The 53700-nt window shown below is 62.9% G+C and carries 60 protein-coding genes (2 of these 60 cut by a window edge); 18 read left to right on the top strand and 42 right to left on the bottom strand.

The features are described from left to right. Positions 1–527: the 3' portion of an EamA family transporter gene (locus N2597_RS21635; protein WP_077991318.1), read on the top strand. Its footprint begins 397 nt before the window's first position; the window shows 527 of its 924 coding nt (coding positions 398–924); its start codon lies off the left edge, out of view; its stop codon occupies positions 525–527. Here N2597_RS21635 and N2597_RS21640 read toward each other — a convergent pair. Then, on the bottom strand, positions 475–1728 hold the full coding sequence (locus tag N2597_RS21640) for an aminopeptidase (RefSeq protein ID WP_009995897.1): 1254 nt from the start codon (positions 1726–1728) through the stop codon (positions 475–477). The genes N2597_RS21635 and N2597_RS21640 overlap by 53 nt on opposite strands. A 125-nt stretch (positions 1729–1853) precedes the next feature. Then, a complete protein-coding gene (locus N2597_RS21645; protein ID WP_009995899.1) occupies positions 1854–2537 on the bottom strand; it encodes a glutathione S-transferase family protein in 684 nt (227 codons plus the stop codon). Between the two features lie 103 nt (positions 2538–2640). Between N2597_RS21645 and N2597_RS21650 the strand changes: the two genes are divergently transcribed. Then, on the top strand, positions 2641–3084 hold the full coding sequence (locus tag N2597_RS21650; RefSeq protein WP_009995901.1) for a MarR family winged helix-turn-helix transcriptional regulator: 444 nt from the start codon (positions 2641–2643) through the stop codon (positions 3082–3084). Positions 3085–3129: 45 nt separating this feature from the next. Here N2597_RS21650 and ybaK read toward each other — a convergent pair whose 3' ends face one another. The 3 genes from ybaK to N2597_RS21665 all read right to left on the bottom strand — a co-directional run bounded on the left by ybaK (position 3130) and on the right by N2597_RS21665 (position 5121). Next, positions 3130–3603 carry a Cys-tRNA(Pro) deacylase gene (ybaK, locus tag N2597_RS21655; protein ID WP_077991282.1) on the bottom strand — a complete coding sequence of 158 codons (474 nt, stop codon included), beginning with the start codon at positions 3601–3603 and terminating at the stop codon, positions 3130–3132. A gap of 3 nt (positions 3604–3606) precedes the next feature. Continuing rightward, positions 3607–3957: an ArsC family reductase gene (locus tag N2597_RS21660; protein ID WP_077991281.1), complete on the bottom strand. Its 351-nt coding sequence runs from the start codon at positions 3955–3957 to the stop codon at positions 3607–3609. A gap of 102 nt (positions 3958–4059) precedes the next feature. Then, entirely contained in the window at positions 4060–5121 is a 1062-nt protein-coding gene (locus N2597_RS21665) for a M14 family metallopeptidase (RefSeq protein ID WP_077991280.1), read from the bottom strand. A gap of 228 nt (positions 5122–5349) precedes the next feature. Between N2597_RS21665 and N2597_RS21670 the strand changes: the two genes are divergently transcribed. After that, the gene (locus tag N2597_RS21670) at positions 5350–5913 is read left to right on the top strand and encodes a methylated-DNA--[protein]-cysteine S-methyltransferase (RefSeq protein WP_077991279.1); all 564 of its coding nucleotides are present in this window, start codon (positions 5350–5352) and stop codon (positions 5911–5913) included. 144 nt (positions 5914–6057) lie between these two features. Here the strand turns inward: N2597_RS21670 and N2597_RS21675 are convergent, their stop codons facing one another. Genes N2597_RS21675 through N2597_RS21685 form a run of 3 tightly spaced genes read right to left on the bottom strand, consistent with a single transcriptional unit; the run spans position 6058 to position 8099 of the window. Further along, positions 6058–6792 (bottom strand): SDR family oxidoreductase, encoded by a 735-nt coding sequence (locus tag N2597_RS21675; protein ID WP_077991317.1) that lies wholly within the window; start codon positions 6790–6792, stop codon positions 6058–6060. A 43-nt stretch (positions 6793–6835) separates the two neighbouring features. After that, positions 6836–7687, bottom strand: a complete 852-nt coding sequence (locus tag N2597_RS21680) for an oxidoreductase (protein ID WP_183599473.1) — start codon at positions 7685–7687, stop codon at positions 6836–6838. A 37-nt stretch (positions 7688–7724) separates the two neighbouring features. Continuing rightward, positions 7725–8099: an Atu4866 domain-containing protein gene (locus tag N2597_RS21685; protein ID WP_183599475.1), complete on the bottom strand. Its 375-nt coding sequence runs from the start codon at positions 8097–8099 to the stop codon at positions 7725–7727. 117 nt (positions 8100–8216) lie between these two features. Here N2597_RS21685 and N2597_RS21690 point away from each other — a divergent pair, with 117 nt between their 5' ends. The 3 genes from N2597_RS21690 (at position 8217) to N2597_RS21700 (ending at position 10736) form a co-directional block, all read left to right on the top strand. Next, positions 8217–9113, top strand: coding sequence for a LysR family transcriptional regulator (locus tag N2597_RS21690; protein ID WP_183599477.1), 897 nt, complete (start codon positions 8217–8219; stop codon positions 9111–9113). 184 nt (positions 9114–9297) lie between these two features. Further along, positions 9298–10149: a helix-turn-helix domain-containing protein gene (locus tag N2597_RS21695; RefSeq protein WP_077991278.1), complete on the top strand. Its 852-nt coding sequence runs from the start codon at positions 9298–9300 to the stop codon at positions 10147–10149. 41 nt (positions 10150–10190) lie between these two features. Continuing rightward, the gene (locus N2597_RS21700; protein WP_009990314.1) at positions 10191–10736 is read left to right on the top strand and encodes a YbhB/YbcL family Raf kinase inhibitor-like protein; all 546 of its coding nucleotides are present in this window, start codon (positions 10191–10193) and stop codon (positions 10734–10736) included. 75 nt (positions 10737–10811) lie between these two features. Here the strand turns inward: N2597_RS21700 and N2597_RS21705 are convergent, their stop codons facing one another. Together N2597_RS21705 and N2597_RS21710 are read right to left on the bottom strand one after the other, a co-directional pair. Continuing rightward, positions 10812–11342 (bottom strand): dihydrofolate reductase family protein, encoded by a 531-nt coding sequence (locus N2597_RS21705; protein WP_077991276.1) that lies wholly within the window; start codon positions 11340–11342, stop codon positions 10812–10814. Positions 11343–11518: 176 nt separating this feature from the next. Continuing rightward, positions 11519–11917: a VOC family protein gene (locus N2597_RS21710; protein ID WP_077991274.1), complete on the bottom strand. Its 399-nt coding sequence runs from the start codon at positions 11915–11917 to the stop codon at positions 11519–11521. A 102-nt stretch (positions 11918–12019) separates the two neighbouring features. Between N2597_RS21710 and N2597_RS21715 the strand changes: the two genes are divergently transcribed. Then, positions 12020–12721 carry a helix-turn-helix transcriptional regulator gene (locus N2597_RS21715; protein WP_009994382.1) on the top strand — a complete coding sequence of 234 codons (702 nt, stop codon included), beginning with the start codon at positions 12020–12022 and terminating at the stop codon, positions 12719–12721. A gap of 54 nt (positions 12722–12775) precedes the next feature. Here N2597_RS21715 and guaA read toward each other — a convergent pair whose 3' ends face one another. The 3 genes from guaA to N2597_RS21730 all read right to left on the bottom strand — a co-directional run bounded on the left by guaA (position 12776) and on the right by N2597_RS21730 (position 15536). Continuing rightward, positions 12776–14338, bottom strand: a complete 1563-nt coding sequence (gene guaA / locus N2597_RS21720) for a glutamine-hydrolyzing GMP synthase (protein WP_039617411.1) — start codon at positions 14336–14338, stop codon at positions 12776–12778. A gap of 113 nt (positions 14339–14451) precedes the next feature. Next, on the bottom strand, positions 14452–15090 hold the full coding sequence (locus N2597_RS21725) for a 5'-methylthioadenosine/S-adenosylhomocysteine nucleosidase (RefSeq protein ID WP_010061097.1): 639 nt from the start codon (positions 15088–15090) through the stop codon (positions 14452–14454). Next, entirely contained in the window at positions 15087–15536 is a 450-nt protein-coding gene (locus N2597_RS21730) for a PaaI family thioesterase (protein WP_010028223.1), read from the bottom strand. The genes N2597_RS21725 and N2597_RS21730 overlap by 4 nt, the downstream gene beginning before the upstream one ends. Positions 15537–15756: 220 nt before the next feature. On the opposite strand from N2597_RS21730, the gene N2597_RS21735 reads away from it, so the two are divergent. Then, positions 15757–16833, top strand: coding sequence for a DUF2252 family protein (locus N2597_RS21735; protein ID WP_183599479.1), 1077 nt, complete (start codon positions 15757–15759; stop codon positions 16831–16833). Here N2597_RS21735 and N2597_RS21740 read toward each other — a convergent pair. The 9 genes from N2597_RS21740 to N2597_RS21780 form a co-directional block, all read right to left on the bottom strand. Beyond that, a complete protein-coding gene (locus tag N2597_RS21740) occupies positions 16815–17912 on the bottom strand; it encodes a DUF1513 domain-containing protein (RefSeq protein WP_077991270.1) in 1098 nt (365 codons plus the stop codon). The two genes, N2597_RS21735 and N2597_RS21740, sit on opposite strands and share 19 nt — an antisense overlap. Before the next feature lie 4 nt (positions 17913–17916). Next, positions 17917–19017, bottom strand: coding sequence for an imelysin family protein (locus N2597_RS21745; RefSeq protein WP_183599481.1), 1101 nt, complete (start codon positions 19015–19017; stop codon positions 17917–17919). After that, the gene (locus tag N2597_RS21750) at positions 19017–20756 is read right to left on the bottom strand and encodes a di-heme oxidoreductase family protein (protein WP_179363836.1); all 1740 of its coding nucleotides are present in this window, start codon (positions 20754–20756) and stop codon (positions 19017–19019) included. The genes N2597_RS21745 and N2597_RS21750 overlap by 1 nt, the downstream gene beginning before the upstream one ends. 47 nt (positions 20757–20803) lie before the next feature. Further along, positions 20804–22078 (bottom strand): imelysin family protein, encoded by a 1275-nt coding sequence (locus N2597_RS21755; protein WP_077991266.1) that lies wholly within the window; start codon positions 22076–22078, stop codon positions 20804–20806. A 215-nt stretch (positions 22079–22293) separates the two neighbouring features. Then, entirely contained in the window at positions 22294–23583 is a 1290-nt protein-coding gene (locus N2597_RS21760; RefSeq protein ID WP_077991264.1) for an RsmB/NOP family class I SAM-dependent RNA methyltransferase, read from the bottom strand. Between the two features lie 146 nt (positions 23584–23729). Then, positions 23730–24092: a septal ring lytic transglycosylase RlpA family protein gene (locus tag N2597_RS21765; RefSeq protein ID WP_038686341.1), complete on the bottom strand. Its 363-nt coding sequence runs from the start codon at positions 24090–24092 to the stop codon at positions 23730–23732. A 406-nt stretch (positions 24093–24498) separates the two neighbouring features. Beyond that, positions 24499–25368: an SDR family oxidoreductase gene (locus N2597_RS21770; protein ID WP_077991263.1), complete on the bottom strand. Its 870-nt coding sequence runs from the start codon at positions 25366–25368 to the stop codon at positions 24499–24501. Next, positions 25368–26519 (bottom strand): tRNA epoxyqueuosine(34) reductase QueG, encoded by a 1152-nt coding sequence (queG, locus tag N2597_RS21775; protein WP_183599483.1) that lies wholly within the window; start codon positions 26517–26519, stop codon positions 25368–25370. Before queG ends, N2597_RS21770 begins: the two co-directional genes overlap by 1 nt. 12 nt (positions 26520–26531) lie before the next feature. Beyond that, on the bottom strand, positions 26532–27224 hold the full coding sequence (locus N2597_RS21780) for a glutathione S-transferase family protein (protein WP_009990869.1): 693 nt from the start codon (positions 27222–27224) through the stop codon (positions 26532–26534). Positions 27225–27460: 236 nt separating this feature from the next. Between N2597_RS21780 and N2597_RS21785 the strand changes: the two genes are divergently transcribed. Next, positions 27461–28258, top strand: coding sequence for an undecaprenyl-diphosphate phosphatase (locus N2597_RS21785; RefSeq protein WP_038686350.1), 798 nt, complete (start codon positions 27461–27463; stop codon positions 28256–28258). Between the two features lie 238 nt (positions 28259–28496). Here the strand turns inward: N2597_RS21785 and N2597_RS21790 are convergent, their stop codons facing one another. The 8 genes from N2597_RS21790 to dnaN form a co-directional block, all read right to left on the bottom strand. Further along, on the bottom strand, positions 28497–28649 hold the full coding sequence (locus N2597_RS21790) for a hypothetical protein (RefSeq protein WP_003570911.1): 153 nt from the start codon (positions 28647–28649) through the stop codon (positions 28497–28499). 282 nt (positions 28650–28931) lie between these two features. Beyond that, positions 28932–29912 carry a complex I NDUFA9 subunit family protein gene (locus N2597_RS21795; protein WP_183599485.1) on the bottom strand — a complete coding sequence of 327 codons (981 nt, stop codon included), beginning with the start codon at positions 29910–29912 and terminating at the stop codon, positions 28932–28934. A gap of 111 nt (positions 29913–30023) precedes the next feature. After that, positions 30024–30311 (bottom strand): DUF1330 domain-containing protein, encoded by a 288-nt coding sequence (locus N2597_RS21800; RefSeq protein ID WP_096763063.1) that lies wholly within the window; start codon positions 30309–30311, stop codon positions 30024–30026. Positions 30312–30333: 22 nt separating this feature from the next. Continuing rightward, on the bottom strand, positions 30334–31041 hold the full coding sequence (gene pyrF / locus N2597_RS21805; RefSeq protein ID WP_038686356.1) for an orotidine-5'-phosphate decarboxylase: 708 nt from the start codon (positions 31039–31041) through the stop codon (positions 30334–30336). 6 nt (positions 31042–31047) lie between these two features. Beyond that, positions 31048–31629: a histidine phosphatase family protein gene (locus tag N2597_RS21810; protein ID WP_038686358.1), complete on the bottom strand. Its 582-nt coding sequence runs from the start codon at positions 31627–31629 to the stop codon at positions 31048–31050. A gap of 1 nt (position 31630) precedes the next feature. Next, on the bottom strand, positions 31631–32230 hold the full coding sequence (gene pmtA, locus N2597_RS21815) for a phospholipid N-methyltransferase PmtA (protein WP_038686360.1): 600 nt from the start codon (positions 32228–32230) through the stop codon (positions 31631–31633). A gap of 95 nt (positions 32231–32325) precedes the next feature. Continuing rightward, a complete protein-coding gene (locus N2597_RS21820) occupies positions 32326–33231 on the bottom strand; it encodes a DUF72 domain-containing protein (RefSeq protein ID WP_183599487.1) in 906 nt (301 codons plus the stop codon). 57 nt (positions 33232–33288) lie between these two features. Beyond that, the gene (dnaN, locus tag N2597_RS21825) at positions 33289–34407 is read right to left on the bottom strand and encodes a DNA polymerase III subunit beta (protein ID WP_183599489.1); all 1119 of its coding nucleotides are present in this window, start codon (positions 34405–34407) and stop codon (positions 33289–33291) included. A 259-nt stretch (positions 34408–34666) separates the two neighbouring features. On the opposite strand from dnaN, the gene rsmI reads away from it, so the two are divergent. The 5 genes from rsmI (at position 34667) to N2597_RS21850 (ending at position 39374) form a co-directional block, all read left to right on the top strand. Next, positions 34667–35584: a 16S rRNA (cytidine(1402)-2'-O)-methyltransferase gene (gene rsmI / locus N2597_RS21830; RefSeq protein ID WP_183599491.1), complete on the top strand. Its 918-nt coding sequence runs from the start codon at positions 34667–34669 to the stop codon at positions 35582–35584. Then, a complete protein-coding gene (locus tag N2597_RS21835) occupies positions 35574–35942 on the top strand; it encodes a YraN family protein (RefSeq protein WP_096763061.1) in 369 nt (122 codons plus the stop codon). Before rsmI ends, N2597_RS21835 begins: the two co-directional genes overlap by 11 nt. A gap of 183 nt (positions 35943–36125) precedes the next feature. After that, positions 36126–36629 carry a cupin domain-containing protein gene (locus tag N2597_RS21840; protein WP_183599493.1) on the top strand — a complete coding sequence of 168 codons (504 nt, stop codon included), beginning with the start codon at positions 36126–36128 and terminating at the stop codon, positions 36627–36629. A gap of 88 nt (positions 36630–36717) precedes the next feature. Continuing rightward, entirely contained in the window at positions 36718–37665 is a 948-nt protein-coding gene (gshB, locus tag N2597_RS21845; protein ID WP_183599495.1) for a glutathione synthase, read from the top strand. Between the two features lie 176 nt (positions 37666–37841). After that, positions 37842–39374 (top strand): YifB family Mg chelatase-like AAA ATPase, encoded by a 1533-nt coding sequence (locus N2597_RS21850; RefSeq protein ID WP_183599497.1) that lies wholly within the window; start codon positions 37842–37844, stop codon positions 39372–39374. Between the two features lie 177 nt (positions 39375–39551). Here the strand turns inward: N2597_RS21850 and cysK are convergent, their stop codons facing one another. From cysK to N2597_RS21865, 3 genes are all read right to left on the bottom strand, one after another. Continuing rightward, positions 39552–40514 carry a cysteine synthase A gene (cysK, locus tag N2597_RS21855; protein WP_183599499.1) on the bottom strand — a complete coding sequence of 321 codons (963 nt, stop codon included), beginning with the start codon at positions 40512–40514 and terminating at the stop codon, positions 39552–39554. 143 nt (positions 40515–40657) lie between these two features. Continuing rightward, entirely contained in the window at positions 40658–41275 is a 618-nt protein-coding gene (locus tag N2597_RS21860; RefSeq protein ID WP_096763055.1) for a LysE family translocator, read from the bottom strand. A gap of 116 nt (positions 41276–41391) precedes the next feature. Then, positions 41392–42294, bottom strand: a complete 903-nt coding sequence (locus N2597_RS21865; protein WP_183599501.1) for a DMT family transporter — start codon at positions 42292–42294, stop codon at positions 41392–41394. A gap of 111 nt (positions 42295–42405) precedes the next feature. On the opposite strand from N2597_RS21865, the gene N2597_RS21870 reads away from it, so the two are divergent. Beyond that, a complete protein-coding gene (locus N2597_RS21870) occupies positions 42406–42870 on the top strand; it encodes an Lrp/AsnC family transcriptional regulator (RefSeq protein ID WP_096763054.1) in 465 nt (154 codons plus the stop codon). Positions 42871–42885: 15 nt separating this feature from the next. Here N2597_RS21870 and N2597_RS21875 read toward each other — a convergent pair whose 3' ends face one another. Together N2597_RS21875 and dut are read right to left on the bottom strand one after the other, a co-directional pair. After that, positions 42886–43785: a GNAT family N-acetyltransferase gene (locus N2597_RS21875; protein ID WP_183599503.1), complete on the bottom strand. Its 900-nt coding sequence runs from the start codon at positions 43783–43785 to the stop codon at positions 42886–42888. After that, positions 43785–44255, bottom strand: a complete 471-nt coding sequence (dut, locus tag N2597_RS21880; protein WP_096763052.1) for a dUTP diphosphatase — start codon at positions 44253–44255, stop codon at positions 43785–43787. Before dut ends, N2597_RS21875 begins: the two co-directional genes overlap by 1 nt. A gap of 90 nt (positions 44256–44345) precedes the next feature. Between dut and N2597_RS21885 the strand changes: the two genes are divergently transcribed. Beyond that, complete coding sequence (locus tag N2597_RS21885) at positions 44346–45929, top strand: peptide chain release factor 3 (RefSeq protein ID WP_183599505.1); 1584 nt, start codon at positions 44346–44348, stop codon at positions 45927–45929. Between the two features lie 3 nt (positions 45930–45932). On the opposite strand, the gene N2597_RS21890 is transcribed toward N2597_RS21885, so the two are convergent. Next, positions 45933–46826 carry a LysR substrate-binding domain-containing protein gene (locus N2597_RS21890; protein ID WP_096763050.1) on the bottom strand — a complete coding sequence of 298 codons (894 nt, stop codon included), beginning with the start codon at positions 46824–46826 and terminating at the stop codon, positions 45933–45935. Between the two features lie 114 nt (positions 46827–46940). Here N2597_RS21890 and N2597_RS21895 point away from each other — a divergent pair, with 114 nt between their 5' ends. Next, the gene (locus tag N2597_RS21895) at positions 46941–47648 is read left to right on the top strand and encodes a glutathione S-transferase family protein (protein WP_183599507.1); all 708 of its coding nucleotides are present in this window, start codon (positions 46941–46943) and stop codon (positions 47646–47648) included. Between the two features lie 35 nt (positions 47649–47683). Here the strand turns inward: N2597_RS21895 and N2597_RS21900 are convergent, their stop codons facing one another. Next, positions 47684–48013 (bottom strand): RidA family protein, encoded by a 330-nt coding sequence (locus N2597_RS21900; protein WP_183599509.1) that lies wholly within the window; start codon positions 48011–48013, stop codon positions 47684–47686. 10 nt (positions 48014–48023) lie between these two features. Further along, a protein-coding gene (locus tag N2597_RS21905; RefSeq protein WP_097622115.1) for an IS630 family transposase occupies positions 48024–48972 on the bottom strand; the annotation gives its coding sequence in 2 pieces (ribosomal slippage) (positions 48024–48635 and positions 48637–48972; 948 coding nt in all). A 172-nt stretch (positions 48973–49144) separates the two neighbouring features. Between N2597_RS21905 and N2597_RS21910 the strand changes: the two genes are divergently transcribed. Further along, positions 49145–49726, top strand: a complete 582-nt coding sequence (locus tag N2597_RS21910) for an Lrp/AsnC family transcriptional regulator (RefSeq protein ID WP_096763047.1) — start codon at positions 49145–49147, stop codon at positions 49724–49726. Between the two features lie 5 nt (positions 49727–49731). Here N2597_RS21910 and N2597_RS21915 read toward each other — a convergent pair whose 3' ends face one another. The 4 genes from N2597_RS21915 to N2597_RS21930 all read right to left on the bottom strand — a co-directional run. Next, a complete protein-coding gene (locus N2597_RS21915) occupies positions 49732–50133 on the bottom strand; it encodes a GFA family protein (RefSeq protein ID WP_096763046.1) in 402 nt (133 codons plus the stop codon). 9 nt (positions 50134–50142) lie between these two features. Beyond that, positions 50143–51675 (bottom strand): S10 family peptidase, encoded by a 1533-nt coding sequence (locus N2597_RS21920; RefSeq protein ID WP_183600066.1) that lies wholly within the window; start codon positions 51673–51675, stop codon positions 50143–50145. 106 nt (positions 51676–51781) lie between these two features. Further along, complete coding sequence (locus N2597_RS21925) at positions 51782–53074, bottom strand: CynX/NimT family MFS transporter (protein ID WP_096763044.1); 1293 nt, start codon at positions 53072–53074, stop codon at positions 51782–51784. Continuing rightward, positions 53071–53700, bottom strand: partial view of a FadR/GntR family transcriptional regulator gene (locus N2597_RS21930; RefSeq protein WP_039617469.1) — the 3' portion only. The gene runs 48 nt beyond the window's last position; only the last 630 of its 678 coding nucleotides appear in the window; its start codon lies off the right edge, out of view; the stop codon is at positions 53071–53073. Before N2597_RS21930 ends, N2597_RS21925 begins: the two co-directional genes overlap by 4 nt.

A 53700-nucleotide genomic window follows, 5' to 3' on the forward strand; every position in this document is an offset into this window, starting at 1 on the left:
TGGCGCTGTTGGTGCTGACGCCGAATGCGGCGCTCGATCCGGTCGGCATTGCCGCCGGTCTCGCCGGGGCGGTGTCCATGGCCTTCGGCACGGTCTTGAGCCGCCACTGGCAGCCGCCCGTTTCAAGCCTGACCTTCACTTCATGGCAATTGACCGCTGGCGGCATCCTGCTCGTGCCCGTTGCCTTCCTGTTGGAGCCGGCGCTTCCCGTGCCGACGCCAGCCAATATTCTTGGGATCGCCTATCTCGGCCTGATCGGCGCCGCCTTCACCTATCTGCTTTGGTTTCGCGGCTTATCGCGCATCGAGCCGTCGGCCGCGGCATCGCTCGGCTTCCTCAGTCCCGTTGTCGCGACCCTGCTCGGCTGGCTGGCGCTCGGCCAAAGCCTGACGCCAACCCAGCTTGCCGGGTTTGCCATGGTATTGATCAGCGTTTGGCTCAGTCAGCGGAGCCTGATGCCGAAGGCGGGTGTCGTTACGCCCACTCGCCCTGCCGCATCACCGCAACCCGCGATCCGTCAGGCTTGACGCCGTCGATATCGACCTTGTCGGAGCCGATCATCCAGTCGATATGGATGAGGCTGGAATTGCCGCCCTGCGCCTTGATCTGCTCCTGGCTCAATGTCGCGCCATCGAGGAAGCACTTGGAATAGCACTGGCCGAGTGCGATGTGGCAGGAGGCGTTTTCGTCGAACAGCGTGTTGTAGAACAGGATGCCGCTCGCCGAGATCGGCGAGGAATGCGGCACGAGCGCCACTTCGCCGAGGCGGCGCGCGCCTTCGTCGGTATCGAGCACCTTGTTCAGCACTTCTTCGCCGCGTGACGCCTTGGCCTCGACGATGCGCCCGCCCTCGAAGCGCACCTGGATATTGTCGATCAGCGTGCCCTGGTGTGAAAGCGGCTTGGTGCTCGAAACATGGCCTTCGACGCGCAGCGCATGCGGCGTGGTGAAGACCTCCTCGGTCGGGATATTCGGATTGCAGGTAATGCCGTTCTTGGCGGTGGAAGCGCCGCCATGCCATTCGTGCCCGTCGGCGAGACCGACGGTCAGGTCGGTGCCCGGCCCCTTGAAATGCAGCGAGGCGAAGCGCTCGCCGTTCAGCCAGGCGGAGCGCTTGGCGAGATTGGCATTGTGTTCGGCCCAGGCAGCGATGGGATCGTCCAAATCGACGCGCGAGGCGGCAAAGATCGCTTTGGCGAGCTTGGCGATCGCGATTGTTTCAGGATCGTCAGGGAAGACCACCTTGGCCCATGACGGATTGGGATAGGAAACGATGTTCCAATTGATGTCGAAATTGGCGATCTTCTCCAGCGCCGGCTTGTAGGCGGTGGAGTTGGCGCGATTGGCGCGGCCGACCTTGCCGGCGTCCTGCTCGGAGAGCAGCAAAGGATTGTCGCCGGCAACCGCAAGACGGGCCGCACCATTGGCATAGGCCTTGGCCATGCCCTCATAAAGCCAGTCGGAGGCGCGGTCGAAACTCTCGTCGCTGCCGTACTGATAGCGCGAAAGCGTGGTTTCCTCGTCGGAATAAAAGGTGCTCACCAGCCCGGCGCCGGCCTGATAGGCGTGCTTGGTGATGAGGCGCACGAGCGGCAGCGCCACGACCGGCGCGGTGATCACCAGATCCTGGCCCTTCTGCAGCTGAAGGCCGACCTTGACGGCAACTTCCGCAAGCTTCTCCAGCTTGGCGGGATCAACGGTGTTCTGGGTCTGGGGCATGAAATTCATGGTGCAACCTGCCTCTTGTCGTCGACGGTGGGTGGCTGGAAGACTTAGACCCGTTTGCGGCGAAATTGAAGCGTGCCACATCCGAATTGATGGCGGCCGGGTGCTTATCCGGCCGCCTGGCGCGCTTAAGCGGCAGCGGGCAGCCTGAGCAGGATCGAGTTATGTTTCTCGAGGAACTCCGTCAGCCGTTGCGGATAGTCCTCGCCGACTGCGTCCCGAACGCTTACCCGCGCCGACAGCGCCTTGCGCCAGCGCTTGACCCGGTCGAGTCCGTCGAAGATGCCGCCGTCGCCGAGCGCATCGAAGAGATCGAAATAGCGGAAGACCGGTGCGAAGACGGCGTCGACCAGGCTGAAGCTGCTGCCGGCGAAATAGGGTCCGTCCGCCAATGCGTCCTCGATCGTTGCGAATTTGGCGGCAAGCGCCTTGCGCTTGATCTCCAGCTGCGCCGCATCCTGCGCCGTCTCATAGCCCCAGAGATCGGAAAGCACCGACGAACCGAACTCCATCCAGCCGCGATGGCGGGCGCGGGTCAGCGGATCGGCCGGATGCAGGGCGGCGCCCGCCTGCGTTTCCTCCAGATATTCGCAGATGACGCTGCTCTCGAACAGGATGGCCTCACTGCCGTCTTCCTCCTCGATCCTCAGCAACGGCACCTTGCCGAGCGGCGAGATCTTCAGGAACCAATCCGGTTTATCGGCAAGATCGATGTTGATGCGTTCAAACTCCACGCTCTTTTCGACCAGCGTGATGGCCGCGCGCTGCACATAGGGGCAGAGGTGATGGCTGATGAGGGTAAGCCTGCTCATGAAAATCTCCTGGCGCTTTATGGAAGGGACCGTTGTCGCAAATTGCATGCAAATGCATCTAATATCGCTTGCAGCGAAATTCAAGATAGATGTAATTGCATTTATGTCCGAAAAGATGTTCAAGCCGAGCGAAGCCGTCATCTTAGCCTGGACGCGCATCATGCGCGCTCGCGAGCGCCTGCTCGGCGCAATCGAGGCCGATCTGAAAGCGACCGGCATGCCGCCGCTTGCCTGGTACGACGTGTTATGGGAACTGGCGCGCTCGCAATCCGGCAGGCTGCGTCCCTACGAGATAGAAGAGCGGACGCTGCTGACGCAGTATAATCTTTCCCGTCTGCTCGACCGGCTGGAAAGGGAGGACCTGATCCGACGCGAGGTCTTCGCCGAAGACGGGCGAGGTCGCTGGATCGTCATTACCGAAGCCGGGCGTCAGCTCCGCGAGCGCATGTGGGTTGTCTATGCCAGATCGATCGAGACCCATGTGGGCGGCAAGCTAGCCGAAAGCGAGGCGAGGTCGATCGCCAGCCTGCTCGACCGCTTTCTGTGATGTATCTCATCAGGAAGTATGCGGCGGTTCGGCGCCATGCCCTGATCAGGCGATCAGCGGCGCGGCAACGGCCTTCAGCGCCTTCAACGCCTCCTTCGGATCGAGCCGCAACTGCAGTCCGCGCTGACCGCCATTGATGTAGACGAGCGGTTCGGCCAAGGCAGCCTGCTCGATCGCGATCGGCACGGTCTTCTTCTGGCCGAAGGGGCTGATGCCGCCGACATGGTAGCCCGTCAGCCGCTCGGCATCGGCAGGCTTCATCATATTGGCCGACTTGCCGCGGAATGCGCCCGCAAGCTTCTTCATGCTGACCTCGCGATCCGACGGCACGACGACACAGACCGGTTTGCCGTCCACCTCCGCCATTAGCGTTTTCAACACCCGATGCGGGGCCTCGCCCAAAGCCTCCGCCGCCTGCAGTCCGACGCGCTCGGCGCCGGGGTCGTAGTCATAGGCATGCACGGTGAAGGCGACGCCCGCCTGGGAAAGAACTTGTGTGGCGCGGGTGGTCTTGGACATGGCTCAGCGCCCGAATGCGCCGGCGTAAATCTCCGGCTTGAAGCCGACGAGCAGCTTGCCCTTTGTCTCCAGCACCGGCCGCTTGATCATCGAAGGCTGGTCGAGCATCAGCGCGATCGCCTTTTCCCGCGTCAGATTCTGACGTTCGGCTTCGGGCAATTTACGGAACGTGGTGCCGGCGCGGTTGAGCACGGTATCGAGGCCGGCTTCGTCGATCCAGGCATCCAGATGGGCGCGGTCGATGCCTGACGCCTTGTAGTCGTGAAACGCATAGGCGACATCATGCGCTTCCAGCCAGCTGCGGGCCTTCTTCATCGTGTCGCAATTCTTGATCCCATAGATGGTGACGGTCATGCCCGCTCGATCTCCCTGTGATGACAGCGGGATAACATGCGTGACGGCCTGCGCAAACGTCGGCCGGCGCTCTATCCCCCAGTGCGTCGATAACCGCCCGGCTCAATTCTCCAGCGCGCCGGCCCTGCGTGACGCCTTGCTGGCGCCGCCGCAGGCGATCTTCATCAGGTCACCGCGCCGCCGCACCAGCCGGTCGGAGGTTCGGGTCAGGATCAGCCCGTCCTGCGGCGCATGCAGGTCGATGCTGCCATCAGGCTGACCCGGCCGGATGATGATCGTCGCGAGAAGTTCTCCTGCCGCAACGCGCTCGCCGATATTGCGATGGAAGAGCACGGCTCCGCCTTCGGGAGCGCGGATGATCTCGACATTGTCGAGCGGCACGGCCGGCCCGGAAAACGCGGCGGCCGTCGTCATCTCGCTCCGGACGATTCCCCGCGCCGAGAGAAACTGCCAGAGCCCGTCCGCATCCTTTCTTGCCAGCGCCGGATCGACATCGCGCTGGCCGCGCAGTTCGACGGTGACCGAAAGTTTGCCGGGCAGCCGCGGTCGGCGCTCCCCGGGAATTTCATATTTCCATGCGAAGCCGACGGCCTCCTCGAAGGCCGAGCTTTCGCCGTCCGAAAGCAGCACGGCTTCCATATCAAGCGCAGCGGCAAGATCGGCCGCCTCCGGCCAGAAGGCTTCGTCAATATAGGCATATTGCAGCGATTCGTCGTCGCAATGCAGGTCGAGGACGAGATCGGCGCCGAGCGCCATATGCAGGAGCTGTCGCTTCAGCCTGTTGGTAGCCGGGTAATCATCGAGGTCCTCGATCAGCGTCGACCGGTCGGCGATGGAGATCAGCGGAAAATCCCGGTTGAAATTGACGCGGGAGTCGAGGTCGAACCGACCCTGCAATTCGCCAAAATGTGATTGTGCCGCGCCGATCGGATTAGCCTGCGGTACGATGGTGATGTCGCCTGCGATCGCGCCTTGGCTTTCCGCCTGCCTCAGCCGTTCGCAGAGGAAATGCAGGAGCGCCGTTCCCGGCAGCTCGCCGGCATGGAGTGCCGCCTGGATATAGGTCTTCGGCGCCTTCGGATCGTGGCCCTTGAAGCGCAGCACCGGCAGCCGCCACTCCGTTCCCGGTGTATCGCCTGGAACGATGATCTCCGAAACGTCCATCTGTCCTTGCTCCGCCCTTGCTGAACCGAATTGATTTCCGAGGTTTACGCGCGGAAATCGCGGAAGCGCAAGGCTTGGTCTGCCGCGTCCTTTCCAAAACGCGACGGCGGATGCGCGGGCGAAGTCGAATATCTGGAACAAAAAAAGAACGCGACACGCAAGAATCGGGTTGAAACAGCGGCAATCCCGTAGGATTTTGGTCAGAATCGAAAACCCGGAGGCTCTGTCATGGCCGAGACGATCCACCACTATCTCATCTTCGAAACCGCAGGTGGTTTCTGCGGCATTGCCTGGAGCGACGCCGGCATCGTCCGTTTCCAGCTGCCGACGAAAACCGCGGAGGCAACCGAGCGGCTGTTGCTGCGCCGTCTGCCCGATGGCTTGCCCGGTGCGCCGACACCTCAAGTGCTTGAGACCGTGGCGGCAGTGAAGCGCTACTTCCAGGGTGAGGAGACGGATTTTTCCGGCGTCGAACTCGATCTTGCCGGCCAGGATGCTTTTTTCAGGCAGATTTATGCGGCGGCAAGGCGCGTCGGCTGGGGCCGCACGACCACCTACGGCGCACTGGCCAAAGAGCTGGGCGCCGGGCCGGAAGCGGCCCGCGACGTCGGCCAGGCGATGGCGAAGAACCCAGTCGCGCTGATCATTCCCTGCCACCGGGTGCTGGCGGCCGGCGGCAAGATCGGTGGCTTCTCCGCTCCCGGCGGTTCGACGTCGAAGACCCGCATGCTGGAGCTCGAAGGCGTCCATCTCGGCCCGCCGCCGCCCGCCCAGCAGTCGCTGGGGTTTTAGGCGGCGGCGTCCTGGAACAGGATGATTTTAGGCCCGGTCCGCCGAAAATCTGAATCCTGTTCTAAATTAAAGAGTTAGAGCATGATGTCGCCCGAAAACCGCTCACACTTTTCGGCATCATGCTCTAGTCGCAGAATCGATTGTTCAATGCGGGCTCGCCGTCGGCCGGATGATGATCTCGCTGACATCGACATCGTCAGGCTGGCTGACGGCATAGAGGATCGAATTGGCAACGGCCTCGGGGCTGATTGTGATCGCCCTGAAGGCTTTCATGGCGTCGCGCGCGGTCGTGTCGGTGATCGTGTCGGCCAGTTCCGATGTCGTCGTGCCGGGAGAGATGACGGTGACGCGGATGCGATCGGTCTCCTGCCGCAGCCCGTCCGAGATTGCACGGACTGCGAATTTGGTCGCGCAATAGACGGCCGCCGTTGGCGAGACGGCGTGGCCGCCGATCGAAGACAGGTTGATGATCTGCCCGGATCCCTGCGCTTTCATGATCGGCAGCGCGGCCGCGATGCCGTAGAGCACACCCTTGATGTTGACGTCGACCATCCGGTCCCATTCGTCGACTTTCAGGGCCTCGAGCGGCGAGAGCGGCATGACGCCGGCATTGTTGATCATCACATCAAGCCGGCCGAACTCGGATCTGGCAAAGCCTGCAAAGGCGGCAACTTCGGACCGGTCGGTGACGTCAAGCTTTCTGAGACGTATCGTCCCGCCCGTAGCTTCGATGTCGCCGGCGAGCCGCTCCAGGCGCTCGATGCGGCGGGCGCCGATTAGGATGTGGGCACCCGCCGCAGCCAGCACCTTTGCCGCGGCCTCGCCTATGCCGCTGCTGGCGCCGGTAATGGCAATGACGTTTCCTTCGATATCGGACATTTCAAGCTCCATTTTGTCTGTTGAAGTGTTTCTCGGGCGCGGCTCAGTCGGGGAAGTCGGCGCTGAGGGTCGTCTCCGCCCAGGCGTCGAAATTTGCCCGCAGCGCATCGAGCCGTTCGCGGGCGATCTTCAGGGCGGGCGCGCCGAGCAGCAGGCGCAATGGCGGCTCGTCGGCCTCGAACGCCGAGATGATGGCAGCGGCGGCCCGCGTGGGATCGCCGGGCTGTTTACCGGAGACCGAACGGGTGGCTTGGCGCCGCTTGCCTGACGTTTCGGCATAGTCATCGATAACAGTCTTGGATTCGATCATCGACCGGCCGGCCCAGTCGGTGCGGAAGGCGCCGGGTTCGAGGATCGTCACCCTGATGCCGAGCGGATTGACCTCATGGGACAGCGATTCCGACAGGGCTTCGACGGCGAATTTGCTGGCGTGGTAGTAGCCGGTCGCGGCGAAGGCGACGAGCCCGCCGAGCGACGAGACGTTGAAGATATGCCCGCGCCGGCGTGAGCGCATGCCCGGCAGGATATGCTTGGTGACGGCGACCAGGCCGAAGACATTGGTCTCGAACTGGGCGCGTATCTCTGCCTCCTCGCCCTCTTCGATCGCCGAGAGATAACCGTAGCCGGCATTGTTGACGGCGACGTCGATCGCGCCGAAATGCGCCTCGGCGTCGTGAACGGCGCGGGTGACGGAGCGGCTATCCGTGACATCGAGAGCGAGAGCAAGGGCGCGGTCGCCGTGTTCCGTTGCGAGATCCCGGAGGGTCTCGGGTCTGCGCGCCGTTATCGCGGCGCGCCAGCCACGGGCGAGAACCGCCTCGGCGAGCGCCCGGCCGAGACCAGACGATGCGCCAGTTATGAACCAGATGGGTGTGGTGGAAGACATGATCCTCATCCTTTCCGGCCGGATAGGGCCTTATTGAGCGAGCTTGTCATTTGCGGCGAAGCACCATGCCGCCGTGATGGAGGGTATTGTCGTCAACGAAATCACCATCGGCCGTGAAGCCGGTATCGTCCCAGTATTCGATGTGGCTTCCGGTGACTTCGTAACGGCCCCGATAGGCGCTCTCCCGCTTTCCTCGGGCCTCGTCGTAGCGACCGTTAGGCAGAAGCTGGTGGCGGACCCGGCCGTCGTCGGTGACCCACATGCCGACATAGGGATGTTGCTGCATTGTGTTCTCGCTTGCTTGTTGACGCGTGGATTGGCGGCCGCCGACACTGTCTGCGACCGCCGGGCTGATCGCCGTGCCGGCCAAGGCGGCGGCGGCGCAGAAATGCAGAGCGGATCTCAGGGCAATGTTTTGCATCCTTCTTCCTTTCCAGGTCAGGACCGCTGTTTCGGCGGGCTCGACAGAAAAGATAGGCGCACGAACTGAAGTGATTAAGTTGCCAATCCGCGATGGCTTGGTTAGATTTCTTAACCAATGGTCGACGATCTCGAAGGCATCTCAGTCTTTCTCGCCGTGGCGGAGGCGCGGAGCTTTCGCCTTGCGGGCGAGCGTCTCGGCGTCACCCGCTCCGCCGTCAGTCAGTCCCTGCAGCGTCTGGAGGATCGTCTTGGCGTCGCGCTCGTCCAGCGCACGACGCGCAGCGTCAGCCTGACTGAAGCCGGTGAGGTGTTCTTCGACGCGGTTCGCCCGTCGGTGCGGCAAGTCAGGGATGCGATGCAGACGGTGCGGGACATGCAGGCGCGTCCGAGCGGTCTGCTGAGGATCACGGTGTCCTCGATCGCCGAAAGCTTCCTGTCCGGCACGTTGCTCGCCGGTTTCATCGAAGCTTGTCCCGATGTTAAGGTCGATATCACCATCACCGACGAAGAATTCGATATCGTCGAGGCTGGTTTTGACGCCGGTGTCCGGCTCGGCGAGGTGATCGAACAGGACATGATCGCGATCCCCGTCTCCCAAGAGCAGCGCCAATGCCCGGCGGTTTCTCCTGCCTACATCAAGCGGCACAGCCGTCCGCGCCATCCCCGTGACTTGCAAAGCCATGCCTGCATCGGCTGGCGGCCTAGACCCGATACGGCGCCCTACCGCTGGGAGTTCACCGAAAACAATCGCGATTTCGACGTCGCCGTCGACCCTGCCGTCACAACGAACGATATGAGCATGATGATCCGCCTGGCCTGTGCCGGAGCCGGGATCACTTTCGGCATGGTCGAAACCTTCCAGCCCTATTTCGATCGCGGTGAGCTCGTGCCGCTGCTGGAAGATTTCTGCCCGCCCTTCCCCGGCTTTTATCTCTATTATCCCAGGCGCGAGCGGCAACCGCTGAAGCTGCGGGCGCTGGTTGAGCATATCAGGAAGTCCGCCAGGGGTTAGATACGGTCGAGCCCTGCCGAACTTGCGGTCGATCCAAGCGAACTGAAGTCAGTTTTTCCGGGCGAGGGATGCGACGGCTCGTGCCGGGCATACGCCCCGGCTCAAGGTTGCTCCTGGCACGCGGTTTTGCTATTTCCCATCGCCAAGGATCAGGGGCGAGGGGCGTCCTGTTGCCGGAGAAGCCATGCTGGACGACGTCTTTCGCATTCCAACCAGGGCCCTGATCCGCCAGGGTGGGCGGGCCTGCTTTTTTCGTCTCGTCAATACGAGCCCCCTGTTGATCCAGGTGCAGTCGGGAACCAAAATCGTCATGGCGGATGACAAGGTCTTGCGCCTTGAGGCGGGCGATTATGCGCTGCTGCCCGACTATCGACCGTTGACGATGGAGAACATTCCAAAGGCGCCGCGGAAGTATCAGACCCTGGCGCTTCCTGTTCCAAGACAGCTCTTCGAGGATGCCTATATCGCCATGGGTTCGATCGCCGTTCCCTCGCGGCCGCTCCCGGCAAGCGCCTCGAACCTGCCGGAGGAAGCGGCGGCATTGTTTGCCTATTGCTGTCAGCCAGGCAATCTGACGGGGCTCCCCGGCGCCATTGCCAAGGCTCGATTGATGGAACTGATCACCTGGTTCGCGCTCTGTGGAGCGGTGCTCGGCCGATGCGAAAGTCCTCGGCTCGAGGACCGGCTGAGGCAGATGATTGAAAGTGATACGGCTTTTGATTGGACGCTGGGGCACGCGGCGCGCGCCTTCAACATGAGCGAAGCGACGCTCCGGCGTAAGCTCGCCGCCGAAAAGACAAGTTTCAGCGAGATATTGAGCGATACAAGGATGAATCGCGCCCTCGCCCTCATTCAAACCACAACCCTGCCGATGGCACAGGTGGCGCTCGAGGTCGGTTACGATTCGCCGTCGCAATTTTCGGCGCGGTTCAAGGAGCGGTTCGGTGTCAATCCGCGCCATGTGCGGGGCGGTGCTGAGCGTTTTGAGCGGATCGGGGCAGAAGTTGAGCATAGCGGGGCAGATGCGCTGCCGTGATAGCGGTAGTTTTCCCGCATTATCAACCGCAGGAAAACAACATGCGTCTTATTACAACAGCACTTCTGGCCGCCTCCGTCTTTGGCGCCACGGCCGCCCAAGCCGAAATGAAGCTCACTTCGAAAGACCTGACTCCAGGTCAGACCATGGCCGATGCGCAGGTCTTCAACAGCTTCGGCTGTACGGGCAAGAACATCTCGCCGGAACTCAGCTGGTCGGGTGCTCCAGAGGGAACCAAGAGCTTCGCCGTCATGGTCTACGACCCGGATGCTCCGACCGGTTCGGGCTGGTGGCATTGGTCGGTGTTCAACATTCCGGCAGACGCCTCAAAGATTGCGACCGGTGCCAGCGGAGATAAGAAGCTTCCGGCAGGCGCCGTGGAAGGCCGTACGGATTTCGGTACATCGGGATATGGCGGCGCATGCCCGCCGGTCGGCGATGCGCCGCACCATTACCAGTTCACCGTCTACGCGCTGTCGGTCGACAAGCTGCCGCTTCCAGATACGGCGCCGGGCGCGATGGTTGGCTACTATGTCAGGGCAAATACGCTCGACAAGGCCTCAATCGAGGTCACTTACGGCCGCTGACCGTAGTCACGGCCATTGTCCCTATCGAACGCCGCCGGCTGAGGAAACCTTGGCCGGCTGCTGGGGATTGGGAAATCAAGCAGGAACGTAGACCAGCCGGATCACATTCTCGTCAATCCGGTCATTGGCCACAAGCCGTAGCGGCGGTCGGGGTCCGGCGAAATATGGCTTGCCGTGACCGAGCACGACGGGGTGCAGATAGATAATATACTCATCGATCAGGCCAAGACCGGTGAGGCTTTGCGCCAGGTCCGGGCCTGCCACTTCGATCTCCCCGTCGCCTTCGGCCTTCAGCTTGCGGATAGCAGTCTCAAGATCGCCCTCGACCAGCCTGGCGTTGGGACCGACCGATTTCAACGAGCGCGAGACGACCCATTTCGGCTGGTTTCGCCAGGCGGTCGCGAAGTCGCGTTCGTCTGCGTTCCACTCATGATGATCGTCATCCCAGTAACGCATGATCTCGTACATTTGACGACCGTACACGCTGCCCGCTTGCCTCCGCGTCGACTCGACGAAGTGACGGAAGAGCGTGGGGCTTGGCCCGAACGCCATATGATCGACGTAGCCGTCCAGGGACTGGTTCATTCCGAACACGAGCTTGGCCATGCTCACTTCCTTTCCTTCAAGGGTGCATCCGCATGGAGTCGGATTGCGCTGCGCGGTCGGTCAAAGCTTAGATGGACTGCTTGTGAATTGCAATCAGATTTTCCCAGGTGAACCACTCCTGGACGGCAAAACGGGCGCGAAGCGGCCGTGCCCATATGCGCCTTGGGGCTACGCGCCTATCGTGATGCAAAGCGGTTCTTTGCCGGATCGGTGAACGGCATGAACAGCGCGACAAGCGTGCCTTCCGGATCGCGGAACTGCATCGAACGATTTCCCCACGGCATCAGTTTGGGCGCATGAACAAGGTCGACTTGATCCTTCAACCGGGCGTATTCGGCGTCGACATCGTCCACCATGAACTCGATGATCGCCGTTCGGTTGGCACCGGCCTCGGCGCTGCCTTCCTTGAAGAGCGAAACGGTTTCCATGCTGCCGATGGCAAGTGTCGCCGAAGGGGTGACGATCTCGGCGAAGACCGGCGCCAGCCACTCGGCCGAGTGCAGGGTGACCATTTCGTAGAAGCCGACCATAGCCTTGATATCAGCGGCGATCAGTCGGATTGAGGTGAATTTCATAACTGTCTCCTTTCGACAAGACCGCAGAGCTACGCGCAGCATCGCTGAGGGCCTTGTCGCACAGGCCTGTTGCCAGCATTATGGCAACAGGAGTCAACAGCAATGCGCAAAGCCGATCGCCTGTTTCAGATCATTCAGATCCTGCGCCGTACGAACCGGCCGGTGACTGCCGCGGCAATAGCCGAGGAGATCGAAGTGTCCAGGCGCTCGGTGTATCGCGATATCACCGACCTGATCGGCCAAGGCGTTCCCATCGTCGGAGAGGCCGGCTTCGGCTATGTGCTCGATCCTGGCTATGACATGCCGCCCTTGATGCTGACGCCCGACGAGATCGAGGCGATCGTGCTGGGTACGCAATGGGTCGCAACACGCGGCGATAAGGCGTTATCCGCAGCGGCACAGGACGTACTCAGCAAGATCGCCGACGTTATACCCGAAAGGCTGCGTCCATACATCGCCGAGCCAAGCGTTGGAGCAAAGCCTGGCAGGATCGCTCCGACGGACATGGTCGACTCGAACGAACTGCGGCGGGCAATCCGCGAAGATCGAAAGCTTCGCCTGCGCTATCGATCCGATACTGGGGAGGGGACCGAGCGGATCGTGTGGCCGATCATCCTCGGTTACGGTGAAGCAACGCGTTTGATTGTTGCCTGGTGCGAGCTGAGGCAGGACTTCCGTCACTTCCGAACCGATCGCATGATCGAGATCGAGGTGCTGGAAGCGACCAACGGCCTGCGGAAGGGCGACCTGCGTCGCCGCTGGGAGCGATGGCGCCAGGAGCAGCGCTCTCGCTCCGACCACTGATCGCAACGCGGCGGCAACACTGACGAAAACGACGCTATTGCCGCCTTCGGTCCGTCACTCCCACTCGATCGTGCCGGGCGGCTTGGAGGTGACGTCGTAGACCACGCGGTTGATGCCGCGCACCTCGTTGATGATGCGCGTTGCGGCGCGGCCGAGGAATTCCATGTCGTAGTGGTAGAAATCCGCGGTCATGCCGTCGACGGAGGTGACGGCGCGCAGCGCGCAGACGAATTCATAGGTGCGCCCGTCGCCCATGACGCCGACGGTCTGGACGGGAAGCAGCACGGCAAAAGCCTGCCAGATGGCGTCGTAGAGGCCGGCCTTGCGGATTTCGTCGAGATAGATCGCATCGGCCTCGCGCAGGATCTCCAGCTTTTCGCGGGTGATGCCGCCGGGGCAGCGGATCGCAAGGCCGGGGCCGGGGAAGGGGTGTCGGCCGATGAAGCTGTCTGGCAGGCCGAGTTCGCGGCCGAGCGCGCGCACCTCGTCCTTGAAGAGTTCGCGCAACGGCTCGACGAGCTGCATCTTCATGCGCTCCGGCAGACCGCCGACATTGTGGTGCGACTTGATCGTCACCGAGGGGCCGCCGGTGAAGGAAACGCTCTCGATCACGTCGGGATAGAGCGTGCCCTGGCCGAGGAAATCGGCGCCGCCGAGTTTCTTTGCCTCTTCCTCGAAAGTTTCGATGAACAGCCGGCCGATGATCTTGCGCTTGGTTTCCGGATCGCTGACGCCTTCGAGTTCGCCGATGAAACGGTCGGAAGCGTCGACGTGTAAGAGATGCAGATTGTAGTGCTCGCGGAACATGGCGACGACGTTTGCCGCCTCGTCCTTGCGCATCAGCCCATGGTCGACCAGGATGCAAGTCAGCTGATCGCCGACCGCCTCATGGATCAAAAGTGCAGCGACCGAACTGTCGACGCCGCCGGAAAGCGCGCAGATTACGCGTTTGTCGCCCACCTGCTTGCGGATCTCGTCGACCGCCTTCTGGCGATAGGCCGACATCGACCAGTCGCCCTTGATGCCGGCTATATTGTGAATGAAGTTGCCGATCAGCTTGGCGCCGTCAGGCGTATGCACGACCTCGGGGTGGAACTGCACGCCGTAATATTTGCGCTTCTCGTCGGCGATGAAGGCATAGGGCGCGTTGGAGGAGGTGGCGACCACCTCGAAACCGTCGGGCAGCGCCGTCACGCGGTCGCCATGGCTCATCCACACCTGATGGCGCGAGCCGGACGACCAGAGGCCCTCGAACAGCTGGCAGTCCTTATCGACATCGAGGAAGGCGCGGCCGAATTCGCGGTGATGGCCGCTTTCGACCTTGCCGCCGAGCTGCATGCACATCGTCTGCTGGCCATAGCAGATGCCGAAGACCGGCAGGCCGCTGTCGAAGATGATCTGAGGCGCCCGCGGCGATCCCTCGTCCACCGTCGAGGCCGGGCTGCCGGACAAGATCACGGCTTTCGGCTGAAGGCGCTTGAAGCCCTCTTCGGCCGATTGGAAGGGAACGATTTCGCAATAGACGCCGGCCTCGCGCACGCGCCGTGCGATGAGCTGGGTCACCTGGCTGCCGAAATCGACGATGAGAACGGAGTCGGGATGTGCTGTCTGGGTCATGTCGAGGCTTTAATGAAATGCGCTTCGCCTGGCAATCCGGGAAATCGGCGGCATCCGGTTTTTATTGTTCCGATTGTCCCTCGCGCGTCTGCAATACGCGCGGCTTTCAGGGCCTAGAACCAGAAAACCCCGTCCTCCAGCGCCGTGAACAGGCTGTCGACGCCGTAGGAGAGCTTGCGGTCGACGATATGCAGATATTCGGTCCAGCCGGAGATGTGCTGCAGTTCGACGGCGCCGTCGGAAATGCCGCGCAGGCCGATCAGCGGCAGCTTGTAGCCCTGGCAGGCACGCAGCACCGCATAGGTCTCCATGTCGACCATGTCGGCGTCGATGTCGGTATAGGCAGCACCCGAGATGACATTGCCGCCCGTGGAAAGGCTTGCCTCCGCAATGCCGGGAATGCGCAGCGGCAGTTCGAGCGTCGCCGGCAGATCGAGGAAGGGTGTCCGGCCCTTTTCGAAGCCGAGCGGCGAGGCGTCCATGTCGCGGTAGGAAACCGAGGTTACCTGATAGATTTCGGTCTGCTCCAGTTTCGCCGAGCCGGCCGAGCCGAGCGAAACGACGAGATCCGGCAGGTCGTCGGCGGCATCGAGCCGCGCCAGCGTCTTGGTCAGCGCGACGGCTGCCTCGACCGGACCGACGCCGGTCATCAAGGGTTCGATGCGCGAACGCAGGAAGGGGCCGTATTCGGCCTCCGCCGCCATGACGAACAGCATGGATTTTCCCGCGACCGATTTCAGTTCGAACTTCATCCCGTAATTCCTTCTCTGCCGCGGATGACCATCATCGTTCCGGTCATGGAGGCGATGAGTTTCGCCGGGCCGTCGCTGATCGCGTAGCCTCGCCCGTCGGCGACGATGATGGTGGAGCCCGGCTTGGTGATTTCGCCTCGAAACAGGAAGCGCTCGCCGCGTCCCGGCGACATGAGATTGACCTTGAATTCGATCGTCAGGATCGAGGCTTCCGGGTCGATCACGCTGTAGGCGGCAAAGCCGCAGGCTGAATCGAGGGCGGCGGAAATGATGCCCGCATGCAGAATGCCGTGCTGCTGCGTCAGTTTGATGTCGAAGGGAAGCTCGATTTCGACGACGCCGTGCTCGACGCGCGTCAGCTCCGCGCCGATCGTCTGCATCGCCGCCTGGCGCGCAAAGTTGCGGCGGATTCGCGCGCGGAAATCGCCCCTGTCAGTCTCGCTCATGGCTGCCCCTCTCGAAGCCGGGAAAGTGGCATGGCGGGCCGGATTCGACAAGCTGGACATTGCTGAAATCGATCCGGACGGCGATTGAAACGTCAAGGCGTGTCGCCAGCGCAACCTTTCGCCGTGCTGTTGCCCCGTATGCCCCGCGAAGACGATTGCAGCTTCGCGCTCAGCGGGTATTCTCCGGCATTCTATCTCGAAATGAGGGAGCGCCGGCGCCATGACGACGATATCGCAATCGGTTCGGAATTTCGAGACCTGGCTGGCCGGCGAGCTCGGGGCCGGTCTCGTCAAGGACGATCTTAAGGAAAAGCACGGGTGGATGCGCAGCGACGATTTCGTCTTCCTGCGCGCCACCTATTGGCGCTGGTGCGAAATCATCCTCGATATCTGCCCGGAGCTCGGCCGCGCGCCCGCAGTGCTGGCGATTGGCGATGCGCATCTGGAGAATTTCGGCACCTGGCGCGATAGCGAGGGCCGGCTCGTCTGGGGCGTCAATGATTTCGACGATGCGGCGGTGATGCCCTATGCGCTGGATCTCGTTCGCCTTGCGGCAAGCGCCATCCTGGCGCGCAACGGCAAGGGTCCCTCGGTTCGGATGATCGGCGAGCTGATCCTCGGCGGTTATCGCAGAGGCCTTGAAAATCCGCTGCCCGTCATCCTCGAGCGCGACCACAAATGGCTGCGCAAGGCGCTGATGCTGCCGAATTCCGAACGCCGGGAATTCTGGGAAAAATGCGAGATGCTGCCTGCGGGCAAGAAGAAGGCGCCGGCAGCCTATAGCGAGGCGCTCGCCGGCGCATTGCCGCCCGGGGCAGGCTCCTTCACGGCCAAGCCGCGCAGCGCCGGCACCGGCAGCCTCGGCCGCCCGCGTTTCGTCGCCTATGCCGAATGGCAGGGCGGGCCGGTCTTGCGCGAGGCGAAGGCGCTGGTGCCGTCGGCCTGGTCGCTTCGCCACAGGCCGCTTGATGTGACGATCCGTGCGGGCGAAATCGCCGCCGGGCGGGCGCGCTCGGCCGATCCTCACTATCGCGTCTGCGGCCGCATCCTCGTGCGCCGGCTTTCGCCGAACAGCCGCAAGATCGAGATCGACAAGCATCCGGAGATCCTGCTTTCGCCGACAATGCTCGAATTGATGGGCTTCGAGATCGCCAATTGCCATTCCGATGATGCGGCTGCGGCCGCAGCGATCCTGCAGGATCTGCAGGCCCGGGGACCTGAATGGCTGCATGAGGCGGCAAGAGCCGCGGCATCGAGCGTCAGCGCCGAGCAGAAGGCCTATGCGCGCACCCGCTGAGAGACCCGGACGATGTGCTGATCCCAGGCGACATCGCTGCGCCTCGAAAGGAAATCGCCGTCATAGGAGGAGACGGCAAAGCCATCTCTCGCCGGCGCGATGCCGGCCGCCTCTGGAACGACGATCTCGGCCAGCACCTTGCCCGTTTTTGCGTCGATGGTCACCGAGGCGCCGCCCTTCGGCGAGGTGATGCCGACGAGACCTTCGCCGCGGTTGACGGCGATCGCGCCGACATAGTTGGCGAGCCTCCTCGTCGTCTCCTCCGGCAGCGCGACGAAGGAAAGATCCTCCCCCTTGGCGAAATGGCCGACGAGTGGCGGCAGATCCTTGCGGTGGCCTTCGTACTGGCAGGCGAACCAGATGCGGCCGTCGCCGTCGAGGTCGACATGGCGGGTCGACAGCTGCGACCATTCGGCCGGCAGCACGTGTTTTTCGATCAAGGCGCCGGTTGCCGCATCGATCAGCGCCAGCGACGGCTGCATCGCGGCGAGATTGAGCTTGGTGCGGCCGAAATCCGGATGTGTCTCGATGCCGCCATTGGCGACGATGAGAAGACGCCCGTCATCGGAAACCGTCATATCGTGCGGACCGATGCCATAGGTCTCGTATTCGCCGATGCGGGTGAAGCGATCGGTTGCGTCATAGAGACCGATCATGCCGCGATTGCCGTCGAAATCATTCTCGCTGGCGTAGAGGATCCGGCCATCGGGCGAGAAGGCGCCGTGCCCAAAGAAATGGCGGTCTTCCCGGGAGTTGATGACGATCGGCTCGCCCTTATCTCGTGGGTCGAAGATCATCGCATAGGTGCCCGGCCGGCGCGCGAAGGCGACCGTCTTGCCGGTGGCGGCGCTGAAGGCCATTCCGTGGGCGCGGGCGGGAAGCGCCACCTGATCGATGATCTCGCCACGCTCGGTCACGGTCGCGATGGCAAAGGAACCGTTTGCCGTGCGAATGCCCGAGGCATAGACCGCATCGGCCCGTTCAAGCGCCAGCAGCGACCTTGGCGCCAGGCTCGCCAGGAAGCCGATCCCTGCCGCCTTGACGAAACTGCGTCGGTTGATCGGGGCGCTTTGCATCATCGCTTCAGTCTCCGTCCGAAAAGGAAAAGCCGGCCGACAGCCCGATGGCCGCGCCATATTCGTCGCTGATCCTGGTGATCAGATCACGGCTTTCGGCCAAAAGCGTGTCGAGCTTGGCCTTTTCGGCATCGCTGGTGGCGGCGTCTATATCAGGATTGAGTTTCGGCACGCTGTCGAGCAGCGATTTGAAATCCTCGTCGATCAAAGCGGCAATCGACCGTTTGTCCGGCGGCAGAAGCTCGGCCATGCCGGCCTTCTGCCAGAACGTGCGCAGTCCTTCCAGATTGGCGGCCATCGACTTCCACGTATTTTTCGAACGCCAGTAGATCGCCATGCGCGGCCGCGGCGCGGTGTCCTTGCCCTTGTAGAACTGTTCCAGCCGCTGATCGCGGACATTCTCGGCGCCGTGCACGAGAATGCCGAGCAGCGCGGTCACCGCCTCCTTGTTGTCCATGAAATCATTGCTCTGCGGGCCGGGGTGCTTCCAGCTCGCCTGCACCCCGTCCGGCTTTTCCCAGGCGGCGACGACTTCGCCGGCCTCACGCTGGATATTGCCGGCGACGGCGGCGCCGTAAAGGCAGCGGAAGCCGCCCTTCTGCCCGACGAGATTTTCCGAGCCGTTGCCGTAAAGCACGTATTCCAGCGCCGTCAGGCCCTGCAGCGCCACGCTCTTGCCGGCGATCGCATCGACCGTCGCATCCTTCGGATCGGCTTTGGCGATCAGCGCCTGCACCTGTTTCAGGCCGACGCCCTTGCGATCCGGATAAAACAGGATGTGCTCGAAGAGATTGTCCTGGATGACGGGCCCGGTCTGGACGATCTCGATGATCGACCAGTAGCGGATCGTATCGTCGAATGCGGATTTCGCCTTGTCGAGCGTCTGCTGCGTGCCGCCGTCGCAGAGATCCTTCATCGCCGTCGTCAGCCGGGCGGCCGATTGCTGCATGTTGCGATAGCCCGGGCGGATCACTTCGTCGACGGCGCGCTGCATGACGGAGGGAACGGCATCCTCGTTCATCCCTGCCGGAGGAGCGGCGGTCTGGGCGGCCGCCGATGTGGCAAGACCGATCAGAGTGAGGCAGAGCAGGGGGTGCCAAGGGCGCATCAAAGTGACTCCAGGAATGTAATCAGGGCCGCCCTGTCGTCTCGCGACAGGGCGGAGAAAGCGTTGCGGGCCTTTTCGGCTTCGCCGCCGTGCCAGAGGATCGCCTCGGTGAGATCCCGCGCACGGCCGTCATGCAGGAAAAAGCTGTGCCCGCTGATAGTACGGGTCAGTCCTATACCCCATAGCGGTGGCGTGCGCCATTCACGTCCGCTTGCAAGCCCGACCTGCTGCCCGTCGGCAAGCCCGTCACCCATGTCGTGCAGCAGAAAATCGGAATAGGGCCAGATCAGCTGGAAGGATTGCGCCTTGTCAGGCGAATCCCTGCGCGTGACGAATTTCGGCACATGGCAGGAAATGCAGCCGGTTTCGTAGAAAATCCGCTTGCCCTTCAGCGTCTCAGGGAAGCTCGCCCGGCGGCGGGCCGGCACGGCAAGATTTTGCGAATAGAAGGTCACGAGATCGAGAATGGGCCCCGGCGCTTCTTCCTCGCCCAGTCGTTTCTGCACGCCGGTCGGCATATCGAGGCATTTCTCCTCCGCCTTGGTGCAATCGCCATGCGCGTCCGGATGGTCGGGCGTGGAGATGCCGATATCGTTGGCGAAGGCGTCGGCATTCTGGTCGCGCACCGTGGCGTTCTGCGCCTTCCAGCCGAAGCGGCCGAGCGCGATCTCACGGCTGCGATGATCGCGGACGATCGCCGCCTTGCCGGAGATGCCGTCGCCATCGGCATCGTCGGGATCGGCATGGCCAAGGATGTCGGCCTCAGGGATCGCCTCGATCAGCCCGAGGCCGATCATGGCGGGGGCGACACGCGCCGAGATCGTCGTTAATGCATCGAAAGGTCCATAGGCAAGATCCGTCACCGCATAATGCGGCCGGCGCAGCGAGACCGTCTCCCCGTCGCCAAGCCTTACCGTTTCCTCATCGTAGCGGATCGCCATCCGCCCTTCGGCGGCAAGGCCGGGCACGGCAAGATCCTGCAGCTGACGGCCATAGACCGGATCGGGGAAATTGAGAATGTCAGCGCTTGCGATCGCCCTTTCTTCTTCCGGCGTCCTGGCGGCGCGGGAAAGCCGCAGGAACATCGAGACGGCGCTCGGCCCCCCCTCCGGCGGTTTGCCGCGGCCGTCATTGACATGACAGCTCATGCAGGAGCGGGCGTTGAAAAGCGGCCCAAGCCCATCGGAGGCCTGCGTCGAGGAGGGCGAGGAAACCCAGAGCTTGCGGAAGAGCGCATTGCCGAGCTTGAAATCCTGCTCTTCCTCGAAGGGGATATTGGCCGAAATATGCGAGAAGCTGTCTTCGGTGACCGGATCGACCGAGGTCGTCGCACCCGCCTGCATTGCTTCGTATTGTTCGGCCATGGAAAAATCGGCTGTCGGCCGCGTCACATCGGCGACGCGTTTCAGATCGGCGTCGGAAAGGTCGGTGCGTTTCGTCGGCAGATCGAAACCGGCGGCAAAGGCGACGGGCGCGCCTGCAAGCGCAGCGAAAGCGGCGATGCGGAGGGGTAAGGGAAGTTTTCGAGCGGCAAGTTCGAGGGTGCTGGTCCGCGCTTCCCTTTCGACTCCCACATTCTTGTGCTTGTCACAGGAATCCAGTGCGCCCAAGTCCTTGGGCGCGGAAGACTCCCCCCTGACCGAGTCATTCACGGCGCGGACGCGCCGTGGCTGGATTCCTGTGACATCCCTCGGGCAAGGCCCTGAGGACACAGGAATGAGGGAGGCAATAGATGGCATTTCAGGGTTCGGGCCGCCTCGGCTTTCGAAGCGGCCCGCCTTTTTGCTTATTTGAAGACGGCGTTAGGATTATCCAAGCTGTCGGAACCTTCAAGCTGAACCGTGCCGAGATCGAGTGCGGCAATAACGCGCTGGATCGACTTCGTCTGGTCGATCAGCCCGTCGATGGCGGCCTGGACGACGGCGTTGCCTTCCTTGTTGCCTTCGGCGATCATCTGGTCGTACTTCTCGACCGTCTCGCCGCGCTTGGCCATGGCGTTCATCGCATCGAGCGTCTTGTTGAGCTTGCCTTCCATCTCGGCATCGAGCGCCTTGTCCTTGGCGGCCACGAGGTCGTGCAGCGACGGGCCGCTGAGCTTGGTGCCGTCGACGCGGGTATAGTTGCCGGTATAGGCGGCGGCGATGCCGATCGCGTCGTTGAGATGCGAGTTGTAGGTATTGTCGGAGAAGCAATCATGCTCTTCCTCCGGATCGTGCAGCAGCAGGCCGAGCTTCATGCGCTCGCCGGCAAGCTCACCGTAGGAGAGCGAACCCATGCCCGTCAGGATCGCGACGAGACCGGCCTTCGGATCGGCTTCGACGTTCTTCGTCGCAGCCCCGTCCGGCTTCCAGCTGTCGGTCATTTCCTGCAGGTCGGAAACGAGCAGCGTAGAGGCGGACTTCAGATACTCGGCGCGGCGATCGCAATTGCCGTGCGTGCAGTTCTTCAGATCGTAATCCGTTGCGGGGCGATTGCCGGCGCCGGGACCGGTGCCGTTGAGATCCTGGCCCCAGAGCAGGAATTCGATAGCGTGGTAGCCCGTTGCCACATTGGCTTCGATGCCGCCGGCTTCCTGCAGCGTGCCGGAGAGGAATTCCGGCGTCAGCTTCGAGGCGTCGACATCCTTGCCGTCGATCTTGATCGTCTTGTTGGCGATGACATTGGCCACATAGAGGGAGTTTTCGTCGCTCTCGCTGCCGTAGGAGGGATCGACATAGTCGATCAGGCCTTCATCGAGCGGCCATGCGTTGACCTTGCCTTCCCACTCGTCGACAACAGGATTGCCGAAGCGGTAGACTTCCGTCTGCTGGTAAGGCACGCGCGCCTTGATCCAGGCATCCCGGGCGGCCTTCAGCGTCGCGTCGGTCGGCGCCTTCAGAAAGGCGTTGATCGCGGCATCGAGCGCCTTTGCCGTCGTCAGCGAGTCCTCATATTTCGCATGCGCCACATCGGCATAATGTTTCACCACGGCGGCCGCATCGGTGGCGGCATGCGCGGGAAGGGCGAGCAGGGTGGCGGGGGCAATCGCCAGCACGGCTGCGCGGAATTTCTTGAGCTTCATGATCCTCTCCTGTGACGGATCTTCCGTCTAATCGGGGCTCCGTCTCTTCGCGCAAAAGCAAACTGGTGTCAAACGCTCTAGTTTGGAATGATTTTAAGGATGGATCGGTGCCGGCAAGTCGGCTCTTTCTGGACCTCATCTGCTTGAAAAACCGGCAGCAACTGCGCTGGCGCAGCGTCATTCCGCCGCGCCGTTACCATCGCTGCTAAGCGGCATCAGCCCTTCCGCTGCATGCGGCAGAAGAAGAAACCGTCCGTGTCGGTGGAAGCAGGCGTCAGCGTCACCGTCTGGGCGTCGGACGAGTGCGGCCGCGGGGCCTCTTTGCCGAAGAGCGCGTCCCAGGCGGGCAGGGCGCTGACGATCTGGAAATCAGCATTGCCGGCGGTAAAACGGCGCACCTGTTCCTCGTTTTCCTGAGGCAGAACCGAGCAGGTGACATAGATCAGCTCGCCGCCCGGTTTGACAAAGCCGCTCGCCTGCGCCAGCGCATCCTGCTGCTGGGCGGTGCGTTCGTCGAGGTTCTTTGCCGTTAGCCGCCATTTCGTATCGGGGCGGCGGCGCCATGTGCCGGTGCCGGTGCAGGGCGCATCGACCAGCACCTTGTCGCAGCGCCCGGCAAGGCCGGAAAGGCCCCTGGCGTCATCGTGCACCTGGACATTGCGCGTGCCCGCCCGCTTCAGCCGTTCGATGATCGGCGCCAGCCGCTTGCGGTCGGCGTCATAGGCGTGAACCTGTCCCTTGTTCTGCATGGCGGCCGCCATGGCGAGGGTCTTGCCGCCGCCGCCGGCGCAATAGTCGAGAATCTGTTCGCCGTCCTTGGCGAGCACCAGGTCGGCGACGATCTGCGAGCCCTCGTCCTGAACTTCGAACCAGCCTTTCTGGAACGAAAGCTCTGCCGTCACGTTGGGAAGGCGCGAGGCGCCTTCGCCGGCGGCAATCCGGATGCCGTAGCGGGCGATCTTCGCAGCATGTGCGCCGGCGCGTTCGAGCGCCTTGACGGCCTTGTCGCGGGAGGCCTTCAGGATGTTGGCGCGCAGATCGAGTGTTGGACGCGCCGCGAGCGCCTGTGCCTCTGTGAGCCAGCCGGTGCCGAAGGCCTGTTCGAAGGAGGGTTGGATCCATTCGGGAATATCGCCGCGTATATGCGGCGGCGCATCGTCGAGCGAGCGGCTCGCAAAGGCGGCGAGGGCATCAGCGGAAAGCGGCGGCGGCGCAAACTTGTCGTCCGCCAATTCGGTGGCGAGGCGATCGGGCGTGAAGCCCCATTGGCGGAACATCACGGCGTGGGCGATGGCCGCGGCGCTGTCGTCATTCATCAGCCACGCATGGGAAAGCCGCATGCGCAAGGCGTCGTAGACGATATTGCCGATCGCCGCACGATCGCCGGAACCCGCGAAGCGGTGCGCGAGGCCCCAGTCCTTGAGCGCGTCGGCGACGGGCCGCTTGCGGGCATCGATATCCGCGAGCACAGAAATCGCCCCTTCGAGGCGGCCGCCCAGACGCATTCACATATCTCCTATTGCCATGACCTGTGAACGATCCGCACACAGGCCGGGCGGACTGTTTACAAGTTTCAACCGCGTGGTAACCGCGATTGGCGGCAAGAGCAAGCGCCGGTCAGGGCGCAGCCGGTTGTGCGGCGCTGTACGCCTTAGCTGATCACCTGGTAGCAGACCTTCGCCGTGCCCGAGCTCACCATGCCGATATTCTGGGCGGCGGCGCGCGACAGATCGATGACGCGTCCACGAATGAACGGACCGCGATCATTGATGCGGACGACGACGGTGCGGCCATTGTTGCGGTTGGTGACCTTCACCTTGGTGCCGAACGCGAGCGAACGATGTGCGGCAGTCAAGATGGCGGGGTTCATACGTTCCCCGGAAGCAGTTTTGGAGCGAAGCGCGTACCATGAAGCACCGCCGCAGCCATTTCCAGCAAAACTCTCCGCCGGAAGCAGGAAAGAGCAGGCCGCAATAGTTACGGCAGCGATAATAGAACGACCTATTTTCTTCAAAACAGAGTATCCCTCAACTATTGAACTCACGCCCTTGCAGGCGGCGGGGCTTAAATCTGCTCAAAAGTGGCGAAAAAGTGCCGTTCTTGTTCACGGAGTGTTACAAACTGTAACATTTGTGAGCATATTGATATAATGACGGAAATAGGCAGCGACCCGTCAGAGTGGAAAAAACATAATGAAATCAGTAAAAAAGAGAATGAATTTTTCGGGGAGGAGCCTGCAGTGCCGCCATTCACAAAAACCGCGAAAATTCTTTTCTCGCTTTGCCATATTTATTGCCACATTTGGGCAAATTTAAAGGCCGTTAACTATAATAGAGAGCGAAATTTGTCCCTCTGATCGCGCAAAGTAGGAATTTCCTACTCCTTTTGGGTGAGCCCGCCAGCCGTGGTCGCTACCGCCTCTAGCCGCGCCAGCGTCCGTCCTGCCACAATTGTGCAAGCGACATCGGAAAGGTCGGGAAAGAGAATTCGAAGCCCGCCTTCTTGAGTTTCGCATTCGAAACGCGCTTGTTTTCGCCGTAGAAGGTGCGTGCCATCGGCGTCAGTTCTGCGGCTTCGAAAGCCTGCTCCGGCGGCGGTTCGACGCCCATCAGGCGGGCCGCCTCGACAATCACATCCTGCGGCGGGCCGGGCCGGTCGTCGGTGACATTATAGATGCCGCCGAGGCCGCGTTCGGACAGGAAGCGGGTCGCCGCACCGATATCTTCGACGCGGATGCGGTTGAAAACCTGGTCCTTCTTGATCAGGCGCCGTGCCGTGCCCTTGTCCAGATTGCAGAAGGCGTTGCGCCCCGGCCCATAAATGCCGGAAAGGCGCAGCACCGCCGCCGGCACACCGCGCTCCCGGCCCATCGCCAGCCAGCCCTGTTCGGCCTCGAGCCGCTCCTTTGATCGTCCGGAAACGGGCTCGCAGGGCGTTTCCTCGCTCACCCACGCCCCCTTGTGATCGCCATAGACGCCGACTGTGGAGAGATAGCCGATCCATTCGAGCCGGGGCAGGAAACGGGCGCTGTCTTCGCCCAACAGTCGCAGCAGCGGGTCGGCCTTTCCGGGCGCGATCGATTGCACGAGATGGGTGACGCTCTCCAGCGCGCGGCATAAGTCGTCGTCCATGGTCTCGCCGTCGAACAGGAACGCGTCGATGCCGCCATCGCGCAAGCCCTCCATCTTGTCGGCCGAACGCGTGGTGCCGGACACGCGCACATCCTGTCCCGCGAAGGCCTTTGCGATCGCCGTGCCGGAATAGCCGCAGCCAAAGATCATCACATGCATCAGTCCACTCCCGCCAACCGCCATTCGTTCAGCACATCGTCGTCGCTCTCATCGGTCCTTTGTGCGGCAAAGATGGAGAATTCGCCAGCCTCCATCAGCCGCGAAAGCGCCCACACCGCCATGCCGCGCACCGCCGGGGCGGCATCGCCGGCGAGCTCGCGACATTGTGCAATGAGTGCCGTCTCGCCGGAATTGCCGGCGGCGATCAGCACATTGCGGATGAAGCGGTCGCGGCCGATCCGCTTCACCGGCGAACCGCTGAAGAAGGCGCGGAAGGCGGCGTCGTCGAGCGTCAGCAGAAAAGCAAGAGACGGCTCCTTCAGATCTTCCCGCGCCTTCAGCTTCATTTCGAAGGCGGAGATCGCGAACTTGTTCCAGGGACAGACGGCAAGACAGTCGTCGCAGCCATAGATGCGATTGCCGATCAGCGGCCTGAGATCGGGATCGATCGGCCCCTTGTGCTCGATGGTCAGATAGGAGATGCAGCGGCGCGCATCGATCTGATAGGGCGCCGGGAAGGCAGCCGTCGGACAGATGCCGAGGCAGGCGCGGCACGATCCGCAATGGTCCGTTTCCGGCGCATCGACGGCAAGGTCGGCGGTGGTGAACATGCTGCCGAGAAACAGCCAGGACCCATGCGTACGGCTGACGAGATTGGTGTGTTTGCCCTGCCAGCCGAGGCCGGCGGCCGCCGCCAGCGGTTTTTCCATGACAGGCGCGGTATCGACGAACACTTTAACGTCGGCGCCGGCGCGTGCCGCAAAACGCGTGGCGATCTCCTTCAGCCGGCCCTTGATGATGTCGTGATAATCGCGGTTGCGGGCATAGACTGATATCGCTGCCTTGTCCGGCTTGTCGAGGATGCCGCGCGGATCCTCCTCCGGGGCATAGTTGAGGCCGAAGACGACGACGGACCGGACCTCGCTCCAGAGCGTCAGCGGATCGCCGCGCCGCTCGCGCGTCTCCGCCATCCACTCCATCGTCCCGTGGCGCCCGGCATCGATGAACTGGCCGAGGCGCTCTTTCGCTTCCGGGATCGCATCCGGGCGGGTGATGCGGCACAGATCGAATCCCTTGGCGGCGGATTCCGCCCGGACGAACTCGGTCAAATTGTCGCGGCGGCGGCGCTCTTTATCATCATTGTCGGGCATGAAGCGCCCTCGTCAGAAATCCAGATCGGCATAATGCGAAACCGGGGTCAGGCCGCGCACGCGCTCCGTCAGCATCGGCCGGAAGGAGGGGCGCGACTTCAGCCGCTGATACCATTCCTTGACGACAGGGGCCTCGGCCCACTCGATTTCGCCGAGATAATCGAGGATCGAGATCGAGGCGGCAGCGGCAAGATCGGCATAGCTCATCCGCTCGCCAGCCAGCCACTGACGCGAGCCGGCAAGCCAGGTAAGATAACGCATATGCTGGCGGATATTCGCGCGTGCCGTGCGCAAAACCTTGGAATCCGGCGCTCCGCCGCCCTGATCGGTGGTCATCTGCAACTTGTAGACACGCTCGCGGGCGAGCGGTTTCGTCACGTCGTTTTCCATCTTCTGCATGAACCATTCGCTCAGCCGGCGAATTTCCGCCCGCTGGAAAGGGTCCTCGGCGAGCAGCCTCCGGTCGCGCTTCAATACTCCGTGCGTCTCGTCGAGATATTCGGAAATGACGGTCGCGCCACAAAGCGCGCGCATGCTGTCGTCGACATAGACCGGCAGCGTGCCGGCTGGATTGAGCGCCAGGAAATCCCGGCGCTTCTCCCATGTCTGCTCCTCGATCAGATCCGCCTGATAGCCGTATTCGGCCAGGATCAGCCGGACGAAGCGAGATGCGGAGGACATGGGATGATGATAAAGCGTGGGCATCGATACTCGGGCTTTATGATTGCTGTTACAGGACTGTGTGGCAGCTCGTTTATAGCGCCTTAGTCGTGACTCATTGGTTGAAGCTATAGGAGCTTGGCCCGGCCAATACAAGCGAATCGGCTTTCACGCCATCTGACAAGGGACAAAACAACCGTCTTGCGATTGAGGATAGATGCAGCGCCTGATCGGCTCTAGCGCTGTTCAAGTCCGACTGACATTTAAACCGGAGACAATTTATGGACTATATCAATGCCGTCCTTCTCGGTGTCATCGAGGGGATCACCGAGTTTCTGCCGATCTCGAGCACCGGCCATCTCATCATTGCGGAGCAATGGCTCGGCCATCGGTCGGACATGTTCAACATTGTCATTCAAGCCGGCGCCATCCTGGCGGTGACCATCATCTACTGGCGTCGCCTGCTAGATCTGGTGCTCGGCTGGCGCGAGCCGGCGAACCGTGACTATGCCGCCAAGCTGATTGTCGCCTTTCTCATCACCGCAATCCTTGGGTTCGTCGTTAAGAGACTCGGCTTTGAACTGCCGGAGACTGCGACGCCGATTGCCTGGGCGCTGATCATCGGCGGCATCTGGATGATTTTTGCCGAATGGGCGGCCGCGCGTAAGGCGCCTCATAAGGAGATCACCTGGCTCGTCGCCATCCTGGTCGGCATTGCCCAGATCGTTGCCGGCGTCTTTCCGGGAACCTCGCGCTCCGGCGCCACGATCTTCGTCGCCATGCTCGCCGGCACCGGCAACCGCGCCGCGGCGACGGAATTCGCCTTCCTCGTAGGCATCCCCACAATGTATGCCGCAAGCGGCTATGAACTGCTGAAGACCTTCAAGGACGGCGGCGCGGCCGGCGAAGACTGGACGGCGCTCGCCATCGCCTTCGTCGTCTCCACCATCGTCGCCTTCATCGCGGTCAAATGGCTGCTCGCCTATATCAGGAGCAACCGCTTCACGCTGTTTGCCGTCTACCGCATCATTCTCGGCGTTTTGCTGCTCGGCATGGCCACAACAGGCCTGATCGCCTGAACCGTCTCCACCGCATTGCATTCGCGCATCTCCCAGGCGCGGATGCAATTGCCCGTCAGATGTCGCGAAGTGACTTGCAAGCGACAGGCGCAAACGGTCCAGCTGGTAATGTTTGAGAGAGTAAGTATCCGCTGCTTTGAAGCCGCCAAGACGAAGCGTTCATTTGGGAACGTCCTGATTCAGACGCTCCGGCCGCTATCTGTCTCTATGAGGCCGGCGTCGAGACCCGGCCTTTTCGTCAATGGCTGATCGAAGCCGTCGAGCAAGGATCGACGCCGTAGGCCGGCGAGCAGCCGCCCTTTACCGCTGCGACCGAACCGGACGCTACGAAGGAGCCTGCAAGGATAACCAGCGCCGCACACGCAAACAGGAGCGCGATTGACTTGCCCATCGAGAAATGCCTTTCACAGTGATTGCCGCACGCTTTCGCAGGCGTCGAGTCCGTTGGAGACGCGCGGGGTTTGGTAGTCAGTGGAATGGCAAATAGCAATAAACGTTCCTGCTAAATTTGGCGTTAATTCCACAAAATTTCCGCTGCGTCTTTTATGCAACTGCACTTGATATGACCGGCACGACAACATTTGGGACTTGCGCCGCCTTTGCTTCAGGCGAACACGCAAAAACGCCGTCCGCGCTATGCGCGAACGGCGCTGTGTCGAAGGCAGCAAGTTGTTCAGGCAGCCTTGCCGGAGCCGGTGTACTGGCCGTGCGGACGATACTGCACCAGGTAGGATTCGAGCACCGAGGCCACCATGGTCGGCGCAATGCCGAGGCCCTTCAGCGTGCGGCCTTCCGCTTCGGCTTCGGCGGAGACGACATTGTCGCGCTTGAGCAGGCGCACCTGGTCCGGGGTGATCGGCGGCGTCACGAACGGGATCAGCGAGGCGATGCTGCCGATCATCGACGCGATGCCGAAGGGCAGGGAGATGAACGGGTTCTTGCGGCTCGTCACCTTCAGCATCGTCTCGAGACATTCGCGGAAGCTCAGCACCTCGGGCCCGCCAAGTTCATAGACCTTGCCGGAGGGTACCTTGCCGTCGACGGCGCGGGCGACCGCCTCGGCGACGTCCTCGACATAAACAGGCTGGAACTTCGTCTTGCCGCCGCCGATGAGCGGCAGGACCGGCGACATGCGCGCCATGTCGGCAAATTTGTTGAAGAAGCTGTCTTCCGGCCCGAAGACGATCGAGGGGCGGAAGATCACCGCATCGGGCTTGATGGAGAGGATGGCCGTTTCGGCGCGGCCCTTGGTGCGGCAATAGTCCGAATCGGAATTGGCGTTGGCGCCGATCGCCGAAATATGGGCGAGGCTCGCGCCGGCATTGCGTGCCGCCTCGGCGACCGCGCGGGCGCCGAATTCCTGCACGGCGTCGAAAGTGTTGCGGCCGGTCTCGTGCAGAATGCCGACGCAGTTGACGACGTGGCTTGCACCCTCGACGGCGCGGTCGATCGAATTCCGGTAACGCAGGTTCGCCTGCACGAAGGAAATCTGGCCGACATTGCCGAGCGGCTGCAGGAAGCCGGCGAGATCGGGGCGTCGTACCGCGACGCGGATGCGATAGCCACGCTTGGCAAGCGCCCGGACCACGTGCCTGCCCACGAAGCCGGACCCTCCGAACACGGTGACGAGCGGCGGCAGGTTGGCAAGGGTCATGGCAGGCTCCTCGAAAGGCTGTGCGGGATGCTGTATCGGCTCCGTCTTAGCCCAATCCCAGCGCGACGGGAAGGCCCATCGCGCGCCGAGTTTTGCGCATGCGAGGGTGCTTCAGACGCCTTCGACGACGACCATTTCCGCATCCGCCGCTTCCTGGCGGATTTTGGCGGCGATCTGGTACTCCGGCGAGTTGTAGCAGTCGACCGCATGCTGCATCGACGCGAATTCGATCACGACGTTGCGGGCGCGGGACCTTCCTTCGAGCTCGGTGATCGCGCCGCCGCGCGCCAGGAAATTCGCGCCGTATCTTTCGAAGGCGGGCTTGGCCGCCGCCACATAGTCCTTGTAGCGCTCGGCATCGCGAACGTCGACGCGGGCAATCCAATATCCCTTGGCCATGATCTTCTCCCTTTGGTTCTCGTCAGCGGTTTGCCGGCCAGAGCGCGCCGACCATCTCATTGAGGACGGCGCGGGCGGCATGCCGGGGATCGGGCGCTTTGACGATCGGACGGGCGACGACGAGGTGGGTTGCCCCCGCCTTCAATGCGTCGAACGGCGTCATCACCCGCTTCTGGTCGCCATGGTCGCTGCCGGTCGGGCGAATGCCGGGTGTGACGATCGCCATGTCGGGTCCAAGGACCTCGCGCACTTCGGCCGCTTCCGCTGCCGAACAGACGATACCACCCATGCCGGCCGCACGCGCCTGAGCGGCGCGGCGCAGCACCAGGCTGTGTGGATCCTGGCTGTAGCCGGCGTCGATAAGATCATCGGCATCCATCGAGGTGAGCACGGTGACCCCGAGCAGACAGAGGCCGGAGCCGGCCGCCGCCTCAACCGCCGCCTTCATTGCTTTGGGATAGGCATGCAGCGTCAGCATCGACATTCCCATTTTGGCGATGTTCTCGACACCCGAAGCAACGGTGTTGTCGATGTCGAGCAGCTTCATGTCGAGAAAGATCTTCTTGCCGCTTGCGGCAAGATCGCGGGCGAATTCCAGACCGCCGGCAAAAACGAGCTGATAGCCGATCTTATAGAAGAGAATGTCGTCGCCGAGCGTGGAAACCAATCTTTCCGCCTCGCCGATCGTTGGAACATCCAGGCCGACGATCAACCGCTCGCGTGCGTCCATTTCAACTCACCCCCGCCAGTCTTCGATGGGTGTCCAGTCGCATGATAAATGGCGATCCGCAAGGCCGAAGGCGTAGAGATTGCCGCCGCCAGGCGGCTGATCGCGATCGCGGCCGATCGGCCTGCCCGCCAGATGGCATTTGAGCAGTGTGCCGACGCCGCCATGGCCGACGAAGGCAATGGGCGCAGTTGCATCATGCGTGGCGAGAACCGTATTCACCGCTTCGACGATTCGGGCCTGCGCATCGACGGCACGCTCCCAGCCTTTGAAGCTTTCTTCCGGATGCGCAAAAAACCAGTTGGCCGCCTCTTCGAATTGCGGCGGCGGCAGAAAGCCGGTGGCCGAGCGGTCGTTCTCGTGCATGCCATGGACGATCTCGATCGTCACACCGGAGGCTTCCGCCAATATCTCGGCCGTCTCGATCGCCTTTGTCTCGTCGCTGGAGACGATGCGTCGCAATAGCCTCGACCAGCCGCTCTCGGCCGCTTTGCGGGCACGTGCCGCGCCGACATCGGAAAGCCCCCATTTCGGCACCGGCACGTTGGCATCGATCCTGACTTGCGGATGGGTGATATAGATCCCGAACATCTCAGCCGCGCTTATAGATCCAGAGCTGCGCCGGCGGAATGTTGCGCATGACGAAGTCGAAATGCTGGATGTGGTAACGGTCGGGATTGGCGGCGATCGGCGAGATCGCGCCATAGGAGATTTGCACCACCGGCCGGCCGGTAGGCACGCGGTCGAGCAGGCTTTCCAGCAGCGCGATGCGCATCGCCATCGGGAAGTTCAGCAGCGGAATGCAGGAGATGACGCAATCGAATGTCTGGTCGCTGAACGCGCCAAGCGTGGTCTTGAGATCGAAGGCGTCGCCGTTGATGAAGTGCACGCCCGGATAGGTTCGCAGCAGGTGCTGGTGGAAGTCCGTCGAATATTCGATCGCCACCAGATTGTCCGGCTTCACGCCGCGGCCGAGGATCGCTTTGGTGATGGCGCCCGTGCCAGGGCCGAGTTCGAGGACCGGCAGCCCCGAATGCATGTCGATGACGCTGGCCATGCGCCTGGCGGTGATCGAGGAGGTCGGCACGATCGAGCCTACCGTCTTCGGCCCCTGCATCATGCCGCGGAAGAAGCGGATTTCCTCATCGAATCTCTTGCCGAAATGTTCCTTCACCTTGACCCGTAAGCGCATTCTCCACCCATCCGCACGTTGATCGACTGTGTTATTATGCTGCTTGTCGCTCTCGCGACAAGGATTTTCGCAACAAGGACATTTGCATCAACAGCTCATGCGGCGTTTCGATGGGAATGCGGCATGAGATCGGCAAGTCTTTCGGCCAGGTGACCGGCGTCGATCGGTGCGCGCAGTTTCTTGTCGGTATTGTCGAAATAGAGATAGACGTCGCGGCCCCTGGCGCGCCTCGGCAGGGGATCCAGAACGCGCGTCGCATTGTCAGGCTCTCCGCCGCCTGTCCAGGCGCGGATGCGCTCTGCCCATATATTGAGCGCTTCGTCTTCATAGCCGCTGACATAGAGTTGTTCGGAACCATGCAGCCGGCAATAGATGAAGTCGGCGGTAATATCCATCAGCAGCGGCCATTTTACCGTGTCGGCGCAGACGAGCGCGACCTTGTGTCGCCGGAGCATGTCGATGAACGCGGCGGAGCGGAAGCTATCGTTGCGGATTTCGAGCGCATGGCGGATCGGCTGGTGCCCGTCGCTTTTGAGCCAGGCCTGTTTAAGGCGCTCGTCATGCCGCTTCGAAAGCGCTATTGCCGCGTCGTGATCGTGCGGCAGCAGCGACAGGAAGGTGTCGAAGCGATCGGGATCGAAGGCCATGTTCGGCGGGAATTGCCAGAGGATCGGCCCGAGCTTGGGGCCGAGCCTGAGCAGCCCAGAGGCGAAGAAATTGGCAAGCGGCGCCTCGATCTCCTTCAGCCGCCGCAAATGGGTGATGAAGCGCGGCCCTTTGACCGCAAAGACGAAATCATCAGGCGTTTCGTCCCGCCAGCGGCCGAAGCTATCGGGCTTCTGCAATCCGTAGAAGGTGCCGTTGATCTCGATCGAACGGAAGTGACGTGCGGCGTAGGAAAGCTCCTGCTTCTGCGGCAGGTCTTCCGGATAGAATTGTCCGCGCCAAGGCGCATAAGTCCAGCCGGATATGCCGATGCGCACCACTCCCGTCTTTTTCATGCTGGGATCCTCCTGCTGGACAGGAGGAAAAACCGAAAGCGGCCGCCTTCGTTCCCGTCAGACGCGCATCGGCATCAGCACATAAAGCGCATCGTCGCCGGCCGTGTCACGGATTAGCGTCGGCGAGCCGGCATCGGCCAGCAGGAAAATCGCTTCCTCGCCGGAAAGCTGCGCGGTGATGTCGAGCAGGTACTTGGCATTGAAGCCGATTTCCATCGCATCGGTGTCGTAGCCGACGGCGACTTCTTCCGTTGCGCTGCCGGAATCGGGATTGTTGACGGTCAGCATCAGCTGCCCCTCGGAGAGCGCCAGCTTCACGGCGCGGCCGCGCTCGGAAGAGATGGTCGAGACGCGGTCGACGGCTTGGGCGAAGCTCGTGCAGTCGACGCGCATTTCCTTGTCGTTGCCGGTGGGGATGACGCGCTGATAGTCAGGGAAGGTGCCGTCGATCAGCTTCGAGGTCATGACGATCGAGCCGATCGTCATGCGGATTTTGGCGTCGGAAACCTCGACGGTGACGATCGTTTCCGGATTGTCGACCAGCTTCTGCAGCTCGCCGACCGTCTTGCGCGGAATAATGATGCCCGGCATGCCCTCGGAGCCGGAGGGCGCGTCGACATCGGCGCGCGCCAGCCGGTGGCCGTCGGTCGCGACTGCCCTGAGCTTCAGCTCGCCGTTGCTCTCGATCGTGTGGAAGAAGATGCCGTTGAGGTAATACCGCGTCTCCTCGGTCGAGATGGCGAACTGCGTGCGGTCGATCAGCATCTTCAGATCGGACGCCTTCAGCTTGAAGGAATGGGTGAAGGTGCCGGCGGTCAGGTCGGGAAAATCGGATTCCGGCAGGCACTGCAGCGAGAATTTCGAGCGGCCGGACTGCACGGTCATCGAGCCGCCGTCGGTGCTGGTCGCCAGCAGCACTTCCGAGCCGTCGGAAAGCTTGCGCACGATATCGTAGAGAAGATGGGCGGGAACGGTGGTGGCGCCGGCCTGTTCGACGCTGGCAGGCGTCGCCTCGGTGATCTCGAGGTCGAGGTCGGTCGCCTTCATGTCGAGGTTCTGGCCGTCGGCCTTGAGCAGTACGTTGGACAGGATCGGGATCGTATTGCGACGTTCGACCACGCGGTGGACGTGGTTCAGCGATTTCAACAGGTTTGACCGCTCAATAGTAATACGCATGGGATGCTACCGCTTTCGACCGTGACTGTCGGGCGCATCGAGCACCCGAAGAATGCTTTCCCGATTGAGGTCGGGGGAGTGGACGGGCAAAATGGCAGACTTCAGCACCGGTTTGCAAGAGGCATAGGCGGCCGGACGCCTGCATTTCCGGTTTTCCGGAGCAATCCTCACAGAAATCCGAACCCTTGCCGAAGCGCCGTGGCTCGCCCATAAATGTTCCCCCATAAGGCTCGACGACGGCGGGACGAAAGCAAAGGGCATGAACGAGGAAACGACGGCGGAGACGGCCACGCGGCGAAGTTTCCGCCTGCACAATATGGCGGTGCCGGCGCGGCCGCTGGAGCCGGCGCTCTATCTCGTCGCCACGCCGATCGGCAATCTCGGCGACATCACGCTGCGCGCGCTGGAAACGCTGGCCGGCGCCGACGTTCTCGCCTGCGAGGATACACGCGTCACCCGCGTGTTGCTTGACCGCTACGGCATCCAGAACCGTCCTTTCGCCTATCACGAGCACAATGCCGACGAGGCTGGTCCGCGGCTCCTCCAGGCGCTCGAAGCCGGCCGCTCGGTGGCGCTGGTGTCGGATGCCGGCACGCCGCTGGTTTCCGACCCCGGCTATCGGCTGGCACAGCAGGCGATCGCGGCCGGCTATCGTGTCGTCCCCATCCCCGGCGCCTCGGCGCCGCTTGCAGCGCTTGTCGGCTCCGGCCTGCCGAACGACGCCTTCCTCTTCGCCGGTTTTCTGCCGGCCAAGGATAAGGCCCGCCGCGACCGCCTCGGCGACCTTGCCGCTGCCCCCGCGACACTGATCTTCTTTGAATCGCCGCATCGCATCGGCGCCACGCTCCTCGCTGCCGCCGATGTGCTGGGCGGTACGCGGCCGGCCTCCGTCTGCCGCGAGCTGACCAAGACCTATGAGGAGTTTCGCCGCGGCACGTTGGCGGAGCTCGCTGCGCATTATCAAGAGGTGGACAACGTCAAGGGCGAGATCGTTCTTGTCGTCGGTCCGCCGCAGCCCGTGGAAACGCCGGAGGCCGATGTCGAGGCCGTGCTTGCCGATCTCTCCAAGTCGATGCCGACCGCAAAGGCCGCCACCGAGGCCGCCCGTCTCACCGGCCTGCCGCGCAAGGCGCTCTATCAGCGCCTCTTGGAGATGAAGGGCGCCGATGGGCGATAACGACCTCACTGCCGTCCGAAGAAAGGCGCTGCGCCGCGGCCTGATGTCGGAATATGTCGCCGCCATCTTCCTGATGCTGAAGGGCTACCGCATCCTGGCGCTGCGCCACCGCACCCGGCTCGGCGAGATCGATATTGTTGCCCGCAAGGGCGATCTCGCCGTCTTCGTCGAGGTCAAGGCCCGCCACGGCGAGGCCGCGGCCGTCGACGCCGTCTCCGCCGCCGCCCAGAAGCGGATAAGGGCGGCAAGCGATCTCTGGCTCGCCCGCCAGGCCGATCAGGCCCGTCTTTCCCAGCGCTATGATATCGTCGCGGTCACGCCCGGCCGGCTGCCGCGCCATTTTCCGGACGCGTTTTAATGCATGTCGCCCGGAAGTGTGCAGCGGTTCCGGGACAACGACATGCATAAAATCAAAGAGCTTTAGTCATTCCCCGCTTCGCCAAGCCTTCGGATCGCTAAAATTTTAGTTTCGATTTGAACCGGCTTCTTACGACTCTCCGCTATGGCAATCTCTGTAGGGGCAAGAATTGGGGGTTGTTTCATGGCTTGGAAGCTGATGTTTGCAAGTGCGGTCGCCATGGCCGCGCGTTCGGTGCCTTATGCCGTGGCGAAGCCGGCCGGCAAATCCTTCATCGCCCATGCGAGCGACCTGCTGCCGCTGAAATCGACGCCGATCAATCCCGACTGGATTATCAGCGGCAATCCTGAGGCGCGCACCGCCGAACATTCGCGCGGCCATGACGAGGCCTCGCTGACGGCGATCTGGGACTGCACTGCGGGCGAATTCCGATGGTTTTTCGGCTGGGACGAGACGGTAATGATCCTCGAAGGCGAGGTCCATATCACCGCCGAGGACGGCACCGAACGAACCTTGTGCACCGGCGACGTCGCCTTTTTCGCCGGCGGAACCTGGGCAAGCTGGCGGGTCGACAATTACGTCCGCAAGGTCGCCTTCTTGCGCAAGCCCTTCCCGAAGCCCTTGGCGATCGCCTATCGCCTGCGCAACCTGCTGCGCAATAGCGGCAACCAGGGCATTGCCGCCTGACCACCGGCGGCGGTCGCAAGCCTTGATTGACCGTTGCGTTTGATACCGGGCCGACCTACATCTGTCCGGCATTCAGCGAGGGACGGAAATGGCCAAGATCACCAATGTAGCGGTCCAGATGGATCATGTCGCCGGCATCAATATCGCAGGTGATTCCACCTTCGCCATGAGCCTGGAAGCCCAGGCGCGCGGCTACCGGCTGTTCCACTACACCCCCGACCGGCTGAGCTTCCGCGACGGCAAGCTTTTTGCCAGCGTCGAGCCGATGCTGCTGCGCGACGTCAAGGGCGATCACTTCGAACTCGGTACACCCGAGCGGATCGATCTTTCCACCATGGATGTGGTGCTGCTGCGCCAGGACCCGCCTTTCGACATGGCCTATATCACTTCGACGCACCTGCTCGAGCGCATTCACCCGAAGACGCTTGTCGTCAACGATCCGGCCTGGGTGCGCAATTCGCCGGAGAAGATCTTCGTCACCGAATTCTCCGACCTGATGCCGAAGACGCTGATCACCAAGGATCCGGCCGAAATCCGCCGCTTCCGCGACGAGATGGGCGATATCATCCTGAAGCCGCTCTACGGCAATGGCGGCGCCGGGGTCTTCCATTCGACCCGCGATGACCGCAATCTCTCCTCGCTGCTGGAAATGTTCGGCCAGATGTTCCGCGAGCCCTTCATCGCCCAGCAATATCTGCCCGACGTGCGCAAGGGCGACAAGCGCATCATCCTGGTCGACGGCGAATTCGCCGGCGCCATCAACCGCGTCCCGGCCGAGCATGACAGCCGCTCCAACATGCATGTCGGCGGCCGCGCCGAGGCGACCGAGCTGACGCCGCGCGAAAAGGAAATTTGCGAACGCATCGGCCCGGCGCTGAGGGAACGCGGCTTCCTGCTCGTCGGCATCGACGTGATCGGCGATTATATGACCGAGATCAACGTCACCTCGCCCACAGGCATCCGCGAGGTAAAAAAATTCTGCGGCGCCGATATTGCAGCCCTGCTATGGGATGCAATCGAGCGCAAGCGCGGCTGATCCTGCAGCGCCGCGACCCCGCGCCCCTGCTGTGATCGGCTACAACCCCGGTCACAGCCTATATCCAAATACGTTCCTTCATTGTTCTTGTTTTATTCACGCTTCTATGCCAGATTGCAACCGCTAGCCCTGAAGGGTTGCGGGCGGTACCAGAGTTTGGGGCAGGGGACGGGCATATGGTCGCGCGTGTCAGTACGGTGGCATTCCAGGGCATAGAAGGCGTGCCGGTCGAGGTCCAGGTCATGATCGCGCCCGGCAAGATCGGCATGCAGATCGTCGGCCTGCCCGACAAGGCGGTGGCCGAAAGCCGCGAGCGGGTGCAGGCCGCGCTTCATGCCTCCGGTCTGGCGCTGCCGGCAAAGCGGGTGACCGTCAATCTGGCGCCGGCCGATCTGCCGAAGGAAGGCTCGCATTTCGATCTGCCGATCGCGCTCGCCTTGATGGCGGCGCTTGGCGCCATTCCCGCCGATGCGCTGTCGGACTATGTCGTGGTCGGCGAGCTCAATCTCGACGGCACGATCGCCGCCATTGCAGGCGCGCTGCCGGCGGCGATCGGCGCCAATGCGCTCGGCAAGGGGCTGATCTGCCCGGCCGAAAGTGGCGCCGAGGCCGCCTGGGCCGGCGCCGAGGTCAATATCCTCGCACCCCGCAGCCTGATCGCCCTTGCCAATCATTTCCGCGGCACTCAGGTGCTGTCGCGGCCGGAGGCGTCGATCCGCGCCAATGCCGCCAACCTGCCGGATCTCGCCGAGATCAAGGGCCAGGAAAGTGCCAAGCGCGCCCTCGAGGTCGCAGCCGCCGGCGGCCATAATCTGTTGATGGTCGGCCCTCCCGGCTCCGGCAAGTCGATGCTGGCGGCAAGGCTGCCGTCGATCCTGCCGCCGCTTTCGGCTGCCGAACTGCTTGAGGTCTCGATGGTGCATTCGATCGCCGGTGAGCTCTCCGGCGGCAAGCTTTCCGACCGCCGGCCCTTCCGCACCCCGCATCATTCCGCCACCATGGCCGCCCTCGTCGGCGGCGGCCTGCGCGCCCGTCCCGGCGAAGCCTCGCTTGCCCATCACGGCGTGCTCTTTCTCGACGAATTTCCGGAATTCACGCCGCAGGCGCTGGACGCGCTACGCCAGCCGCTCGAAGGCGGCGAATGCGTCATTGCCCGCGCCAATCACCGCGTCTCCTATCCGGCGAAATTCCAGTTGATCGCCGCGATGAACCCCTGCCGCTGCGGCATGGCCGGCGAACCCGGCCATACCTGCGCCCGCGGCCCGCGTTGCATGAGCGATTACCAGGCCCGCATCTCCGGCCCGCTGATGGACCGCATCGATATCCGCATCGACGTGCCGGCCGTCTCTGCCGCCGATCTCATCCGGCCGATTGCGGCTGAGGCGAGCGCCGACGTCGCCCGCCGCGTCGCCCGCGCCCGCGAACTCCAGCAACAGCGCTTCGAAGCCGCCGGCGCCAAGGGCATCGGCACCAATGCCCGCTGCTCCACCGCGATGATCGAGAAACTCGCTGAGCCCGACGCCGGCGGCCTGCAGCTCTTGCGCGACGCCGCCGAAAAAATGAAATTCTCCGCCCGCGGCTACCACCGCGTCCTCAAGGTCGCCCGCACCCTTGCCGATCTCGACGGCAAGCCGGCGGTCGGACGGATGCATCTGGCCGAGGCAATTTCTTACCGGATCGCGGGGGAGAGGCTGACGGCGGCAGCGTGAGATAGAAGCGAATAGCGAGTAGCGAATGGTGAATAGTTATTGACTGGCCTGACACCAAACAGGCCGCTCCCTATTCCCTATTCCCTATTCCCTATTCCCTATTCCCTATTCCCTATTCCCTATTCCCTATTCCCTATTCCCTATTCCCTATTCCCTATTCGCTATTCGGTTCGCGCCTCAGCTCCCCAGCCCCTCGAACAACGCCGTCGAGAGATAACGCTCGGCAAACGACGGGATGATCACGACGATGTTCTTGCCGGCGTTCTCCGGACGGCTGCCGACCTTGATCGCCGCGGTCAGTGCCGCACCCGAGGAAATGCCGACCGGCACGCCTTCGAGCCGGGCGACGAGGCGGGCCTGTTCGAAGGCCTCGTCGTTGGTGACGGTGACGACTTCGTCATAGATGCCGGTGTCGAGGATCTTCGGCGCGAAGCCGGCGCCGATGCCCTGGATTTTGTGCGGGCCGGGATTGCCGCCGGAGAGAATGGGGGAATCGGCGGGCTCGACGGCGATGATCTGGATGTCGGGCTTGTGGCTTTTCAGCACCTGGCCGACGCCGGTGATGGTGCCGCCGGTGCCGATGCCGGAGACGAGGATGTCGACCGTGCCGTCGGTATCGTTCCAGATTTCCTCGGCGGTCGTCTTGCGGTGGATTTCCGGATTGGCGGGGTTTTCGAACTGCTGCGGAATGATGGCGTCGGGAAGCGATTCCGCCAGTTCCTCGGCCTTGGCGATCGCGCCCTTCATGCCCTTGGCGCCCTCGGTCAGCACCAGCTCGGCGCCGAGCAGCGCCAGCATCTTGCGGCGCTCGACCGACATGGTTTCCGGCATGGTGAGGATCAGCCGGTAGCCCTTGGCGGCGGCGGCAAAGGCGAGGGCGATGCCGGTGTTGCCGGAGGTCGGCTCGATCAGCACCGACTTGCCGGGAGTGATCCTGCCCTGCGCTTCCAGGCTTTCGATCATCGCCACGCCGATGCGGTCCTTGACCGAGGCGATCGGATTGAAGAATTCGAGCTTGCCGATCAGATTGGCCACCACGCCCTTTTCCCGCGCCAGCTTGTCGAAGCGCACGAGCGGCGTATTGCCGATGGTCTCGGTGATCGAGGAATAGATGCGGCCGCGGCCGGGCTTGTGCGACATGGGTGCCTCCCTTTGGACTTCGGTCCCTGAAATCGAAAGGAGAATAGGGGCAAAGGTCGAATGAGGCCAGCCCGCGTTGATGCCGGGAGAGCCGGAGGCGAAGAAAAAAAGCTTTGAAAACCGTTTCTTGGCGGATGTTTATTTCAGGCCGCCCGCGTGGCGATGAAGGCGGCCGTGCCGGCCAGGATGCCGGCCGCAACCCGGTTCAGCGCCTGCAGGGCGCGCGGCTGTTTCAGCATCGTGCGGGCCCGCGAGGCGAGCAGCATATAGGGCACGAGGACTGATATCAGCACGACGAAGGTGACCGCGAGCAGCATCGCATAGTCGCCGAGGCTGATATTGCCGATATCGATCAGCGTCGGCGCCAAAGCGACATAGAAGAGCATCGTCTTCGGATTGCCGAGCGTCACCAGCAAGCCGGAGAGGAAGGACAGGCCGATATTGCTGGATTTCTTCGCCGCGATGTCCTGCGGCAGCAGCCCCGCCGTCCAGAGTTTCCAGGCGATATAGGCGAGATAGAGGGCACCAGCGATCTTGATGATGAGGAAGACCTCGGTAAAGGTCTGCGCCACGAAGGCAAGGCCGAGAATGACGGCGGTGAGATAGGTCATGTCGCCGAGCACCAGGCCGAGACCCATGAAGAAGGTCTCGCGGAAGTTCGAGCCGAGCGCGCGGGCGACGATGGCGGTAATCCCGGGTCCGGGAATGGCGGCTGCGATGAACAGCGCTCCGGCATAGGCAAGCAAGGCGGCAAGGCTCATGGGTGGCTCCTTTTTCCCGGTGTTTTATATCCGGTCAGCCTTGCCATCAATCGGCCGGCGTTGATGGGTCCATCACCAGAAGAAATGCCTGCCGCCCTGTGCCTGCCCGCCTGTCGTCAGCCCTGAAGCGCCCGCAGCCGCAGCCAGCGCGGCGTCCAGCCGAGATTCATGCCGGCCGCAGCCAAGAGAATGATGGCGGCGCCCGCAATCTGCATCGGCTGCAGTGCGTGGCCGAAGGCCAGCCGGTCGACGAGGATGGCGGCGATCGGATAGAGGAAGGACAAGGCCCCGGTCAGATGGGTCGGCAGCCGCTGGATGGCGCCGTAGAGCAGCACATACATCAGCCCCGTATGGACGACGCCGATGGAAACGAGGATTGCCCAGCTTCCGGCATCCTGAGGTGGCTGCGAAAAATCGGTCATCGGCGCCAGCATCAGCATGCCGGTTGCGACCTGGATCAGCGCGATCAGATGCGGCGGCGTGCCCTTCAGCCACTTCGCGGCAAGCGCTGCGAGCGCGTAGAAGAAGGCCGCGCCCAGCGCCATCAGGATGCCGAGGCCGTAGCTCTCGAACGTATCGCCGCTTCCGCCCGGTTTTGCCTGGACGATCGCCATCATGCCGGCAAAGGCGAGCGTCAGCCAGAACAGCTTGGCGGCGGTGATCTTCTCGCCGAGAAACAGCGCGCCGAGCGCCAGCAGCATGAAGGGCTGGGTGTTGTAGACGGTGGTGGCGATCGAGATCGTCGCATGCGAGTAGGAGGCGAAGAGCAGCAGCCAGTTGACGACGATGGCGATGCCGCCGAGGACGGCGATGGCGAAGGCGCGCAGCGTGAGGATGCCCGGCCGCAGCAGCCCGAGCGCGCCGCAAATGACAAGCAGGGTCAGCGCGCCGAACAGGCAGCGCCAGAAGACGACGCCGCTGACCGGCTGGCCCGACATGACGACGAACCAGCCGATCGTCCCCGAGATCAGCATCGCTGCCGTCATTTCCGCCGTGCCTCTTTTGATGTCGCCGCTCATGATCGCCTCCGTTTTGGTGAAATGATAATATTGCGGCGGCAAGCAAAATTATATAAAGATAGGAATGAACTTCGGCGCCTTGGCCTAATAATAAAAGGAAATGTTAAGCTAATGCCTAACGATGCCCAGCCGCTTGATGAAATCGATCAGGCCATTCTCGAAGCGCTGGCCGGCAATGCCCGGATCTCGCTGAAGGAGCTGGCACAGCAGGTGGGGCTTTCCTCGCCAAGCGCTGCCGAGCGCCTGCGCCGGCTGGAGGAGCGCGGCGTCATCAAGGCCTTTACCATCGATCTCGATCCTGCCGCCGTCGGTTATCCCCTGCAGGCCATCGTCCGCGTGCGACCGCTGCCGGGGCAGTTGCATATCGTCGAGCGCCTTATTCAGGAAATTCCTGAAATCGTTGAATGCGACAAGGTGACCGGCGAGGATTGCTTCATCGCCCGCCTGGTCATCCGCTCGATGGCGGAACTCGACGGCCTCCTGGACAGGGTCGCCGAACGCGCCGAGACCAACACCGCGATGATCAAAGCCTCGCCGGTCAAGCGCCGCCTGCCGCCGCTGTCACGCGCCAAATAAGAGCGGCGAAACGGGCTAGAAATCCGCCATCGGCGACAGCATCGCAGGAAAATGCGGGTCATCGTCGCCGAGCCCGCGCAGCATCAGCACCGTTCCGCTTTCAAACGGCTGCGGCGCGCCCGTCCAGCCGAGCTTGTCCGGCCGGAAGAGCACCTCGACGGTCGCCGAGGCAATGTCGAGCCCGCAGAGGATCGCGGCAAGCGACGGGATCTCCGCTGCCACGACATCGAGAAGGCTGAAGCGGCCTGACCCATCCATCTTCCAGGCGATGACTGCCTGGCAGCCTTCCAGGAAGCCGATGCGGACATCGGGATCGAGATGCGTGTTGATGAGAAACATCGCCGCATTTGTAGTCACCGAGAGCGTCGTCGAAACCGGGCTGCGTGCTTTCAGCAGCAATTGCAGCAGGGCGAGGTCGTCCGCATTCGCCGGCAAAAGCGGCCGAGCGGGTGCGGCCCCAATCGCAGGGGCGGGTGCCGTTCCCTCATATCGGTTCAGTGGTATCGCGCGGAAACCGTACGCCTCATAAAGCGAAGGCTTGTCGGTATAGAGGAGAATGGCTTCGAAGCCCTGCCGCTCGCACCAGTCGAGCGCCTTCACCGTCAGATCGCGATAAAGCCCGCGGCCGCGCCACTGCGGCCGCACCGCGCCCGATTGCAGCCCGGCGGCATGGACGATCCGGCCGTTGAGGACGAAGGGCAATGCAAAGGCCGAGAGATTGGCCGCAAGCTCGCCGCCGGCGTCAAACCAGCCGAACGGCATGCTGGTGGGATCGGGGCCGCCAAGCTGTTGCAGCGGGCCGATATCGATGCCGAAAATATCCTGGAGCAGGCGGATAAGCGCAGCCCAGCCGGCGGGATCACCGAAATACGCCTGTCGGAAGGTGAGGCCCGCGCTGTCGAGGCGCTTTCTCATTACACGCCGGTGGAGCCGAAGCCGCCGGCGCCGCGGGCGGTTTCGCTTGCCGCTGATATCTCGGCCACCCGCGCCTGGGTCACCGGCGCGATCACCATCTGGGCGATGCGCATGCCGCGCTCGATGACGAAGGCTTCCTCGCCGAGATTGGCGAGCAGCACCTTCACTTCGCCGCGATAGTCGCTGTCGACGGTGCCGGGTGAGTTGAGGCAGGTGATGCCGTGCTTGAAGGCAAGGCCGGAGCGCGGCCGAATCTGACCTTCGAAACCCTCGGGGATCTCGAAAATGAAGCCGGTCGGCACCAGCGCCCGCTTGCCGGGCGCAAGCGTCAGCGGCGCATCCGCGTCGACGGCGGCGCGCAGGTCCATGCCGGCCGCCCCCTTGCTTTCATAGACGGGCAGGTCGAGGCCTTCGCCATTGGCCAGGCGGATCAGGTTCAGCGTCGGGCTGATATCGTGATGAACGGTCATGGCCCATTAGTTTGCGCCCGCAGCGCCGAGGTCAATTGCAATGCCGGGCTTTAATCGTTAGATACGCGGCAATTCCACAGGATTCATAATATGGCCGAAAGTCTCGCCGAGGCGGTCTCCCGCCGCCGCACATTCGCTATTATCGCCCACCCGGACGCGGGCAAGACGACGCTCACCGAAAAGCTGCTGCTGTTCGGCGGCGCCATTCAGCTTGCCGGCGAAGTCAAGGCGAAGAAGGACCGCATGCAGACGCGCTCCGACTGGATGAAGATCGAGCGCGAGCGCGGCATCTCCGTCGTTACCTCGGTGATGACCTTTGAATATAACGACAATGTCTTCAACATCCTCGACACGCCGGGCCACGAGGATTTCGCCGACGACACCTATCGCACGCTGACCGCCGTCGATGCCGCGGTCATGGTCATCGATGCCGCCAAGGGCATCGAGCCGCGCACGCTCAAACTCTTCGAAGTATGCCGCATGCGCGATATTCCGATCATCACCTTCATCAACAAGATGGACCGCGAAAGCCGCGATCCCTTCGAGATTCTCGATGAGGTGGAAGAGAAGCTGGCGCTGGATACGGCGCCGATCACCTGGCCGATCGGCCGCTCGAAAACCTTCTGCGGCTCCTATCATCTCGCCAACAGCACCGCCCGCGGTTCCGACACCGAAGTCGAGACGACGCCGGTCAACGGCCCGCAGGCCGTCGCCGGCAAGCTGCCGGAAAATGAGCGCCAGGCCTTCATCGACGAGACCGAGCTCGCCATCGAGGCCTGCCGCCCCTTCGACCGCGACTCCTTCCTCGAAGGGCATATGACGCCGGTCTTTTTCGGCTCGGCGCTGCGCAATTTCGGCGTTCGCGACCTCATCAACGCGCTCGGCGAATTTGCGCCGCCGCCGCGCGACCAGGTCGCCGACACCAGGACGGTGCATGCGACCGACGACAAGATGACGGCCTTCGTCTTCAAGATCCAGGCCAATATGGACCCCAACCATCGTGACCGCATCGCCTTTGCACGCATCTGCTCCGGCAAGCTCGAACGCGGCATGAAGGCGAGGCTCGCCCGCACCGGCAAGCAGCTCGGCCTGACGGCACCGCAATTCTTCTTCGCCTCGCAGCGCCAACTCGCCGACACCGCCTATGCCGGCGACGTCGTCGGCATTCCCAATCACGGGACGCTGCGCATCGGCGATACGTTGACCGAAGGCGAATCGCTGGTCTTCCAGGGCGTGCCGAACTTCTCGCCGGAGATCCTGCGCCGCGTGCGCCTCGAAGACGCGATGAAGGCAAAGAAGCTCAAGGAAGCCCTGCAGCAGATGGCGGAAGAGGGCGTCGTCCAGCTGTTCTCGCCGGAAGACGGCTCGCCGGCAATCGTCGGCGTCGTCGGCGCCCTGCAGCTCGACGTCCTGAAGGAGCGGCTGATGGCCGAATACGGCCTGCCGGTCTCCTTCGAAATGTCGCGCTTCTCCGTCTGCCGCTGGATCTCCGCCGATCAGCCGGCCGATCTGGAAAAATTCCTCACCGTCAAACGCGGCGATATCGCCCGCGATCTCGACGGCGATCCCGTCTTCCTCGCCCAGGATGCCTTCTCGCTGCGTTATGAGGCGGAGCGCTACCCGGCAATCAGGATGGTCGCCATCAAGGAATATCACGCCGCCAAGGCGGCGTGATCATCATCCGGTCAGCCGTTCCGCCAGGAAATCGACGACGGCGCGCACCGCCGGCAGCTGGCCGCGCCGATGCGGCATCAGGATCGTCGTCTCGATGCTGCCGGCCGTCCATTCCGGCAGCACCCGCACCAGCCGCCCTTCGGCCAGCGCCTTCCGGCAGACCGATGTCGGCAGGCAGGTTATGCCGAGCCCGGCCGCTGCCGCTTCCATAAGCACATAGGGCTCATCCGCCGCCATGACGGACTGCAGCGTGACCAGAGCCTCGTCGCCGCCGTCGGAGGTGAGCCGCCACTGGTCTTCCGTCAGGCTGGTCATGATCGTGGCATGCTCCGCCAGTTCCTCGGGCCGGCGCGGTTGCCCATGGGCGCTGAGATAGTCCGGCGAGGCGAGGATATAGAAAGGGTGGCTGGCGAGCCTACGCTGCACCAGCGCCGAATCCGGCAGCGGCGCGCGATGACTGCGCAGCGCGATATCGAAGCCTTCCTGCACGATGTCGACGAAACGGTCGGTCACATGCACCGAAAGCCGAAGCTTCGGATAGCGCGACGTCAGCGCCGGCAGATGCTCCGTCAAGGTAAACTGCGCCGTCGGCACCGAGGCCGTCAGGCGAACGCTGCCGGCAGGTTCGGCCAGATGCCGCCGCACAATGCCCTCGGCCATTTCAGCCTCGATGATCGAGGCCTGGGCATGCTGAAAGAATTCGCGCCCGAGCTCGGTCAGCGCGAAGCTGCGTGACGTGCGCTGGATCAGCCGCACGCCGAGGCGCCGCTCCAGCTCCGCGACCCGCTTGCTGACCGTCGATTTCGGCACGCCGAGATGTCTCGCGGCGGCGGTAAAACTGCCGCTGTCGACGGCCTGGACGAAGAGATGCAGATCGTTGAGGTTGAAAAGCGCCATTGCCATCTTCCAGATGCGTGGACATTGCGATGCAATTATAGCCTCTACCGCGAGATCGTCCACGTCATCACATTGATCCTGTCCAAACGGGTTCAATTCTGAAAGGAACGACTGATGTCATCCATATTGTTTTACGGCGTGCCGGAGGGCTGCTCCTTCGGCTCGATCGTCGCGCTGGAATGGTCCGGCCTGCCTTATCGGCTCTGCCGCGTCGAGATGCCGGAGGTGGTCTCCACCGATGAATACAAGCAGATCAATACAGTCGGCGAGACGCCGTCGCTGCTGCTCGAGGATGGCAGGACGATCAGCGAAAGCATGGCGATCCTCAACCATATCGGCGCCCGTGCGATCGGCAGCGGTCTGGGCTTTGCGCAGGGGTCGGAGGATTTCGATCGTCAGAACCAGATGCTCGCCTTCCTCAACACCAGTTTCTTCGCAGCCTTCGGCCCGCTCTGGTATGCGTTGGAACATCCAATGGAGCCGCAGGACGAGCAGGCGCTGACGGCCTACGGCACCGCCGCGGTCGAAAAGGCGCATCACACGCTGGAGCATCTGCTTGCTGGCCGCGAATGGCTTCTCGGCAACGGCCCGAGCCTGGCCGATGCCTATTTCGTCGGCATCGCCCGCTGGAACGATTTTCACAAGGTGGTCGACCGACGCCAGTTTCCCAGCCTGCATCGCCTTTATGAGCGCATGCAGCAGGAGCCGGCCGTGCGCTTCGCCCATGCGATCGAGAACAGGCAGGAAGCGAAAAGCAGCGGCGCTTTCCTCGGCGAGGTCGATCTGACCGAGGCGCTCGGCCTGCTGAAACAAGCGGCCTGATCGCCGCGGGCCATTGCGTGCGATGGCCATTGCCGTCAGCCGGCAGCCATGATCTCGATCTCGACGAGCCAGTCGTCGCTGAGCGTTTCGACGATGATCGCGGTGGTCGGCACGGCGCGGCCGCCAAGCGCCCGGAGGCGAGCGTTCTGGTTTGCCTCCATAAAGGCGCCGTCGCGGAGATAACTCGTCAGCCGCACGATATTGTCCACTGTCATACCGGCGGAGGCGAGGATCGTGCGCAGATTGGCCCAGACAAGCGCCAACTGACCGTCCAGATCGGCCGCCGCCATTCCCGCTTTATCGAGACCCATCGTACCGCTGACGAAGAGCAGCCGGCTGGGCTGCTTGACCTCCAGCGCATGGATGTAGAGCGTTTCAGGTTTTCACGGAAGCATATCCGGCATTGGCGAAGTAGTTGCTGCATTCGCTGGGCTCGATGGTTGTGACGAGGTGTCCGATGTGGCGCCAGGTGTCATCGATGGTTCGCTTCTGAGCCAGGCGCATCCAGTGCTTGATTTTGGCGAAAGCCTGTTCGATCGGGTTAAGGTCGGGGGAGTATGGCGGCAGGTACCAGAGCCGAGCACCAGCGTTGCGGATCATCTGACGGATGGCGACCGACTTGTGGGAGCCGAGATTATCCATCACGACGATATCGCCGGGTTTGAGCACCGGTACGAGTTGCTGTTCGACATAAGCACGAAAGCACTCACCGTTGATCGGTCCATCGAAGACACAAGGCGCGGTGAGCCGATCGCAGCGCAACGCGCCGAGGAAAGTCAGGGTGCGCCAATGTCCGTGCGGGGCGAAGCTGCGCAGCCGTTTGCCCTTCGGCCCCCAGCCTCGAAGCGGCGCCATGTTGGTCTTGATCCAGGTTTCATCGATGAAGACCAGCCGGCTTGGATCAAGGCCAGCCTGCCAGGATCGCCAGCGCTGTCGCCGTCGCGCGACGTCAGCGCGCGCCTGCTCAAGGGCGAACAGTGTTTTTTTTGAACCGTAGTCCCTCGCGCCGCAGAAACTGCCATACGGTGTCGTGGGATACCTTCACCCCTCGCGCGGCCAGTTCTTCCTTCAACCTGTTCAGTGACACATGCGGCGTCTGGTTGATCCGCTCGGCGATAAACGCTCGGTACGGCTCAAGAACCCGCTTGCGGTGGCCGCCCATCTTCCCAGGCGCGACAGATCCGCTCGAACGGTAGCGCTGAGACCACTTCACCGCTGAAGACACGGCAATACCGAACCGCACCGCCACCGACCGGCAGCTCTCGCCGGCTTCGATTGCATCAACAACACGCTTGCGAAGATCATTTGAAAGAGGTCGAGTCATCCGATGCTGGCCTCCACTCCAGCCAGCATCTTGAATCACAAAACAGCCAAAAACGGAATCCCTTCCGATTCAACTAAATCCAGATACGCTCTAGTCAGGGCTTGCCGGATAGATCCCGGTCATCGGATTGCGCTCGATCATTTCCATGATCTCTATTCCTCCGAATAGTCTGTTGAAGAACGCCAGTATCGGTGATTATTCTTCGACAGAAAGGGGGATCTGCCGAATGAGGAAAAATACCGAGGATCTTCGGCAGAGGCGTGCTCAGCAGCCGGTCATCGACGTATTCGACCGAAGAATATTAGCCGCGCTCGCCGCCGACAGCAGCCAGAGCTTCGCCAGGCTTGGCGAAGCTGTCGGCCTGTCGGCGCCGGCCGTGCACGAGCGGGTGCGTCGCCTCAAACAATCCGGCGCCATCAAGGGTGTGCATGCTGCGCTGGATGGCGCAGCTTTGGGTAAGCCGTTGCTTGCCTTTGTGCATGTGGAGGCGGCCGGATGGGGCAAGAGCGAGCGCTTGATGCAGGTCCTGCGTTTTCCCGAGGTCGAGGAGATGCATTCGGTCGCCGGCGACGCCAGCGTTCTCTTCAAGGTCCGCACTGCCAGCCCGCAGGCATTGGAGGCTTTTCTCGCGCAGATCCATGCCGTTCCCGGCGTCACCGGCACTCGCAGTTATATTGCGCTCTCCACCTATCTGGAGCGTCCGGTCCAGGCCGGGGTGACGGAGAGCTGGCCGGACCTGCGGCCACAGGATTGACGTGCTCAGTCCTCTCCGTCGAACCGCGGCAGCGGCTCGATATTCCGCACCCAGGGCAGGGCCGATCGGCACCATATTTGTTTCTTGGGCGTCAGGTCCCACCGCTGGTCGATGCTGCCGAGGCGGATGCCGATCTTGCTGCCTTCGCCGTCGGTGCGGTAGAGCGGCGATCCGCAATTTGGACAGAAGAATTGCCGACTGAGACCGCCGCTATCGCCATATTTTATGTAGCCGCGAGGTTCGCCCGAAATCAGCGCGAAGCTTTCCGGCCGCGCCGGTGCCGTAACGCGATAGGCCGAGCCCGTCAGCCGTTGGCAATCGGTGCAATGGCAGATCGAAACCCGCTCCGGATCGATTTCCGCCTGATAGCGGATCGCTCGGCAATGGCATCCTCCTGATATATGCATCGGCATTCCTCAATCGGCCGGCGGGCCAGCCGGGCGGGTGGCATAGAAAGCTTTCGCATCCGCCGTGAAGGCGGCCCGCTGGTCGGCTTTCGTATAGAACATGTGGCCGCCGCGATAGAGTTCCAGCCCGACGCGGCCATTGGCCAGCGAAGGCGGCAGATGATCGACGACATAGCGGCTGACGCTGTAAGGCGTCACCAGGTCGCTGTAGCCGTGGGCGATCAGCAGATGGAAGGCCGAGTTGGCGGCGAGCAATTGCCTGATGTCGTCGGTGGCGCTCGCCTGCAGGCGCGATCCGCCGCCGCGCCCGCTGCCCCATCCCCAGCGCCGGCTGATATCGCTGTCGAGCAGCGTGTAGGTCAGCTCCGTTTTGAAGCCGAGCTCGTTGCGGGCATAGTCGGCAAAGGCCCCGCCATAGGCGCGGGTGAAACCGTCGAGAATGGCGTCGTCGCCGCGGTCGTAATCCGATTCCGGGTAGGGATCGGGTGCCGCAAAGGAAGCGTCGTAGGGGCTCATCACTGCGCTGATGCCCCCGTCGGAATGTTTGACGAAGGAATTGCCGAGGAAGCCGCGGTTGCGCGCGACGATATCTTCGGGAATGCCGGTCAGCTCGGCGATCCTGCCATAGAAGGCGGCCGCCTTGGCGCCTGTGGGCGGCGGCCCGGCCAGCGTCGTCAGGTAATCGCCGAGCGCGAAGGTCTCGGCGTCGCGCTGCTTCTGTTCGTCGAAGGCATTGTGGCGGTCGAGTTCGGCCGCCGCCAGCGACGGCAGTTCGAGTGCCGCGCCGAGCGCGAACTGATCGGCATCGAACATCAGCTGGCTTTCGAGGAGTGGTGAAAGCATCACCGCGCCGGCGACGACGATGCCCTGGCTTTCCTGCAGCACGGCGGCGACCTTGGCGGCGCGGAAGCCGCCATAGCTTTCGCCGAGAAGATATTTCGGCGAGTTCGAGCGGTTATTGTGGGCGATATAGAGCGCGATCGCCTTGGCGACGCTCTGGGCGTCGGAATTGACGTTGTAATAGTTGGAAGCGTCGTCGGCCTTGACGGTCCGGCTCCAGCCGGTGCCGATCGGATCGATCAGTACGAGATCGGTGAAATCGAGCCAGCTTTGAGGGTTGTCGATCAGCTTCGCATTGGCGCCGTCGCGGCCCTCAGGCCCGAAATCGAGCACCTTGGGTCCGACCAGCCCAAGATGCAGGAAGGCTGAGGCGGCACCCGGCCCGCCGTTGAAGGCAAAGGTGAGCGGCCGATCCGGTCCGCCATCCCTTGCGACATAGGCGGTGTAAAAGATCGCGCCGGTCGGCGCCCCGTCCTGGCCGAAGAGATCGAGCGTGCCGGCGGTCGCGGTATAGGCGATCTTCCGATCGCCGATCGTCAGCTCGTGTTCCGTGACCGAATCGGGCGGCAGCAGCTTCAGCACGCCGTCGCGCGCCTCGCTCTGGATATTGCCCCGGCCTTCACGGCTCTCCTGCGCCGGCGAAAGGCCAGGGGCGAGAAGCGCCGCAAGCGCGGCTAGCAGAAACAGGCTTCCTATGCGCACGGTCTCTCCTCCGCGTTGCCGAATGCAGGCTGAGAAATAGCGTAGCATCGGCGACCGGCGACCGGCATCAAGAGATGGTGATGGGCGAGTGAGTGAGCGGCCCGGCTCAGCCGGTATTCGCTACTGCGTGGACATTCACCTCGACTGATCGGCCGGCCATCCAGCCGTTGATTGCTGCCCCCAGGCCGAGCGCGACGAAAAGGACAGCGCACCAGGAAAAGCTGCCGGTCCAGCCGCGGATCAGGCCGACGATGAGCGGCCCGATGGCTGCGAGGAGATAGCCGACGCATTGCGCCATGCCGGAAAGATGGGCGGCGATATCGGGATCGCGCGAGCGCAACACGATCGTCGTCATCGCCGCGGCGATCAGCCCGCCCTGGCCGATGCCCTGCAGCACCGCCCAGAGCCAGACCGTCGAAAGCGGTGCGAAGAGCAGGCCGAGCAGGGCGGTGACGGCAACGCCGCAGAGGCTGGCATTGATCAGCCGCTGGTCTTTGCCGCGCACGGCGATATGCGGCACAACAAGGCAGGATGCGGCCTGCACCATCACCGAGAGCGAAACGATCGCCCCGGCAGTGACGCCGTCAAGCCCGCGTTCACGTAAGATGGGAACCAGCCAGCCGAAGACGCAATAGGCAAGCGCCGATTGCAGGCCCATGAACAGCGTCACCTGCCAGGCAAGCTGGTCCCGCCAGAGGCCTTCGACGCGAAAGCCGTTTCGCCTTGCCTGGCGGCTGCTGCGCAGCACCTGCGGCAGCCAGATCAGCCCGACGGCGAGCGCCGGCAGCGCCCAGACCGCGAGCGCGCCGGCAAGCGAGCCGCCGAGAGCGTGCTCGACCGGCAGCGTCAGCCCGGCGGCACCTGCCGCACCTGCGCAGAGCGCCATTGTATAGAAGCCGGTCATCAGCGCGGCGCGCCCGGCGAAATCCCGTTTCACCAAGCCCGGCAGCAGCACGTTGCCGACGGCGATGCAGGCGCCGGCCAGCGCCGTGCCGATGAAGAGCAGCGGCACGGAGGAAAGCCCGCGCAATGCGGTGCCAAGAGCCAGAAGCAGCACAACGCCGAGCAGCGTACGCTCCGAGCCGAAGCGCTGGGCAAGGCGCGGCGCCAGCGGCGAGAAGGCCCCGAGGCAGACGACCGGCAGCGTCGTCAGCAGGCTGGCGCCGAGCGCTGTGAGACCAAGTTCCGAGCGGATTTCGGGCAGAAGCGCCGAGGCGCTTGAGAAGACCGGCCGCAGGTTGAAGGCGATCAGCACGAGGCTGGCGCCGAGCAGGAAACGATCTGCGGCACCGCCCACCGGTGTCGCCTGCGGCGGCGGCAGGCTGCCGGCTTCGGCGTCTACGAGCAGTTCGTCGGCCGGGTCGAGCGTGGCGGCGAGATCGTTGGAAGGCGCATTCATGACAGGATCATCCGGTCGAGGGCGGCAAGAACCGGCGCCATGAAGCGGCGGACCGCTGCGTCCGCCGTGTCGGGATTGCCGGTTTCGATGGCGTCGACGATATCGGCATGCGCCTGCATATCCGGTTCGGGAATATCCGTCCCCAGCGTCGCCGCGATGGTTTCGGCGATCGAGGCCGAGAAGAAATCATAGATCTCGACCATCGCCCGGTTGCCCGACGCGGCAATGACAGCCTTATGGAAGGCGAGGTCGCGCTCGATGAAGCCAGCCTTGTCGCCGCCGTCGTAGGTGCCGCGCTCGGAAAGCAGCCGGCGAAGCTCCGTTACCGTCTCCGGCGTCTTGCGGATCGCCGTCAGCCGGGCCGCCTCGACGTCGAGCGCCAGGCGCGCCTCGAACTGGTCTCGCAGGCTGGCGCGCCGGGCCATCGTCAGCGGCCGGCCGGCATCGCGGGTCGAGCGGACATAGGTGCCCGAACCCTGCCGCGTTTCGAGATAACCCTGGGAGACGAGAACGCGTACCGCTTCGCGCACCGTGCCACGGCTGACGGAGAGCATGGCCGACAGTGTGGCTTCATTCGGCAATTTGTCGCCGACTGCCCAGCGTTTGCCGAGGATGTCACTGCGGAT

The organism is Rhizobium sophoriradicis, assembly GCF_025200795.1.
Classification (GTDB): domain Bacteria; phylum Pseudomonadota; class Alphaproteobacteria; order Rhizobiales; family Rhizobiaceae; genus Rhizobium; species Rhizobium sophoriradicis.

What these genes read in the sequence shown, in the direction of transcription:
- N2597_RS21840 (WP_183599493.1), top strand. Translation starts at nt 36,126, where the DNA reads ATGGCTTGGAAGCTGATGTTTGCAAGTGCGGTCGCCATGGCCGCGCGT.
- N2597_RS21785 (WP_038686350.1), top strand. Translation starts at nt 27,461, where the DNA reads ATGGACTATATCAATGCCGTCCTTCTCGGTGTCATCGAGGGGATCACC.
- N2597_RS21710 (WP_077991274.1), bottom strand. Translation starts at nt 11,917, where the DNA reads ATGAAATTCACCTCAATCCGACTGATCGCCGCTGATATCAAGGCTATG.
- N2597_RS21700 (WP_009990314.1), top strand. Translation starts at nt 10,191, where the DNA reads ATGCGTCTTATTACAACAGCACTTCTGGCCGCCTCCGTCTTTGGCGCC.
- N2597_RS21675 (WP_077991317.1), bottom strand. Translation starts at nt 6,792, where the DNA reads ATGTCCGATATCGAAGGAAACGTCATTGCCATTACCGGCGCCAGCAGC.
- N2597_RS21735 (WP_183599479.1), top strand. Translation starts at nt 15,757, where the DNA reads ATGACGACGATATCGCAATCGGTTCGGAATTTCGAGACCTGGCTGGCC.
- N2597_RS21705 (WP_077991276.1), bottom strand. Translation starts at nt 11,342, where the DNA reads ATGGCCAAGCTCGTGTTCGGAATGAACCAGTCCCTGGACGGCTACGTC.
- dnaN (WP_183599489.1), bottom strand. Translation starts at nt 34,407, where the DNA reads ATGCGTATTACTATTGAGCGGTCAAACCTGTTGAAATCGCTGAACCAC.
- cysK (WP_183599499.1), bottom strand. Translation starts at nt 40,514, where the DNA reads ATGTCGCACAAGCCCGGCCGCGGCCGCATCTATTCCTCGATCACCGAG.
- gshB (WP_183599495.1), top strand. Translation starts at nt 36,718, where the DNA reads ATGGCCAAGATCACCAATGTAGCGGTCCAGATGGATCATGTCGCCGGC.
- N2597_RS21810 (WP_038686358.1), bottom strand. Translation starts at nt 31,629, where the DNA reads ATGTTCGGGATCTATATCACCCATCCGCAAGTCAGGATCGATGCCAAC.
- queG (WP_183599483.1), bottom strand. Translation starts at nt 26,519, where the DNA reads ATGCCCGACAATGATGATAAAGAGCGCCGCCGCCGCGACAATTTGACC.
- N2597_RS21885 (WP_183599505.1), top strand. Translation starts at nt 44,346, where the DNA reads ATGGCCGAAAGTCTCGCCGAGGCGGTCTCCCGCCGCCGCACATTCGCT.
- N2597_RS21770 (WP_077991263.1), bottom strand. Translation starts at nt 25,368, where the DNA reads ATGCATGTGATGATCTTTGGCTGCGGCTATTCCGGCACGGCGATCGCA.
- ybaK (WP_077991282.1), bottom strand. Translation starts at nt 3,603, where the DNA reads ATGTCCAAGACCACCCGCGCCACACAAGTTCTTTCCCAGGCGGGCGTC.
- N2597_RS21780 (WP_009990869.1), bottom strand. Translation starts at nt 27,224, where the DNA reads ATGCCCACGCTTTATCATCATCCCATGTCCTCCGCATCTCGCTTCGTC.
- N2597_RS21870 (WP_096763054.1), top strand. Translation starts at nt 42,406, where the DNA reads ATGCCTAACGATGCCCAGCCGCTTGATGAAATCGATCAGGCCATTCTC.
- N2597_RS21755 (WP_077991266.1), bottom strand. Translation starts at nt 22,078, where the DNA reads ATGAAGCTCAAGAAATTCCGCGCAGCCGTGCTGGCGATTGCCCCCGCC.
- N2597_RS21685 (WP_183599475.1), bottom strand. Translation starts at nt 8,099, where the DNA reads ATGCAAAACATTGCCCTGAGATCCGCTCTGCATTTCTGCGCCGCCGCC.
- N2597_RS21860 (WP_096763055.1), bottom strand. Translation starts at nt 41,275, where the DNA reads ATGAGCCTTGCCGCCTTGCTTGCCTATGCCGGAGCGCTGTTCATCGCA.
- rsmI (WP_183599491.1), top strand. Translation starts at nt 34,667, where the DNA reads ATGAACGAGGAAACGACGGCGGAGACGGCCACGCGGCGAAGTTTCCGC.
- N2597_RS21715 (WP_009994382.1), top strand. Translation starts at nt 12,020, where the DNA reads ATGCGCAAAGCCGATCGCCTGTTTCAGATCATTCAGATCCTGCGCCGT.
- N2597_RS21730 (WP_010028223.1), bottom strand. Translation starts at nt 15,536, where the DNA reads ATGAGCGAGACTGACAGGGGCGATTTCCGCGCGCGAATCCGCCGCAAC.
- N2597_RS21865 (WP_183599501.1), bottom strand. Translation starts at nt 42,294, where the DNA reads ATGAGCGGCGACATCAAAAGAGGCACGGCGGAAATGACGGCAGCGATG.
- N2597_RS21660 (WP_077991281.1), bottom strand. Translation starts at nt 3,957, where the DNA reads ATGACCGTCACCATCTATGGGATCAAGAATTGCGACACGATGAAGAAG.
- N2597_RS21895 (WP_183599507.1), top strand. Translation starts at nt 46,941, where the DNA reads ATGTCATCCATATTGTTTTACGGCGTGCCGGAGGGCTGCTCCTTCGGC.
- N2597_RS21820 (WP_183599487.1), bottom strand. Translation starts at nt 33,231, where the DNA reads ATGAAAAAGACGGGAGTGGTGCGCATCGGCATATCCGGCTGGACTTAT.
- N2597_RS21790 (WP_003570911.1), bottom strand. Translation starts at nt 28,649, where the DNA reads ATGGGCAAGTCAATCGCGCTCCTGTTTGCGTGTGCGGCGCTGGTTATC.
- N2597_RS21925 (WP_096763044.1), bottom strand. Translation starts at nt 53,074, where the DNA reads ATGAATGCGCCTTCCAACGATCTCGCCGCCACGCTCGACCCGGCCGAC.
- N2597_RS21665 (WP_077991280.1), bottom strand. Translation starts at nt 5,121, where the DNA reads ATGGACGTTTCGGAGATCATCGTTCCAGGCGATACACCGGGAACGGAG.
- pyrF (WP_038686356.1), bottom strand. Translation starts at nt 31,041, where the DNA reads ATGGACGCACGCGAGCGGTTGATCGTCGGCCTGGATGTTCCAACGATC.
- N2597_RS21670 (WP_077991279.1), top strand. Translation starts at nt 5,350, where the DNA reads ATGGCCGAGACGATCCACCACTATCTCATCTTCGAAACCGCAGGTGGT.
- N2597_RS21890 (WP_096763050.1), bottom strand. Translation starts at nt 46,826, where the DNA reads ATGGCGCTTTTCAACCTCAACGATCTGCATCTCTTCGTCCAGGCCGTC.
- N2597_RS21725 (WP_010061097.1), bottom strand. Translation starts at nt 15,090, where the DNA reads ATGAAGTTCGAACTGAAATCGGTCGCGGGAAAATCCATGCTGTTCGTC.
- N2597_RS21800 (WP_096763063.1), bottom strand. Translation starts at nt 30,311, where the DNA reads ATGGCCAAGGGATATTGGATTGCCCGCGTCGACGTTCGCGATGCCGAG.
- N2597_RS21760 (WP_077991264.1), bottom strand. Translation starts at nt 23,583, where the DNA reads ATGCGTCTGGGCGGCCGCCTCGAAGGGGCGATTTCTGTGCTCGCGGAT.
- N2597_RS21680 (WP_183599473.1), bottom strand. Translation starts at nt 7,687, where the DNA reads ATGAGGATCATGTCTTCCACCACACCCATCTGGTTCATAACTGGCGCA.
- N2597_RS21750 (WP_179363836.1), bottom strand. Translation starts at nt 20,756, where the DNA reads ATGCCATCTATTGCCTCCCTCATTCCTGTGTCCTCAGGGCCTTGCCCG.
- N2597_RS21690 (WP_183599477.1), top strand. Translation starts at nt 8,217, where the DNA reads ATGGTCGACGATCTCGAAGGCATCTCAGTCTTTCTCGCCGTGGCGGAG.
- N2597_RS21795 (WP_183599485.1), bottom strand. Translation starts at nt 29,912, where the DNA reads ATGACCCTTGCCAACCTGCCGCCGCTCGTCACCGTGTTCGGAGGGTCC.
- N2597_RS21915 (WP_096763046.1), bottom strand. Translation starts at nt 50,133, where the DNA reads ATGCATATATCAGGAGGATGCCATTGCCGAGCGATCCGCTATCAGGCG.
- N2597_RS21645 (WP_009995899.1), bottom strand. Translation starts at nt 2,537, where the DNA reads ATGAGCAGGCTTACCCTCATCAGCCATCACCTCTGCCCCTATGTGCAG.
- dut (WP_096763052.1), bottom strand. Translation starts at nt 44,255, where the DNA reads ATGACCGTTCATCACGATATCAGCCCGACGCTGAACCTGATCCGCCTG.
- N2597_RS21640 (WP_009995897.1), bottom strand. Translation starts at nt 1,728, where the DNA reads ATGAATTTCATGCCCCAGACCCAGAACACCGTTGATCCCGCCAAGCTG.
- N2597_RS21850 (WP_183599497.1), top strand. Translation starts at nt 37,842, where the DNA reads ATGGTCGCGCGTGTCAGTACGGTGGCATTCCAGGGCATAGAAGGCGTG.
- N2597_RS21875 (WP_183599503.1), bottom strand. Translation starts at nt 43,785, where the DNA reads ATGAGAAAGCGCCTCGACAGCGCGGGCCTCACCTTCCGACAGGCGTAT.
- pmtA (WP_038686360.1), bottom strand. Translation starts at nt 32,230, where the DNA reads ATGCGCTTACGGGTCAAGGTGAAGGAACATTTCGGCAAGAGATTCGAT.
- N2597_RS21745 (WP_183599481.1), bottom strand. Translation starts at nt 19,017, where the DNA reads ATGCGCCCTTGGCACCCCCTGCTCTGCCTCACTCTGATCGGTCTTGCC.
- N2597_RS21835 (WP_096763061.1), top strand. Translation starts at nt 35,574, where the DNA reads ATGGGCGATAACGACCTCACTGCCGTCCGAAGAAAGGCGCTGCGCCGC.
- N2597_RS21695 (WP_077991278.1), top strand. Translation starts at nt 9,298, where the DNA reads ATGCTGGACGACGTCTTTCGCATTCCAACCAGGGCCCTGATCCGCCAG.
- guaA (WP_039617411.1), bottom strand. Translation starts at nt 14,338, where the DNA reads ATGACCCAGACAGCACATCCCGACTCCGTTCTCATCGTCGATTTCGGC.
- N2597_RS21650 (WP_009995901.1), top strand. Translation starts at nt 2,641, where the DNA reads ATGTCCGAAAAGATGTTCAAGCCGAGCGAAGCCGTCATCTTAGCCTGG.
- N2597_RS21740 (WP_077991270.1), bottom strand. Translation starts at nt 17,912, where the DNA reads ATGATGCAAAGCGCCCCGATCAACCGACGCAGTTTCGTCAAGGCGGCA.